Raw genomic sequence first — 56,031 nt, 5'->3', positions numbered from 1 at the left:
ATTTGAAACTCTTCATTGTCTTGAAACCAATTCTTTTTTAACTTTCATATATTAATTATACCACATTTAAGTATATAAGTATAAAAAATATATATTTTTATATTTTTATAAATAAAAATATAGAGCCACAGAGGGCTCTACTTTTATACTTAAAGTGGGAAACGCAGGTTAAACTCTTTTTGTTTAAATGCAATGAAGGAATTTGAATAGTTTTTTGACTTGCGAGATTGTATTTGAAAAAGTGTTCAAGTGAAAATAACTTATTATTTTTTGACATATTATTATAAGTATACATTAATAGTGTAAATGTTATATTCATTTAGTTTTGAGTTAAAAAAAATGACCTATAAGGTCATTTTTGAGTATAGTAATTAAAGAATAAAGGAATTAAACTAGTTCAATAATAGCCATTTGTGCAGAGTCACCTTGACGAGCAACAAGTTTATAAATACGTGTGTATCCACCGTTTCTTGTAGCATATTTAGGCGCAATTGTGTCGAATAAGTATTTTAAAACGTTTTGTTCTTTATTAACAAGAGTTGGACGAAGAACAGCAGCAACTGCACGACGATTTGCAAGTGTTGGTTTTTTTGCTTTTGTTATTAATTTTTCAGCATGACGACGTAGTTCTTTAGCACGAGTTAAAGTTGTAGTGATACGACCATGTGCGAATAATTCGCTAACCAATGTACGCATCACACCTTTTCTTCATTTTGTATCACGACTGTAAATTTGTGTTGGATTTGCCATTTTATTCATCTCCTTTGCTTAATTCGTAATCATATTCTTTTAGTTTTGCGACAATTTCATCTAGAGATTTTTTACCTAAGTTTTTTGTATTTTCAAGTTGTTCATATGTCATTTCAGCAACTTGAGATAAAGTTACTTTTCCAATTCTTCTTAGAGCGTTCAATGAACGAACTGATAAGTTTAGTTGGTTGATATCTAAATCGTTTTCTTCTTTTTCAATTTCTTTTTCTTTTACATCGTTTTTGAAAACATTTTCAAGTGCCATTTCATCAACATTTCCAATAACTTTAAAGTGAGCTACTAGGATTTCACATGCTTGTTGAATAACTTGTTTTGCTCCTACAGTTCCATCTGTTGTTATGTTGAATTCTAATTTTTCTTCAATGTCGTGTGATGCAGAGTTTAGTTCTGAAACACTATAACTTACATTTTCAATTGGACTAAAATTTGAATCTGTAGCTATAATTGCACCTTTTTTGATGCTTGATTGAATACGACTTAAAAAGTTTGTAGAACTTACAAATTTTTTGTTTTTGTCACTTGAAACATATCCTCTACCAGCTTTTAGGAACATTTCTAAATGTAATGAACCTTTTGCACTTATAGTAGCGATATGAACTGATTTAGATGTAATTTCAATGTTTGAGTTAACGATTTCTAAGTTTCTTGAAGTCACGCTTCCAGGTTGATCAGCTTTCAAGACAACTTTAATTATTTCATCATCACCAACTAATTCAGGTTTGTATTGGAATCTAACTTTACGTAAATTCATAATTAATGATGTAACATCTTCAACTACACCATTAATGTTTTCAAATTCATGTTCTACACCCTCAACTTTTATAGCAAACATCGCTAATGATGTGATATTTGATAATAAAACTCTTCTTAGAGGTACTGCAATTGTTTGACCAAAACCTCTTTCAAGAGGTTTAATTGCAAAAGTTGTTGTATTAATATCTTTAGCACTTGAATTAATAGTTTCAACTTGTGTGTAGCTTAATTTGGCCATTTTTTCCATATTAATTTATCTCCTTAGGTTTAACTATCTCATTTTTTCGCGTTTAAGAACACGTTTTGGAGGTCTTGTACCGTTATGTGGTACAGGTGTAACATCCTTAATTTCAGTAACTGTGATACCTGAAACTTCAATTTGTTTACGTGCAGCATCTTTACCAGCACCTAAACCTTTAAGTTCAACTCTAACTGATTTCATTCCACGTTCTTTAGCTGATTCGGTAGCAGCTTGAGCGGCTAAACCTGCAGCATAAGGTGTTTTTTTCTTAGAACCTTTATAACCAATAGCCCCTGATGAAGATCATGCAACTACGTTTCCTTGTTCGTCAGTGAAGGTAACAATTGTGTTTTGGTTAGTTGAGTGAATGTGTGCGATACCATTAACTACTAATCTTTTTTTAGTTTTTTTAACTTTTGTATTTGTAGCCATTATTTACTCCTTCTAATTATTTTTTCTTACCTGCGACTGTTTTTCTAGGACCTTTACGTGTACGAGCATTTGATTTTGTTGATTGACCTCTTACAGGTAGACCTTTACGGTGTCTCATACCACGGTAGCATTTGATTTCCATTAAACGTTTAATGTTTAATGATACTTCACGGTGTAAATCACCTTCAGTTTGATAGTCTCTAGCAGCTTCACGGATAGCTGATAATTGTTCTTCAGTTAAGTCTTTTACTCTAATGTTTTCGTCGATTTTTGCTTTTGCAAGTATTTCTTTTGCAATGCTTGGACCAATTCCGTAAATGTAGGTTAATGAAACAACTACACGTTTATTGTTTGGTATTTCAATGTTTAAAATTCTAGCCATTTATATTCCTATCCTTGTCTTTGTTTGTGTTTTGGTTGGACACAGATGATTCTGATAATTCCTCTACGTTTGATAACACGACAATCTTTGCACATTCTTTTTACACTAGCTCTTACTTTCATGTTTTCTCCTTACTTGTGTCTGTAAATAATTCTTCCTAGTTGTAAGTTATATGGACTAATTTCTACATCCACTGAATCACCAGGCAATATTCTTATGTGATTAACACGCATTTTGCCTGAAATATGAGCTTTAATTACTACACCATTTTCTAGTTCGACTTCATACTCGTCGGTTGAAAAGGCTTGTTTAACTATTGCTTTAAATTTAATAGCATCTTTTGCCATTTAAATTCCTTTCGTCAATATAACACCCTTGCCATTACGAATCAAAACTGTGTGCTCATAATGTGAATTGTTCAAACCGCTAGCGCTAACAACAGTTCAACCATCACTAAGCACTTTGATTCGAGCGTTTTTTTGCATAACCATTGGTTCAATGCATAAAACCATACCGTCTTTTAATAAAGGTCCTTTTCCAGGAACTCCATCATTAAAAACATTTGGATCTTCATGCAGATTATAACCAATACCATGTCCGCAATATTCCGACGGGGTATAAAGTTTATTTTTTTTAATTACTTGACCAACTGCATATGAAATGTCGCTAACTCTCGCACCTGGTTTAATTGCTTTTACACCAGCTTCAAAAGCTTCTTTAGCAACATCAATTAATTTTTGGTCACTGTGCGATATTTTTCCTACGCCTTTAGTGAAAGCGCTATCGCTATTCATTCCTTTGTAAATACAACCTAAATCACAAGAGACAATATCGCCTTCTTTTAATTTGTACTCACTTGGAATACCATGGATCAATTCTTCATTCACAGAGATGCACATTGTGGCCGGAAAGCCATATAAACCTAAAAATGCGGGTTTAGCACCTCTTTTTTTTATTTCATTAAAAGCTATTGAATCCAGTTCTTTTAATGAAACACCTGGTCTTATAGAGTCATAAATTACTTGTTTAACTTCTGCCAGGATTTGGCAAGATTTTGTGATATTAGTAATCTCTAATTCATTTTTAATGTGAATCATCTTGCCTTCCTTAATATGTTATAAAAATAACATTTAAATTTTAACATAAAAAATTATTTTGTAATGTGTTTTTTTCATTTTTAATATGTTCATTCTTGGGAAAAATCAAAATTTGTATTTTTTTATTGTTATAAAAGTCTTAAAGTACTCAAAAATGTGTATATTGGTAAAATTCTGCACATAAAACATTTTTTAGAAGCCAACAAAAAAAAGTATAATTTTGTATTATTTTAAATAATAATATTTTGTCTTTATTAATAATTCATAAACAAATAAAAACAAAATAATTACAATTTTGTGATTGATTTTTGATATTAAAATTGCTGATAAAGCTTCAGAATTAAATATTCATGAAGAAGCATATTATGAATTAATTTATCAAGTTAAAAAAAGCAAAAAGTGATTTTTTCCACATTTTTTATCAATAAAAACTAATTTTTTGCAAATTTCTAAGTAAATTTTTATGTTGCAATCATAAGTTTTGAAATTTTAATGTATATTTAGTTAAAGATTTATTGAGGTGAATGTAGTGAACAAAAAATGTAAATTAATATTAAATATAGCAGTTCCAATCATTTCGTTGTCAACGACATCGACTGCTGTGTCTTGTGTTGATAAAGAAACTAATTCAAATCAAAAAGATATTATTGATGCATTAAAACTAACTCCGGGTATAAAACAAGGTAATAGTGAGCAACAAAAAGAGATTATCGATGCATTGAAACTAACTCCAGGTATAAAACAAGGTAATAGTGAGCAACAAAAAGAGATTATTGATGCATTAAAACTGACTCCAGGTATAAAAAATAACAATAAAGACAATACAAAACCGCCTTTAACTGAAGACAGAAAATTAGAACCACAGAATGATCGTTTAAATAATAGAACTAAGGAAATAAAAAATACAAATTTAGGTAAATTTCTTGAAAAAGAAGGTGTAGTTAAGACATTATTTTTAAAAGATGTAAAGCCAAATTTCAGTGAATTTACACACTTTATTGATGAAAATGACGAAATTGATACATGAGTATATGGACACAACAATCGTGATGAAGGCTGATTTGATATAAATAAAGAATTTGGACGTGGAGATAATTTTCTTTGTGGTGCTATTGTTGTTGTAAATGCTTTGCATTATTGAAGTATTCAAAATAAAGAATATTTAGATAAGTATTTAAGCATAGATGACAAAAAAGGTGTAATTTCATTTAAAAATTCAACTAGTGATATAACAATTGATTTTAGAAACTTAAATATATTTATAGAGCGTCAAGGCGGCGATGGCATAAAAACATACAGAGATGATAGTAAATTATTCGAATGAATTAAAAGTGATTATGGTGGTGAAGCAGATAAAAGAACTGGAAAAGGTTTTGTTACTCCCTTTAAATTATTTGATGAATTAATTAATGGATATCGATATTTTCGTAAAGGTGGTAAGTCACAAATACAAAACAATCCAAGAGATTGAAGAGAAGATGCTAATTGAAAAGGCTTCTTTAAAGATGTTTTTGGAAGCAATATTCTTTCAAATAAATATTCTTTTAGAAACGGTTCAGATGCAAAATATTTGAGTGATAAACTAAAAAAAGAAATTTTATCTAACACACCGTTAGGAATTTCACATACTTATGGTTCAGTAGTTGTAAATCACATCATCAATATTTGAGGTGCTGATTTTGATAAAGATGGTATTTTGAAGGCTATCTATGTAACAGATTCTGATGACCCGTTTGCAAAATTTAAAGAAAATGGTATAGAGAAAAGACTTGCTATAAAACGTTATAAAGTAGACTTTAATGCAGCAAAAGATAAGATTTATATAGGTGCTAAAAAGAATAATGAGACTGAAGCGCTAGATATTTACACATTTGGTCTAGGTACTTCATTTTGACAGGATTATTTCAAAAAGATTGATAAAAAGCAATAAAAAAACAACTTATCTTATTTATAAGTTGTTTTTTTGTTCATTGCTTGAAGCAGAATTAAGTGGTAAATTGAACATTTTTGTGATTATTTCATCAGTATCTTGTGTTTCATATGCTTCAGCAAGATAAACGACATTATTTTCGTTAACCAACATATGATATTTCAATAAATTACTTATTTTCTTTGACTTTTTTTAATTTATTTTTTTGAGAAATATAAAGTCCAAAATCAATACGAGCAGTCAATAAATTCATTGAAATACTCATAATTACTGTGGTTGCAAAAGCAATTAAAAGCCTTCATGTTAAGTGTAAAGATGATAAGGAAGTGAGTATTATTATGTTAAAAAGTAGCGCGAAAGGAACAACAAAATTAATGCTTTTGAAAGGTAAAAGTTTTAATCAAATTAATAAAATACAGCACAAAATTGTTGCTAAACCAATACAAATTGGAACACTAATTATTATACTTACATTGGTAATGGTTTGATTTAAAAAGTCATTTGTTGAACGGCTTCAAAATAATACAAAAGGAAGAACTTGTGTTATTGAAATGTAAAAAACTGCTCATAAAGGTGAATATTTGCTAGTTTTATTCATATTTTTGACGTTTGGTTGTAATTAAGAGAATAAATTCAGATAAAGGAAGAGTTGAGGTTTTATCTTGTCCATATTCTCTAAATGAAATGGTTTTGTCATTTTGCTCATTATCACCTAAAATTAACTGAATTTTAGATTTTGAAGTTTGTGCATCACGAATTTTTTTGTTGAGTCTTTCATCACGATCATCGATTTTTACTCTGAAATTTAACTCGTGCAAAACATTTTTTATTTCTTGTGCATATTCAATATTTTTGTCTAAGTTGACTGGAATAATTGTAAGTTGTTTAGGTGCAATTCAGAAAGGAAGAACACCTTTTGATTGTTCAAGTAAAATTGCAACAAAACGTTCATAAGTACCAATCAATCCTCTGTGAATCATAACTGGACGAGCATCAGCACCGCTTGCATCAGTGTATGTTAGATTGAATTTTGAAGGTTGCAAGAAGTCGAGTTGAATTGTTGCTACTGTAATTTCATGACCTAAGGCAGTGTGTATTTGAATGTCAATTTTTGGACCATAGAATGCAGCTTCACCTTGCATAACTTTATACTCAACACCAAGTGAATCAAGAGCATCTTTAAGCATTTTTTCACTTTTATTTCACATTTGCTCATCGTCAAAATATTTTTCTTTGTCTTCTGGATCTCTTAATGAAAGGGAAATGTAGCTTATTTCTATTTTGAAGATATTGAGAGTTTCTTTAATTTGTTTGTACATATGTACAATTTCTTCGAAAATTTGATCTTCACGAACATACAAGTGTCCTTCGGTTAAAAGCATTCCACGTACACGTTCTAGACCAGTTAGTGCTCCAGATTTTTCATATCTATATAATTGCGACTGTTCTGAGTAACGAATTGGTAAGTCTCTATATGAACGTTTTTCAAGACCATAGCAAATATTGTGGTGAGGACAAGTCATTGGACGAGGTATTAAACGTTCTTTTTCAACAATTAAAGGTGCGAACATATCATCTTTATAGTGAGCTAGGTGACCTGAAATTCGATAAAGTTCTTCATTTCCAAAATGTGGAGTAAGGACTTCTGTAAAACCGTATTTACGGTCCATTTTGAGTACTAAATTTTTAATTTCATTATGGATATACATTCCATCTTCAAGTCAAATAGGAAAACCTTGACCAGTTAAAGGATGCATTGCAAAAATTTTGAGGTCTTTACCTATTTTACGATGATCTCTTTCTTTTCTATCTTTTAATATTGCTAAATAAGCTTCTAATTCACTTGCACTTTCTCATGCTGTTCCATAAATTCGAGTTAGTTGAATATTATCCGAATTACCTCTTCAATATGCACCGGCCAATGATAAAAGTTTGAAATGTTTTAGTTTCTTTGTATTTTCAATGTGTCCACCTGCACAAAGATCTTTAAAAACATATTCCTTGTTTAGAGGATCTTGCAATGCATAAAAAGTTATTTTTTCACCACGCGCTTTAAGTTCATCATAAAGTTCTTTTTTGTATGGTTTATTGCTAAAATCGTATTCACTTTCATCAATTTGAACAGTAACTAAATTACGTGAAGCTAGCTTTTTCATCAATCGTTCAATTTTGTTTAACTCTTGGTCGCTTAAAGGTTGCTCAAATTCAAAATCATAATAAAAACCTTCATCAGTAGCGGGTCCAAAACCTAATTTCACGTTTTTATATAATTGTTCTACTGCTGCTCCTAAAAGATGTGAGCATGTATGATTTAATAATTTGTCTGCGTTAATTTTCATTTTTAACTCCTAAAAACCCATTTTTTTAGCTAAATCCGCAACTATTGGACCACAAATCATTTTTGCATTTTCTGCACCTTTTGCAGTGATTTGTTCAATATTTTGTTTAGCATTTTGATAGTTTGCTTGAATTTTTATCAACTCATCTTTGACTACTTGTGCAACTGCTGTTTTAAACTCAACATAGTTAGCTTCCTTGAATTTTTGTTCAGCTTGTTCAAGAGAAATGTCACACAAAGCTGCATAAATATTGAGTAAATTAACAACTCCTAATTTATGCTCTGCAATATAAACCTTATTCTCTGAATCGGTAACTGATTTCATTATTTTTTTGTATGCAACATCTGGATCATCGTGTAAGTAAATTGTTCCCTTTGAACTTTTGTCGCTTTTTGACATTTTTACGCTTGGATCACTCAATGATTTTACTCGAGCGCCTACTGGTGGAATTATGCCTTTAGGTAATTTGAAATTTGTTTTGTAATTTTTGTTGAGTCTTGATGCAATTGTACGTGTAAGTTCCATATGTTGACTTTGATCTTCTCCAATAGGTACAACATCCGCGTTATAAATCAAAATATCAGCAGCCATCAAGACAGGATACATCAATAAACCAACAGGGATTTTTTCAGTACCGTTGTCTTGACGCATCATTTTTATACTTTTGTCTTTAAATTGAGTCATTCTGTTTAACTCACCTAAAGAAACTTCGCTTGTCATCAGTCATTGTGCATAGGCGTGTTCAAAAATTTGTGATTGATAAAAAATGTTTGCTTTGTTTGGATCAAGTCCACATGCAATGTACATTGCAACTATTTCTTCACGTGCCTTCTTGTTTTCAATTGGATTTACGCTACCAGTAGTTAGTCCATGTAAGTCCGCAACAAAATAATATGCATCATAATCATCTTGCATTTTGACAAAATTTTTCAATGCTCCAATGTAATTTCCTAACGTTAAATCGCCAGTTGGTTTTATTCCGCTTATTAATCTTTGTTTCATATATTCCTCTAATCAAAAATTATTAAAATTATATATTAGTTATTTAAATGTATAATTATTTTATGACTACTAAAGACAAAATCAAAGTTTTTTTATTGACAATATTTACTCTAGGATTCTGTTGATTGCATTGATGAAGAGTGAATAAACATCAACAAGCATTGGTTCAGGGAACTAAATCAACAAGCGTTTCTGAAGGTAAATTTAATGAGTTGATTGAACTTTTAGGCGGTATTGAAAATGTTGTTTCAATGCAAGCTAGTGGTTCTAAATTAAATGTTAAAATCAATAATGCAAAATTAGTAAATCAACAAGCAATTCTAGATTCAAAAATAGCTTCTGGTGCATTAATTTCTAGTGAAAAAGTTAGTTTAATTTGTGGTGTATATTCACAAGCTTATGTTGATAAATTTAATAAGTAAAATTGACAAAAATTACAAAAATGAATAACAAAAATAAGCAAAATACTGATTTTTGCTTATTTTTGATTATTTATCTTGTATTGCATCGATTGCTGGAAGATGATGTTCAAGTAAGTATTCTTGACTAGCTCCTCCACCTGTAGAAACGTGATTAATTTTATCTTTAAAATTGAATTTTTCACTAGCTGAAATTGTGTCTCCGCCACCAATAATTGTGTATGCTTGAGAAGACGCTAATGCAAGACCTATTGCTTTAGTTCCTGCTTCACCAAATTCTTTTTCAAACACTCCTAAAGGACCATTTCAGTAAATTAATTTAGCATTTGCAATGTGTTTTTCATAAAGTTTAATAGTTTTAGGACCAACATCAATACCCATTTTATCTTTATCAATATCGAATGAATTTGAGTATGTTCAAGTTGTGTCTTCGAAGTTATTTACCATTGCGTGATCTTGTGGAATTATAAATTGAGCAGTAGATTTTTCCATTAATTCTTTAGCAAATTCAATGTACTCGTCTTCAACAAGTGATTTACCAATTTCAATTCCTTTAGCTTTCAAGAATGTATAAGCCATAGCACCACCGATAAGGATTTCATCGGCTTTTGTACTTAATTTTGTTAAATATGAGATTTTATCTTTAACTTTAGCACCACCAACGATTGCTAAAAATGGTTTTGTGTCTTTGCTAAATGCATCATCGAATGCTTTAAGTTCTTTTTCAACAAGAAAACCTACACCAGTTTCAGCAATTCTTGAACTGATACCAACATTTGATGCATGAGAACGGTGTGCTGTAGCAAATGCATCATTAATAAATACATCACCAAGAGCAGCTCATTGATCTGCTAATCATGAAGCATTTTTGCTTTCAGCTTTTTCGTTTAAGTCTTCAAAACGTGTATTTTCGACTAAAACTACATCTTTATTTTGCATTGCATCAACTGCTTTTTTTAGTCCTTCACCACTTGTAAAAGGAACAAAAATAACTTTATGATTCAATAGTTTTTCTAATTCTAATGCTACAGGTTTAAGTGATTTTGATGCCTTATCTTCTTCAGTTTTGATTCTGCTTAAGTGAGAAAGAAGTATAACTTTTGCGTTATTATCAATTGCATATTTAATTGTGTCTAATGCTGCAACAATTCGTTCATTTGATTGAATAATTCCGTTTTTGATTGGTACATTAAAGTCCACACGAATTATTACTTTTTTATTGTTTAGATCTATGTCTCTTATTGTTTTTTTCATAACATCTCCTTAGTGTCTTTATTATATAAAATTGGTAGAAGTTGTTATTGAGATATAAAAAAATATATGCAATTATTACCATAGAAAATTGCATATATTTTTTTCCTTATTTACACGTTTTTGAGTACTTTTAGGTAAAAACAAAATTATTCAACTGCTATAACATCCAAAAATGTTTCAAGCTCTAAAGTTGCCTTACCAATTAAAAAACCATCTATTTCTTTGATCTTTGCTAATTCTTTGATGTTGCTTGCATTTACTGAACCACCATAGATGATTCGAGTATCAGGAGAAGTAATTGAGCGAATGTAGTTGGCCATTTCATTTAAAAACTCACGAGATGCAGAATGACCTGTACCCATGGCTCAAATTGGTTCATATGAAATTACGACTTTACTTAAATCTAAGTCTTTTGAAGAGGCTAATATTTTATCTCGAACAACTTCTTTTGAGCGTCCTTGTTGATATTCTTCAAGAGTTTCGCCAAAACAAATTAAAGGAGTAATACCATATTCGAGTGCAGCTTTTGCTTTTTCGTTTACATCTTGTGATGTCTCATAATGATATTTTCTGCGTTCAGAGTGGCCGACAATTACATATTTAATATCAAATTCACTCAACATTTCAGCAGAAATATCGCCTGTATAGGCCCCTGCATGAAATTGTGAAACATCTTGTGCAACTAAAAGCAAATTGTCAATCTTATTAAATGCTACGTGAGCTGCTAAATTAATTGGTGGTAAAGCAATTCCTATTTCGTTTGCTTCGACTGCTTGACGATATAAAAGGCTTGATTTTATTCTTTTTTTGTATTCAACATTAAATTTTTCAAATCATTTTGCACTTTCACCAAATGTTTTATTCATTTTTCAGTTAGCAATAATAATTTTGTTCATTTTTACTCCTAGCTTAACAATTTTGTAAATTCTTCTTCATCAATAATTTTTATGTTTAATTCGCTTGCTTTTTGTTTCTTGCTTCCTGCATCTTCGCCGCATAATAAATATGAAGTTTTTGATGATACAGAACTAGAAACATTTCCACCATTTTGCTCAATTAATTTTACATAATAATCTCTGGAATTGTTCAATTTTCCGCTAATAACAAAAGTTAAGCCTTCTAATACATTACTTTTGTGCAAATTAACATTTTTGTATTTAAAAATTGCATCAAAATAAAGAATAAGTTCGCGATTTTTTGTTTCACTTAGTCAATTGTTCAATGAATCTAGTATTTTAGGACCTATATTATCAATATTTTGTAATTTAGATAAGTTGTTATCTGCAATCAAATCGGTAAAATTATTATAGTTTTTACTTATTAATTTAGATGCACGAGCACCAATATGTTTAATTCCTAGCGCAAATAAAACTTTAGATAGTTCACTATTGATTGAATTTTCAATATTTTTTAATAATTTCGTTGTTTTTGTTTCTCCATAACGACTGAGTTGCATAATCTTGTCTTTGTGTTGCTTAAGTGTAAAAATATCTTGAATATCACACAATAAACCTTCACGGAATAAGTCTTTAACAGTGCTTAAACCTAGTCCTACAATATTGAGTGATTTGCGTGAAGCAAAATGAAAAATTTTATTTATCTTCATTTCTGGACAATTTTCATTTATACATCATTGATCAATAAAGCCCTCTAATTCAACTAATTTACAATTGCAACTAGGACAATTTATAACTTTAGGAAACACAAATTCACTGTTTTTGAGTGCTAATTCAATAACTATTGGAATAATTTCACCAGCTTTTATCATTTTTACATCGTCACCAATATTAATTTTCATTTGCTCAATAAAATTGTAATTATGCAATGTTGCGAATTTTACAATTGTTTGGTTTAGTTCTACTGGTTCAACTTGAGCAACATAGGTAATTTTCCCTGTTCGACCTACTGTTGAAGTAATTTTAAGAATTTTTGATATTGCCGATTCTACATCGTATTTAAATGCAATTGAGTGTTTAGGAAATTTTGCAGTTTTACCTAATTTATCTCAGTATGATAAATTATTCAATTTTATGACTAGTCCATCTGCATCATAGTCTAAATTTTGTTTTATTTCAGCAAAGTTTTCGATTTCATCTTCGAGTTCTTCAACTTCTACAATTTTTCAATTAGGATTAGTTGGAATATTGAGCGAAGAGATGAATTGTAATGCTTGTTTTTGGCTCGTGATATTGTGTTTTTGTGGTTCTACTAATTCATAAAGATATGATTTTAAGCCTCTTTGTGCAACAATATTTGCATCTAATTGACGCAATGTTCCACTGGCTGCATTACGCGGATTTGAAAAAACTTTTTCGCCCAAAACACTCATTTTTCTATTTAATTCGTAAAAATTTGCCTTAGGCATAAACACTTCACCACGAACTTCAAGATCTGCTAAATAATCAATGATTTTTGGTATAGAAGATATCTGTAAAATATTCTCAGTAACATCCTCACCTTCAACTCCATCACCACGTGTCAAAGCTTGAATTAAATATCCGTTTTTATAATGCAAAGCAATACTTAAACCATCAATTTTAGGTTCCAAACAAAAATCAATTTGTTCAGCAGGCACAATTTTATTAATATTTTCTATAAATTTAGTTATCTCATCAAAATTGTAGGCTTTTGCAAGAGAAAGCATAGGTATTTTGTGTACAACTTTACTAAACTTACTGCTAAATATTGAACGACCAGCACCAACTTGATTTGTTGGCGAATTTGGATGTTTAAATTGTGGAAATTTAGCTTCAAGTTCTTCTAATTCTTTAAGTGCTTTGTCATACTCAAGGTCTGATACGCTTGGATTATTCTCAATAAAATACTCATAATTTCACTTGTTAATAAGTTCAGTAAGCTCATAAATTCTTTTTTTCATAACACCCCTTTTTTCAGTATTTCTGTGTAGTTTTATTGAAATAAAAAACAAACCTTAAAAATTTTTAAAGCTTGTTAGTTCAATCCAATTTGCTGAGTTTGCTATTTTAAATACGTCATATTTAAATAAATATGTAACAACAAGCAATCCGACTAAAACAATTGAAACAATTGCATCTCTTCAAGTTGGAACAAGTTTTCTATATCTTGTTCGTTTTGCATAAGGATCATAACCTCTGGTTTCCATTGCGTTTGAAAGATCTTCGGCTTTAGCAAATGACGTTGAAAAAAGTGGAATTATAAGCGTTGTGAATGCTTTTACTTTATCTTTTATACGTCCATTTTTGAAATCAACACCTCTAGAGGCTTGAGCTTTCATTATTCTTTTTGTTTCAATAAGCAATGTTGGAATAAAACGCAAAGCAACTGATATAACCATTGCAATAATGTGTGTTGGTATAAACAGTATTTTGAGTGGTAGCATTAAATCTTCTAATGCTTTTGTTAATAAAATTGGTTTAGTTGTGCTAACAAATAATGTGGTGGCCATTATCATAATATAAATACGTATAATGAGTGAAAGTGTTCGAGCAACAACACCTCAACTTAATGCATACGTTTGCGAACCAAATATGTATCATCAAACTCGGTAAATATCGCGAGTTTCATCAGTAATTTTCATTGTGTAAAGATTAATGAAAAATATTATGCAGCCAATAATTAAAGGCATTTTCAACAATTTAAAAACACCAACAACATTTTTTGTCCCAATGATATATAGAATAACCAATGGAACAAATAAATAAAATAGTGTTGTAAAGTGAATTGCAACAAATGTTGCAACAATATAACCAATGTTAGCAACTAATTTAATACGCGGATCAAGACGGTGAACGAATGTATCATCATTAATATAAGTACCAATAATTGAATTCATTACTCACCTCCTTGTTGATTAATTCTACTTGAAATATAATCTGCTAGTTCATCAATTGTTTGAACTTGTGGAACTTTTCAACCTTTTTGTTCAAGTTTAGCCACAAAATCCAATAATTTTGGTGCTTGAAGCTTATTGTCTTGTAAAAATTTTGCATCCTTTAAAGCTTTGTATGTGCTATCGTCTTTAACAATTTGACCAGCATTCATAACAATCACACGTTGAGCAATTTGCAAAACATTATCAAGATCATGAGTAACTATCACAACAGTTTTTCCTAATTCGTGAAGAGTTTTAAAAATAGATAAAATTTCTTGCACGCCAACAGGATCAAGGCCAGCTGTTGGTTCATCAGCAACAATAATGTCAGGTTCAATTGCTAGAATTCCTGCTAATGCTACACGACGTTTTTGACCACCTGAAAGACCGAAAGGAGATTTTTTCAAATACGAATCATCTAAACCACACAAATTTAAATATTTTTTGGCACGTAATTTTGCTTCTTCTTTATCAACACCAAAAGAAAGTGGACCAAACATAATGTCTTTTTCAATAGTTTCTTCAAAAAGTTGATATTCAGCAAATTGGAAGGCTATTGCTACGTGTTTTCTTAATTGTTTGGCTCTTTTAACTCTTCGCAGTTTTTTAATTTTTAAAACTTGTGTTGTTGAGCCATTTTTCAATCTTTTTTCAATAAATCAACTAGCTTTTAGTTCAAGATAGTCATCGTATGAAATATATTTTTTTGTTTTTTTATCATACTTTGAATTAATTCATTTTCACTCAATTGAACCTCTCGAAGGTAATAAAAGAGCATTTAAATGTTCAATTAATGTTGATTTTCCACAACCTGTTTGACCAATAACTGCAATAAATTCGCCTTCAGAAATCGTTAAATTTATGTCTTTAATTGCGGTGAACTCGGTTCGTGTTTTTGGTGCATATGTGTGAGTTAAATTATTAATTTTTATTTGCATATTTGCTCCATTAGTTCTTGCTCGCTATATGTAGGTTTGACACCTTTGATTTTTTGACTCAACTTGTATATAAATGGCGAATCGATTTTTGCAATATCAACAATTTCTTTGTTACTTAAAATTTCACTTGGTTCACCTTGAGCAATTATTTTACCTTGTGAAAAAACAATACAATAATCAGCTAATATGGCCTCATCCATATCGTGAGTTATTGAAATTAGAGTTTTTTCTTTTTTTGCTTGAATGTCTCTAATTAATTGCAAAACTTGTGATTTTCCTAAAGGATCAAGCATAGATGTAACTTCATCAAATATTATTACGTCTAAATCTAAGGCCAATACTGAAGCAATTGCAACTCGTTGTTTTTGACCTCCAGAAAGTAAATGAGGTTCTTTAGTTAGAAATTCTTCCATACCAACTTTTTTGGCCATATCTTCAATGATTGGTCGCATTTGAGGTTGTGGTACTTGTTTATTTTCAAGACCAAATGCAATATCATCTTCAACAGACGCACCAACAAATTGGTTGTCAGGATTTTGAAAAATAATTCCTATTTTTGAGCGAATTTGACGAATTGTTTTGGCAGAAATTTCTGTGCCATTTATCTCAATAGTTCCTGATAATGGTTTGTACAATGCAACAAGCAATTTAGATAATGTAGATTTACCAGAACCATTATGTCCTAAAATTGCTACATATTTTCCTGCAGGAATCTCGAAAGAAATTCCATCAATTGCATTCTTGTCAGCACCTGGATATTTGAAAACTAAGTCATTTACTTTTATCATAATGCTTTTTATTATATTATAATATTTGAATATTATAGATATACTTATATTTTTTTGAGTTTATTGAGTATATTTTTTTACGTAAAGTACTCAAAAATGTGTATAAAGGTAAAAAAAACCGTATAAAACTAATTCACATATAATCTGAAACACTGTTCAATCAATTTGAGTGCTTCTATTTTGCTGTATTTTTTACCAAAATACACGTTTTTGAGTATATTTTGACAAAATCAAAATTATTTATTTAAACAAATTATTTTACTGAATAATACATACTGTGAAATGAAGTGTATTTTTTTGTCTAATTTCTATTTAAATATAAATAAATAGTATAATAAAAATATTATTTTATGAAAGGAAACCATGAAGCGATTTTTTAGCAATATTGGATATGGTATATCAAAGTTTTGGTATGCGTTGTCTCATCGGTGAAGAAGTTTTTGAGAAAACAAAAACATTACTAAAAAATTATTGTTTACACTAAGTTTTTTAGCAATCTATGTTGTGATGACTACAATTGGTGCACCATTTGTACAAATTAAGCAACAAGATTTAATACAACAAGACACATTTTTTAATACGCTCAATCTTTTAGGTGGAGGGGGTCTTAGAAACTTCTCGCTAGCCTCACTAGGAATTAGTCCTTTTATTAATGCTTCCTTGATTATGTCATTACTACAAACAAGACTTTTTCCAGCAATCCACAAACTAACACAATCAGGTCCGCAAGGAAGAAGAAAACTCAATGTAATGACAAGAATTTTAACCCTAATCATTGCATTTCCACAAGCAATACTGCTATCTCAATCATTAGGTTCAGGCGAAAATCCATTTATTGAAATTTTACCTGCATATGCAGGGCCTAAAGCTCTTGAAATAACAACATTTTTAATTGTCCCTATGATTTTAGTGGCTGGTTCATTATTCTCTTTATTTATAGCTGAACAAGTTACAGATAAAGGAATTGGTAATGGTACTTCATTAATTATCTTTATTGGTATGACTTTCTCATTACCAAACCAATTTAGACAAGCAATTACATTCTTTATTGGTTCAACAAATGCTACATTATTCATTGGAACGCTTAAATTTGTAGTTTATCTCTTTGTGTTTTGTTTAACATTGTTTGTTGTTGGCCTTGTTTATAATTCAGAAAGACATATACCAATACAACAAACTGGTGCAGGACGTTCAAGAAATGCTAAAGAAATGGGTAAATTACCAATTAAAGCAAATCCTGGTGGAATAATGCCTATCATTTTCTCAACAATGGTTATTTCATTCCCGATTATGATTGCTCGAATTTTGCCTTCTTCAAATACTGCAAAAGCATGAATTAATGAAAATTTACAATTCACATCGCCTCTTGGTCTTTCATTGCTAGTTGTAATCACATTCTTCTTTAGTTATTTAATGGGTATTCAACAATCAAAAATAGATAAAATTAGTGAAGATTTTGCTAAAAATTCAACATTTATCCCCGGAATTCGTCCAGGAGAACAAACAGAAGACTATTTATTCGCAACTGTTTTAAGACTTTCAACATTCAGTGCATTTTACTTAATTTTGCTCGCCTCATTCCAATATCTTCAAATTATTATATTGAGCTGACCGGCTGTAATTTCATTTGGTGGTACAAGTGTAATGATTTTGGTTTCAGTAGCGCTAGAAACTATTGATCAATTTAAAGCAAGACTAAAAACTACTCATTTTGCTAAACAAAAACAATTATCACGTCAGGTTAGTGACCAAATATCATTTGATAAAAACTACTCAGAACAAGGTCCTGAAAACAAAAAACAAAGAAAAAACACAAACATTGGAGATGGATTATTATGATAGATTTAAAAAATTCTAAATTAAACTTAGTTTTTATGGGTCCTCCAGGCGTAGGAAAAGGAACCGTTGCTTCAGTTATTGCTAAAAATAATGACTACATTCACCTTTCAACCGGTTCAATCTTTAGAGAAGAGATTGCAAAACAAAGTCCATTAGGTCTTAAAGTAAGTCAAATCGTTAAATCTGGTCAATATGTGCCTGATGAAATAACAAATGAAATAGTAAAAAACAAATTAATAGAATTAATGGCGCAAAATCAAAAAGTTATTCTTGATGGTTATCCTCGCACAATAAATCAAGCTCAATTCCTTGATTCAATTGAAGGTTTTAATTATGTTGTAGTTTCACTATATGCTGATGAAGGCTTAATTCTCAAACGTCTTTCAGGACGAAGATTTTGTCCTAAATGCAACACAGGTTACCACATTGAATATATGCCTTCAAAATTAGGTGACAAATGCGAAAAAGACGGAGCAACCTTATTTACACGTGTTGATGACTCTATTGAATCTATTAAAGTTCGTCAAGCAATTTATAATGAGTCTACTCAACCACTACTAGATTTCTACGAATCTAATGGAAGAATAATTCCTGTTGATGCGAATGGAAATGCAGATCAGATAGCTCAGGACTTATTATCAAAAATCAATTAAATGGCCTTCTAAAAGCCATTTTTTTTACTTTTTTTCAAAAAAAATAAAATAATACATATACAATATGCCTATGAAAAATATAAAGAAGATATTAACAGCACCATTGACAGGTTTGCTAATACCTTTTAGTGCAGTTTCATGCAACGTCCAAAAACAACCTAAGCAAGATTCCCAAACTTCTAAAGTAGATAAAAACCAAAATCAAAAAATCGAACACACCAATAAAGACAACCAAGAACATAAAGAAATAAAAAAATTTATTAGTATTTATCAAAACCTTTTTGCAAACAGCAAGAACATTAATACAGAATTTAAAAACTTAATTGAATCATATGAGCAAAAAATAAATGATTTAAAAGACAAATTAGACGCAAACAAGCCACTATCTGAATTAAATGCTACTAAAAACGACATAGTCAACGAAACTATTAAAATCAATTCTAAATTGCAAGAATACAATGACAAACAAAAAAACATTGAACAATTACACTATGTTTTCACTAATTTACAATTAGAACGTGCAAGAATCAATAATTACCACCAAGACTCAAATATCAGAACATTTGTTGATGAAGAAGTCTCAAAAATAAACAATGATGTCTCAACTATCTCACATTTATCACAAAAAAGCAAGATAAACACTCTTATAAGCAAAATTAACTTAAAAAAGCAAGAATTGACTCAAATATCAAACGAATATTTACAGCGTTGAAATCTTCTACACTCAATAGACAAAATTATTGAACAATATAATGCTAATGCTAAAAGCATAAGTAATTTAGATTTTTATCAAAGCACACAAGATAAAGAAACATTTCTCAATATAAATAAAATTATTAATGATGCAAGAAAACTACTTACATGAAAAAGTCCTACATTCGAACTTGATAATTTATTTGTATTCGCCTCAAAAAATTATGAAATTCAGATAAACAAACTAAAAAATACATTGAATAGTTTACTTGACAAATATGTCAAAAAATTAGGTTCTGATTATCAAAACATAAGAAGAAAACTCGATGAACGATTTTACAAACTTAGCAATGATCAAAACAACACATTCAAAAAATATTTAGAAGCACCATTAAAAATAAATAATGTATCAGATTTTAATTATTTAATTGATATATATAAACAAAAAGATAAATTGGTAAAATTTGCACTCAAACATATTTCGCTACTTAACAATTTTATGACTAAATTAGAAAAGATTAAGGAAGCAAAAGAACGTGTTGCAGAATTTAAACTTTATCACCCTAAAAAGTTCCTTGCTTCTGGAATTATTAAGGATGCTCATGAAGTTATTAATAATATAAACAAGGATCTCAATAATAATGATGATAGTCAACCTAAAGAAATCAATCTAAAATTAATGCAAGATAGCAGTCTATGAAAAAAAATAATTTTATTATCTCAAGAAATGGATGAATTCTTATTCGATTACGAAAATAATATATTTTATCCACCAATCAACTAAATAACATGTCAAACGAATTATTTCAATTTAATCAATCTTATTTTTTAATATTACTAATCACAATTTTAAGCATTGTGATTAGTAATATTTTGTACACTTATATACCTAAAATAACAACAATATGAGTTAAAAATACTCAAAATTCAGTACTTTTGAAACTAAGCAAACACAAAACACACTTAAAGTTTTTGCTTTGACAACTAAGTGGAATTTTCTTTTTTGTTTATTTAATTTATTTTCGTTTTTGAAATGATTGAAGAATATTTTTTGACTATATCAAGAATACCAATTTAACAAACAACATTAATGACCAATACGAGCATTCATTAAAAATATCAAGAGCATTATTACTTGATATGTGCCCCTTTATGTCGCTTTTATTATCATTGTTTTCAATATTTGATACTAAAGGAAAATTGAGTTCATACATTGCTCCTTTTTGTATATTTGGTGGTGCAATTAGTATTAATTTTATCCCTTTTAGCGAACCTGATCAGGTGATAAATGCTCACTACTTTTTTGTAGGTTCGCAACTAAATCCACTTTATTTCTTTATGCACTGATATTTAACTGTTTTTGGCATATTAGTGCTTCGTCGAAATAAAACTCCTCAGCTTAAGGAACTTATTTGACTGCATCTTGTAGCATTTTTATTCTACTCATATGTTAATTTAATGACTTATCAATTCAATGTAACCTATTTTATTAGCGGTGTAAGAGAATATGATTGAATTGGTATAGGCGAATATAGCGGGGTTAGTTCTCTAGTAAACAATAAAATTTCATTCCCTTGAATAATGATAATTAGCTTTAGTGTTGTCTATATTCTGATTGTATCGAGTTGAATATTGCGTGTATATCTATTACGATTTTTAAACAAAAAACACACAAAAATGAGTATTTAGTGTGTTTTTTTTGTATTGTTATTGTTGTAGTTGTTGTTTTAATTTAGCAATATCTTGTGTTAATTCTTCAATTGCTTGTTGAGATGCTTTGATGCTATCTAAAAGAGATTGTCAATCACGATCACTATCAGTTTCTAGTGAATTTTTATAATCTTTATAAACTTCAAGTGCAATAATAAATTCTTCTAAATTAGATTTTGCCTCTTGAATTGTTTTTAATTGTTCATTGTCTTCATCTGACTTATCGGTTTTTTGGTTTAATGCATCAATTTCATCTTGAAATGACTTAACTTCGTCATTTAATTGATGGAGAGCGTTAGGATTGTTTTCAAATTCTTTAAGTTCCTTGTCTCAATCTAATGCATCTTGAGTTTGTACTGGTTTAAATTCTGAATATATTTCTAAAATATTTAAATAGTCCTGCAAGTCTTCTTTAATTTTGATAATGTTTTCTAACTCTTGAACTTCATCTTCAGTTTTTTTATCTTTCATATTTAATACATTGATTTGATCTTGATACTCTTTCAACTCATTTCTCAATAACATATGTGAAGATAAATATTCATTATATTCTTTTTCGATATCAATACTATTTTATAAATCGTCAAGAAGTTCTTGTTTTTCGAACAATATTAAATATGCGTTATACACTAAATCGACTCAATTTTTAAGATCTTCGTGCTTATTAAAATCATCAATAACATCATATAATGATTCAATTTCGTTTTTTAGATCTTCAATAGATTCGCTTTCTTGTTCATCTGTTTTACTTTGTGAACTTAAAAATTTGTAATAAAATAAAGCTTTTTCTTTTGATAACTCTTCTTTAGCATAAACTAAATTTTTTTCTAGTTCACCTATTTTATTAAGTAGTTTTTGCTGTTCAGGAGATATTTTTGGTTTTTTGCTATCTTCATTTTTATCACCAGGCTTCATTGTATCTTCTTTTTTATCACCAGGTTTCATAGTATCTTCGGTTTTATCGCCTGGTTTTTTATTATTGTCGTTTGAGCATGATACTGCTACTGTAAGCGGAATTGAACTCAACAATGATGTTGAGATAAGTACTAATTTTTTCTTCATAAAATTAAGCCTCCTTTAAGTAAAAAGCGCGTTTTTATGTGCGTATTATATTGAAAAACGCGTTTTTTTTACAAAAAACTAAAAATATTTATAAAACTAATTTCTTTCATATTTGATACTTTATTCCTAGATATATCAAAGATTGCTTTATACAAGGAATTAATTTCAATATTTTTGCACAAAAATCACTTTATTTGCTATACTTACAAAAATTAGAAATTTTTGTTGTGTGATAAGGGGTTTTATGTTGAAAGTTATTGAACATCCGTTAATTTCGATTAAATTAACAAATATGCGAGATAGAAGAGCTGATCACTCAGTATTTCGTCAAAATTTAAGTGAAATTGCTTCACTGATGGTTTATGAAGTAATGAGAGATTATCAAACAAAACCAAAAACTGTTGTTACTCCACTTGGAGATGAACATTTTGGTGCTACATATGATAAAGAAATAGTTATTGTACCGATTTTACGTGCAGGACTTGGAATGACTGATGGTTTATTGCAATTAATGCCTAAAGCAAGAGTAGGTCATATTGGACTCTATCGTGATGAAATTACTCATGAACCAAAAACTTATTTTTATAAAATGCCTGACGTTCCAAAAGATAGCTACATATTAGTTGTTGATCCAATGTTAGCTTCTGGTGGTTCTGCTGTTGATGCAATTAAAAAACTAAGTGATGATGGTTTTAGCAATATTCAATTAATTTGTCTAGTTGGTGTTAAAGAAGGTGTTGAAAATGTTGTAAAACATTTTGGCAATGATTTTAAAATTTATTTAGCAGCCCTTGATCCAATTTTAAATAGTCACAAATACATAGTTCCTGGATTAGGTGATGCAGGTGATAGAATTTTTGGAACAAAATAATGCGATGAACAAATAATGTTGTTTATAAAATAGTTTTAACTAGCCTTTTTCTTGCGTTAGCTATTATTATTGATTTTACAGGCAAATTTATGCCTTTTAATTCATTTTTAAAATTTAATTTTTCCTTGATCTTTGTACTAGCAACATTCAGAATTGTCGGTAAACTTTGAGGCATTTTAGTACTTGTTTTAATTTTTGTTATTGGACCATCTTATTCTGAACTTGGTTATTCAGCAATAGGCGTACTTGGTCATGGTTTATTGGTTGTTGCACAAGCAACTTTTATTGCTTTCTATTTACTTTTTCATTGATGTTCATTGAACTTCATTATAAAGAAAAGTTATTCTCCTAAACTTAGGGAAAATTTAGCAAACATTACTGCATTTATATTTGCCTCAATTTGTGCAACATTAGTTATGGTTGCTGTTAATATTTTTATTTCAACACCACTTTATTTCTATCTATTTAAAGCAATAAGTAGTCCAAACTTTTTAGAATTATCAAGTCAATATAACGAAAAATTTAAAGCATTATTCTTTGGTATTCCAAATTACTATGTAGGCACATTTGTTGTTTTTGGTACATTTAATATAGCAAATTACACAATAAATTCAGTACTTTTATTCACAATATTAGGTTTTGCATTTGTTGGTGGTTTTTTACACAATAACCAAAAAAATATAAAATTACAAAGTGAGCAAAATATACAAAAATAAATTTTTATCAACAAAAAGCAAAATTAATCAAAATAATAAAACAAATAGTGGAGGTATTTAGATGTCTGAATTTAAATACAATCAAAATGATGTTGAATTAAAATGACAAAAATATTGAGATAACACTCAATATTCAACACCTTTAGAAAATTCATTAAAACCTAAAAAATACATTTTGAGTATGTTTCCGTATCCATCAGGCAATATTCATATGGGTCATGTGAGAAATTATTCAATAAGTGATGTCTTGGCTCGATTTTATCGACGCCAAGGTTTTAATGTCTTACACCCTTTTGGCTGAGATGCATTTGGTTTACCCGCTGAAAATGCTGCAATAAAGAATAATGTTCATCCGCGCGAATGAACATATCAAAACATTGAAAAAATGAACCCTCAACTCAAAAGACTAGGTATATCTTTTGCGTGAGGTGATTATGAAGTTATCACTTGCGATCCTGAATACACTAAATGAGAGCAATTATTATTCATAAAAATGTGACAAAAAGGACTTGTATATCGTAAAAAAAGTCCACTTAATTGATGCGAAAAAGACCAAACCGTTCTAGCAAACGAACAAGTTGTTAATGGATTATGTTGACGTTGCGATGAAGTTGTTGTTCAAAAAGAAATGGACCAATACTACCTTAAAATTAAAGACTATGCACAAGAACTTCAACAAGACCTCGAGACACTTAAAGGACATTGACCAGAAAAAGTTCTCAGTATGCAAAAACGTTGAATTGGATTTGAAAAAGGTTTCAAAGCAATATTTGATGTTAAAATTAACAATAAATTTATTGATCAACTTGAAGTTTTTATCACTAACCCTAACGATCTACAAACATTCAATTTTTTAGCAATCGGAGCAAATCATCAATTAGTCAAAAAACTCATTGCACTCAATATAATCACACAGCAAACTCAAACAAAATTGAATGAACTTTCTTCAAAAGCAGTCAACAAAGATTTTTCACAGCAGCTTTGTGTTGATATCAATCTAGAAGCTCATTCAACATTCAACGATCAAGTATTCAAGTTAATTTTTAGTGATTTTGCAACCATTGGCGAAAATAAAGTTGTTCTAGTTGATACCACAAAGTCAAAATCACACAAAGATTTTGCACTTAAAAACAACATAGAAAGCAACACAAATAATCAAGCAGTAGATCATAAAAAACTTATTGAGCAAACTCAAACAAATCTAAGAGACTGAGGTATTTCACGTCAAAGATATTGAGGTGCTCCTATTCCAATGATTCACTGTCAAGGATGTGGAATTGTTCCTGAAAATGAAAAAAATCTGCCTGTCAAATTGCCTGATAAAGTAGATTTTAGTGCTTCAGGAAACCCTTTAAAAACTAATGCAGAGTGATTAAGTACAACTTGTCCTCAATGCGGTCAAAAAGCAACACGTGAAACAGATACCTTCGACACCTTTTTTGAATCAAGTTGATATTTCTTACGCTACACTGTTCCGCCAAAATTGCGCACTTCATACGCAATTGAGCCAAATTCAGTGAAATACTGAAATAAAGTTGATGAATACATTGGTGGAGTTGAGCATGCAATCTTACACCTTTTGTATGCAAGATTTTTCACAAAAGTATTAGCTGACTTAGGTTATGTTGAATTTAGAGAGCCATTTAGCAATCTTTTAACACAAGGAATGGTGCTTAAAGATGGTGCAAAAATGTCTAAATCAAAAGGAAATACAGTCAGTCCAAACGATGCAGTTGTTCAGTACAACGCAGACACATTACGACTATTTATTCTCTTTGCAGCACCACCTGAAAAAGAACTTGAATGAAGCACTTCTGGTATTGAGGGTTCATTCAAATTTATTCAACGTTTATTAGACAAAGCATCTAAACTTAAAGTAGTAAACAACATTAAAAACCAAGACTTTAGCAATCTAACAAGCGAGCAAAAACAAGCACGTCGCAAACTTTATCAAGCACTTAAAAAACAAAATGATTTATTCGCAGACCGTCGTAATGAATACGCATTTAACACAATAATTGCATGATGCATGGAAACATTAAATGCTTATGAAAAAATTGATTCTCACCAATTGAACACTGAATTTTTCTATGTAATTTTAAATGTTTTAGAACCTTACATCCCTCACCTTGCTTGAGAACTTTCACAAAGATTTTTCAATCTTGAAAACCTTTATGATTTTAGTGTAGATCAAAGCGCTCTTGAACTTGATGAAATCACTTATGCAATCAGTGTGAATGGTAAATTAAGAGGACAAATTTTAGTTCCAGTTAGTGCAAATAACAAAGAAAATGTATTAAATCTTGCAAAAATTGAAGTCGCAAAATGAATTAATGATCATGAGATAGTTAAAGAAATTTTTGTGCCGAACAAAATAGTTAACATCGTAATTAAGGCTTAAAAAGCCTTTTTTCACTTTTTATAGTCAAAATGATAATTTTGTTTATTTTTAGCACTCAAAATGTTATTGTGCTAAAATATATTAGAATTAAGAAAGAGGTAACATGATAGAAAAATTATTGATAACACGAATCGGAGATCAAGATTTACTTTCAACTATAATTTATGGATTCGAGGAACGAGAAATCGAAATTAAGCCTTATGGTAAATTATGAACTAAAGAATATCTTGAAGAATTGTGTACAAAATATGAAAAAAATATGAGTGCAAAACCAAAAGATAAGGAAGATTCTGAACCTTTTGAAACTGAAAAATTAATGCTTGGCTACTATTTATTATCTGAAGAAGAAATTTTAAACGATGCAATAACTTCATTTGAGGATATAAAAGTATCTCAAATTTCGCCGGTTCTTACTTATGTTAGTGTGCAAGACATTAGACAGGTTAAAAGCAAAGGGACATACAGATTAAATCTTAAAGGTATTAGTCGACATAAATTAGTTGATGCTTATGATGACATTAATAATGTTGTTGATGATATTGCTTTAGCAACTCTTGTGAAAACTAATAAATTTGGCTACAAATTACCAACAGAAAATTATCCAGATGTGATGAATGGTATTGCGGTTATTGAAAACACAATCACAAATCTAACATCTTCACAAAACATATGAAGAAAAATCAAAGAACACGAAACAAAAAACAACCTATACTCATATCATGGACAAATTATTGTAGATCAAGACATAATGGAAACAAAAGACACTGAAATAGACACAATTAAGTTGATTTCAACCTTAATGGTATTTTCATTCGTCGATAATCGCATTAAATTAGAAGTTATTGAATCTGAAGATGTTTTAACACAAATTAATCTTGTTATTTGAAACCTTAAACATTTTGCAACATCAATTGAATGATCACCAGTTGAGCAAAAAGTGTTTAGCGAGCTAGAAATTTTTGCACAAGATGAAATTGAAGCACAACCTAAAAAACCTCGTTCACAACGCAGAAAATCTAATGAAAAAGATAGCAACGAACCAGTTTCTGAAGCATTAATTGAAAAAGAAATTAATAAACGTGTTAAAGATAACCTTGAAAAACAACAACGTGAATACCTTCTTAAAGAAAAACTAAAAGCAATCAAAGAAAGCTTACAAGATAATGATTCTGATGATAGTGAAGATGAATCTGAATACAGTAAAATCTTAAAAGATGAAACAAAATCTAAAATGTATCCTGATTCAGTAATTAAATTAATTAAAAGTGAATCTAATAAACTCAAATCTATGATGTCAGGTACTCCTGATGCAAATATCACAAACACATTTATCAGTACTCTAAAATCTCTTCCATGACGTAAAACTGAAATTGAATCACTTGATATCAATAAAGCGCGTGAAATTTTAGATAAAAATCACTATGGTTTAGGTGAAGTTAAAGAAAGAATTATTGAATATTTATCATTAATTATTAATCACAAAAATCAAGCACGCAAAAAAAATGCTGATGTTCTGCTTAAATTTGATGATAACCATGAGATAGATCTAGAATTATTTAAAGAAGAAAATAATAGTGCAAAAATTCAAAAAAACTTTAATAATGTGCCTATTCTAACTCTTGTAGGTCCTCCAGGAACTGGTAAAACATCACTTGCACGCGCAATTGCTGAAGCGCTCAACAAAAGTTATATAAAAATTTCACTTGGTGGTGTGCATGATGAAAGTGAAATTAGAGGACATAGACGTACTTATGTAGGTGCAATGCCTGGAAAAATTATTAAAGCAATACAAAAATCTGGAGTTTCTAACCCTTTAATTTTACTTGATGAAATTGACAAAATGTCAAAAGACTTTAAAGGTGATCCTTCATCAGCAATGTTAGAAGTTCTTGATCCAGAACAAAACACAAAATTCCAAGATAACTACATTGAACATGAATATGACCTTTCAAAAGTGTTGTTCATTGCAACTGCAAACTACTACGAAAACATTCCAGCACCACTACTTGATAGAGTTGAAATCATTGAATTAAGTTCATACACTACAAATGAAAAAGTAAAAATTGCGCGTGAACACTTAATTGATATCACAACTCGCCAATCGGGACTTGATAAAAAATTCTTTGATATTGATGATGATGTAATTGAGATGATAGTTAAAAATTACACTGCTGAAGCAGGTGTTCGTGGTCTTAAACGTCAATTTGATAAAATCGCACGTAAAATAGTTACTAAAATTGTAGCTGGTGAAAAAATTAAAAATGTTAAACTAGACAAAGAAACTGTTATCAAACTTCTAGGAACACCAAGATTTAGCGATGTTGATAAGGTTGCTGAACCTCAAATTGGTGTAATCAATGGACTTGCATATACATCAATTGGTGGTAGCACACTTCAAATTGAGGTAAGTCATTATCCTTCACAAAAAGGCGGATTTAAATTAACCGGTTCTCTTAAAGATGTAATGAAAGAATCGGCTTCTATTGCTTATTCATATGTGCGTTCAAATGCTAAAAAATTCAATATTGACTTTGACTTTGAAAACAACGAAGTACATATTCACGTTCCTGAAGGTGCAGTGCCTAAAGATGGCCCTAGCGCTGGAATTACATTTACAACAGCACTCATTTCAGCTCTTTCTTCACGTGCAATTCCTCAAGATGTTGCAATGACTGGTGAAATTACTTTACGTGGTCGTGTGTTAGAAATTGGTGGACTTAAAGAAAAATCTTTTGCTGCATTCAAAAAAGGTATCAAAACAGTATTCATACCAAAAAGCAATGAGAAAAACCTTAAAGATATTCCAAGCGAAGTTAAGGATGCTATTACATTTATTCCAGTGGATAAATATGAACAAGTTTATGAAAAATTATTCAAGTAATTTTGACTAAATATATTGAAAAATGTGTGAATTGGTAAAATCCACACATTTTCTAAAAGGAGAAGAAATGAATAAATACAAAATACAAGATAACTTATTTAGAGCAGTAAATGAACAATGACTTGAAGAAGCAAAAATTCCAGAAGATAAGAGTGCTACTGGTGAATTCGAAGAACTTTACCGTGCAAATGAAAAAACCTTATCATTATTAGCTCAAAATCTAGTCAAAAAATTACATGAAGATAAATTACAAGATAAATCATTAGTTAATTTTGCTAAATTCTACTCATTAATGAGTGATTTCGAAACAAGAAAAACTCAAAAAACTGCTCCATTAAAACCTTTTGTTCAAGAAATATTACAAACTAAAGATATTGAAGAACTAAAAAATAAATACCCTTCATATATCAAAAAACAATACCCTGTGCCTATTGATTTTGGTGTTTCTAATGATTTTCTTGATTCAACGATTATGACTCTATATGCAGATATAGCACCACACATATTACCAAATAAAGCACACTATGATAATGCTGAAATTAAGTCAAAATTTCTCAAAGTATATAAAGATATGGTTAAAAAACTACTTAAACCATACATCGATGATGCAAAAGAAATTAATAAATTAGTTAAATTAACATTGCAATTTGACGAAATCATTGCTAAATATTCTTTATCAAGTGAGCAAAAAGTTAGATACAACGAGTTGTATAAGCCACAAAAATTAGAAAAAATTGCAAAGAAAACTAAATATTTTGATTTCAATTATGTTGTGAATAAACTTATCACAAAACCAGTTGATCAGGTTGTTTTCTCAAATGAGGAATTTGCATTTAATATTGATAAAATCTTCAATCCTAAGCATTTTGATAAAATTATAGCCTGAATGAGTGTTAAATTCATTGTAAAATACTCACATTTACTTGATGAAAAAACTCGTAATTTGGCCGCTAAATACTCACTATTTATTTCAGGTCAGCAAAAAGTTGCTAACAAGAAAAAACATGCATTGCAAAGCTCTCTATCTTATTTTAAAATGCCAATTGGTCTATATTTTGGTAAAAAGTACTTCGGTGCAAGAGCCAAAAAAGATGTTGAAACAATGGTTCAACATATGATAGATATTTATAAAGAAAAATTAACTAATAATGATTGACTTTCAAAAGAAACAATTGAAAAAGCTATACTAAAACTCTCAACATTAGGCGTTCATATTGGTTATCCAAACGAACTAAAACCTTATTATGAGGATTTAAGCGTTGAAAGCACTTCGATTATTGGTACAGTTCTAAAATTCAACGATATTGTAAGCCAATATAATTTCAGTGAATACAAAGAACCAATCAACAAAAATTACTGAGGAATGGCTCCTTATGAAGTTAATGCATACTACCATCCAATGTATAATCACATAGTTTTTCCAGCTGGTATTCTTAATGGTGCATTTTATTCATTAAAACATACTACATCAGAAAATTATGGTGCAATTGGTGCAGTTATTGCTCATGAAATTTCTCACGCATTTGATAATAATGGTGCTAATTTTGATGAAAAAGGTAATTTAAAAATGTGATGAACTGCAGAAGACTTTGAGAAATTTGCTCAAAAAACCAAACAAATGATTGAATTATTCAATGGTGTTGAAACTGATTTTGGAAAATGCAACGGAACATTAACTGTAAGTGAAAATATTGCTGATGCAGGTGGTTTAAGTACTGCTTTAGCGGCTGCTAAATTAGAAAAAGATTTCGATGCAAAACAGTTTTATAGTAGTTGAGCACGTGCATGAAAAAGTAAATTCAGAGCTGAGTATGCAAAAAGACTACTCGAAAATGATCCTCATGCACCTACTGAATTGCGTGCAAACATTCAAGCAGCAAACCAAGAAGATTTCTATGAGGCATTTAATGTTCAGTCATCTGACAAGATGTTTATTGAGCCTTCTAAACGTGTTAAAATTTGATAATTAAAAGTCGCTTCTCAAGCGACTTTTTTTTACATATATACTCATTTATGAGTACTTTAGGGAAATTTTATTATGCAATTGCTTCAGTAAATACTGACATAAATTCATCAAAATTATCTACTCACATGCAGTGACCTGAATTCTTAATTACATAAGATTTAACATTGTTATTTAGGTTTTTGTAGTGTCGTTCACAGTTAGCAACATTTACAATTCCATCATGGTCTCCGTTAATTAGATAAATTGGTGATTTGCATTTTGCAATACCTTGATCAACAATTTCTTGATTTTTTTCTTGAGGCATTCTATAACCTCATTCATAAATAACATCAAGTCTTTTGTGAACTTCTTCATTAGAAAATTTTTCTTCAACACGTTGTATAACTTCATCATTTGCCAGCAACGCTTTGTGATTAAAATAAAGAATAGGTGCCAATTTAACATAATCTTCTCAATTACGAGGGAAAAATAATGGTCATAAATGATTGTACATCAACATTGTTCTATTCATAGGTCCTAACAAAATAACTTTGTCTACTAATTCACCTAATTTTCATGCAATAGACATTGCAACACCACCACCCATTGAGTGTCCTATTAATCTAATGTGATTGAGATTTTTTTCTTTTACAAACTTAATTACAATTTCGCCAAAATCTTCCATATTCATTAAATCTGGTCTGATATCACTTTGTCCATGAGTAGGCATATTAAGCGCATAAATGTTGTACATGCCTTCATAAGATTTGTAGATGTCCTCATAAAACATAAATTCACCACTAAAACCATGCAAAAATAATAAAGTTTTTTCGCAGTTATTGTCCATTGTTAAGTACTCTATTTTCGCATCTTTATACTCAAAAAAATCATTCATTTTAAACCTCTCCAAACTCAAATAATTCACTTTTTTGCTATCTTAAAATTTGCTTTCTATATTATAATATAAAAGAATTTTATTAATTCAAATTTGATATCAAATAAATACACTGTCATGAATTCGCTTGGGTGTGCCTTGAGAAAAGGTGCTAGGCGTTCGAAGTGATGGGAAGAACTAACAAACTAAAGGAAATACATTTAAAATGACAGATAAAATTGAAGTTTCAACTACTAAAGTTGAAGACACAACTACACAAGTTGCAAAAGACAAAGAAGTTAAAGCACCTATTATTTCTAAAGATAAACTTTTAGAAGCAGGTACTTACTTTGGTCACAAAAAAAACCTATGAAACCCTAAAATGAAAGACTACCTTTATCCACAATTGAAAAAAGGTATTCACATCATTAATACTCAATTTACAGTACAAAGACTTGAATTTGCATATAACTTAATCAACAAATTTGTTGCTAAAAATCCACGTGCTCAATTCATTTTTGTTGGTACAAAAAAACAAGCAAAAGACACAATCAAAGAAAATGCATTAAGAACAAATAGTTTCTATGTTACAGACCGTTGATTAGGTGGTACATTAACAAACTCATCAACAATTTTTAGTCGTGTAAAAACTATGGAAGACTTAGAAGCAAAAGCTGAAAATAACTTTGAAGGCTACACTAAAAAAGAAAAATTGAACTTCCAAAAACAATTGGATAAACTTCACAAAAACCTTGATGGTATTAGAAAAATGCGTGGTTTACCAACATTTATGATTGTAGCAGACCCTATCGAAGATGAAATTGCTGTTAAGGAAGCACGTAAAAAAGGAGTTAAAGTTATTGGTATTTTAGACTCTAACTCAAATCCTGATTCAGTTGACTTTGGTATTCCAGCAAATGATGATTCAGCAAAAAGCATTAACTTAATCATTACAATTTTGGCTGACGCAATAGCTACTGCTCGTGGTGGTAAAGCTAAATATGCATACAGACCAGATTCAGAAATCGAACTACCTAAATTTGAAACAGATAAACCAACTGTTGCAAGACAATTCGAACGTAGAACATTTGTAAAATCTGAAGAAAGCACAACTGCAGCACCAAAAGAAGTTAAAGGAGAATAATTATGGCAAATCAATTAGCTTTAATTAAAGAAGTTCGTGAACGTACCGGTGGCGGTATGATTGATGTTAAAAAAGCTCTTGAAGCATCTGATTGAGATGTTGAAAAAGCAATTGTATGACTAAAAAGTAATGGAAAAATCAAAGCTGCTAAAAAAGCTGGTCGTGTTTCAGCTGAAGGTCTTGTTGCTGTATCAAAAGAAGGCAATCAAGCAATAATGATTGAAGTAAACTCAGAAACAGATTTTGTTGCTAAAAATGATGATTTCAAAAAACTTGTTCAAAGATTTTGCTCAATTTTAATCAAGTCAAGCGCAAAAACAGTTGAAGAATTTATGCAAGTTAAAGATGGTTCAGAAACTGTTGAAAGCATTCTTGAAGACGCTACTGCAACAATCGGTGAAAAATTATCAATTCGTCGATTCACTAGATACGCTGCTCAACAAGGCGAAACAATTGGTGCATTTGCTCACGTAAATGGCCAAATTGCTGCTCTTGTAAAAATTAAAGGTACAAACGAAGAAGTTTCAAGAAATGTTGCAATGCACATGGCTGCAATGAAACCTGAGTATGTATTTGTTGAAGAAGTTCCAGCAGAAAAAATTGAAACATTTAAAGCTGAATTCTCTGAACCTGCTGGTTTTGATAAAAAACCAGAAAAAATCCAAAACATGATTCGTGAAGGTTCATTAAATAAAAAACTTGCCGAAATTGTTTTAGTTAAACAAGGTTTCATGATGGAAGAAAGCGTTTCAATTGAAAAATACCTAGCAAATCACAATCTTCAATTAATTGAAGCAGTTCGCTATGGTGTTGGTGAAGGTATTGAAAAACGTCAAGATGACTTTGCTGCTGAAGTAGCTGCACAAATCGAAAAAAATAAATAATAATTAAGTAAATCTCAGATGTTTATCTGAGATTTATTTATCCACATACATAAATTTACCCAAAGTACTCAAAAACGTGTATATAAGTTAATACACATCCATTTAATAAAGGAAAAAATTAGCGAAATAGGCAATAAAGAAAACATATCATTTAAGCATGGAAACAAATCAACAAACAAACCAAGCACTAACATTACCGGTGCTAAAACCTATTACTATTGAAAAGGAATTTTTAGACAAAATAAAAGGAGATAGTCTAAAATCTAACATTATTATGCTTATTGCTGAAGAAAGTGATTATGTGTTCTTCTTAGCTTGTTGTAATGAAAATGAAACAAGCAACATCGACCCAGAAGATATCATAAAACTCAATACACAAAAGGGTATTCTTGATAATGGTCAAGATGCTAAAATTACGCTAGCTGACTCAATAGATTTATCAACCATTTACAAAATCAACTACTTTGATTTACGCAAAAAGGTCTCGATATCTGAAAAGGAATTGCCTAACTACCCTTATTTAGGCATTGAGGACCAAATAAGTGTTGTTAATAAATTGAGTACAAAATTAAAATCGGCTACAAATATGCCTCGTCTAGTCTTGATAAAAAAGTCCTTAAATAATCAAGAAACAAAAGTGAATAGTTGCACAACATAGACAATGAAAAATGACACAAGAAATTGTGTCATTTTACTACTTATTCAGTTAAATTTCTTTAATATCCAAATTCGGGATTATGTAATATGCATGAGCTTCTGGACCAGTATGAATACCAATTACAGAAGAATTTAAGCGAGCATTAACAAATGTTATTCCTTGTTGTTTGAACGTTTCAATTGCTGTTTTGTTAAATTCATCATCTATTCCATAAATTGTAAAAATCTTGTACTTTTGTTGAAGTTCTTTTGTATCTTTTACTCCGGTAAAATGAATAAATTTAGAAATAACTTGCTTAGCAACACCTTTAGGTCCTCGTCCAAGTCCACCATTTGATGTACCATTCAAATCATACTTAATGTAAGGCATTAATTTTACTTTTGATAAAACTCCTAAAAGCAGTTTTTTAAGTGAACTTACTCGCCCGCCTTTAACCAAATATTTGATATTTTGTGGAAGAATAAATGTTAGACACTGCTTGTCGATTTGATGAATATCTTCAAGCAATCTATCAATGTTTTGATATTTTTCAAAGTGTTTTTTAGCGTATTTGGCTAATTCAATAATTTGGTCACCAACTAAACCATTATCATAAATATAAAGGTTTTTAAAATCATGAACAAAGTTGTTCGCTGCACTGAATGTTGAAGATAATTTTGAAGAAATAGGTATGTAGAGAACAAAATCATTTTCAGAACATGCTAATGAAAATACTTCCTCAAAAGAGGACATAAAAGGTAAAGATGTCTTAATATTTTCAGTTTTCGCCATCATATTCAAAACATCTTCTCTATTAATATCAAGACCATCTTGATATTCTTTTCCATCAATTTCAGTAACTAATGGAACATAATAAAAACCTTGTTCATTAGCTTCTTGTTTAGACATGCATGCAAATGAATCTACAATAATTCCTAATTTTTTCATAAATTATCTCGCTTTCTTAACTGATATATTTTATACTATGTTGAATTAAATATACTTATTTTTATATGAAAAATTAATATTAAGTGACTCGATAACATCACTATCAAGATTGTCGGGCAGATTTTCTCAAATTACAGTGCTTTTTGGAATTCTGTTGATGATATCAATAAGATTTACAAACTTAACATATTCTTGTGAATTGGTCGATAATTTTTCACTCAATTTTCCACTTATAATAAAAGTCTTGATCTGATTTGATTGAACAAATAATGTTAAGTCATCAGAAATTTTTTCAATATAGAGACCTAAATATGAGTTTTTAATTTGTTTAAAACGATCATCAATAAGTGATAATGAATTTAAATCAAATTCACTATTATTGGCATGAATAATATATGTAGTGTTAGGACGCAAAAACGTATCATAACTCTTAAGAAGTGCATTTTCTGTAGTGTGAATTAGATAATGATTTTTGTCCTGGATTGTATCTATTTCAAATTTATTTATTGCTTGTGTATAAATCAAATTGTAATTTTCAATCTTCTTGAATTGCTCAATATCACTGTTTGTAAAACCAAGTAATTTGCTCAAAAGTACTGAATTTTCAGTATTTTGGTCAATTTTAATATCTTTAATTGGTGCTGTTTCTTTTATAAAACTACTTGTTTGTATCTTGTTTTTAAAATCTATAAATTTAACCTTAAAGTTATCAAAATCGGCTTTATTTATTTGGTAATGTGATCTATAAAATAATGACTTAATTACAACATGTTTTGCTAAACCGCTCACTGAATAAACACACATATTTGTGTAGTTTTCTCATTCACTTGGACTGTTTAATGGTTGTGAAGAAATTAATGCAGCATCCTTAATTAAAGGGTTAAAGATGTAATTTTTTCTATTTCTTAAAATTCTACGAGCTAATTTGTTTTCTAACATTTTAAATTTGAAATTTGAAAGTTTTTTTGTGCAGAAAATATAAATTAGATCTTCATGAATGCTTATTGTTCAATTTTTCGGATTTAAACGCAGCAAATTCAATAAATAAGACAATTTTATATTGTCTAATCCTTGCTTAATGTAATTAAAATGAGGAGAAATTATTATCGATATAAATTTTTGGTCACTAAACTTTTTAACTATATCTTGAAATTTTAACTGTTGTAATTGTTTAATGTTTGTAAACTCACGACTGATTGGTAATCTTGAATAAATTTGTAGAATATGTGTGTCGTCTTTAAGTCTATTGCTAATACGAATTCTAAGTGGTACATTTTGATATTTAATTCCTGAATTTTTAAAAAAATGATTTCAAAATATCTTATTTGGAGTTGCAACATTTAGATGTGCAGTTAATTTGTACTTGCGTTTATGATCGCCGTTTTCCAAAATATCACTTATTTTTATTTTAGACTCGTTGCTAAAATAATCTAAAAATTTATCAATGCTATAGAACTTGTTTTTAGCCAGTGTTTTTGCACCTAAATCGAAAGATAAAATTGTGCTTAAATTTATATCAGTAAGCCGCATAACTCATTTTTTGTCTGGATGAATTCTAAAAATACAAAAACCCTCATAATTAATACGTTTAATTTTAATTAAAACAAGAGCAATAAAAACAAAGAAGAGTACTAACAAAATTATGATTGCTATCACCGAAGGCACAAAAACATAGGGATCATGAATTTTACTATTGAAATTACCAAAATAATCTGACTTTGAAATTCCTGAATCAAGAATTTTTGTAGTAGATAAAGAACTAAAATTATTCATTTTAACTGTTTCCTACATCAGTTTTCAATAGTCTTATTGATGGGTGATTTTTTGAAAGTGTTTTTTCACTTTGCGAACCTGCAAAACGAACAACAATAGTGTCACCACGAACTTCTAAAACAAGTCCTTCACCAAAATGAGTGTGAGAAATAATATCGCCTGCAATCATATTGCGGTTAATTTCTTTAATTTGTTTTTGATCAGTTAAATCATCAAAATTTGTTGAAATAACTTCTTTTTGCAAAATATATTTATTTGTATCAATTCCGATTTCTTTAATGAATCTAGAAGGTTTTTTATCAATATTTGTACCTATAATTGAGCCTCGCGAATCCGAAATAAAAAGTCTTTGTTTTGCACGAGTGATACCTACATATGCAAGACGTCTTTCTTCTTCGAGTTGTTCAATATTATTGCTGTTTATTGCATGAAATGTAGGAAATATTTGTTCAGACATACCGACTAAAAATATATTTTCAAATTCCAAACCTTTTGCTGAGTGAACCGTCATTAAAGTAACATAATTTGTTGAATTGTCATATTCATCGCCAGCAGAAGCTAAAGAAACAAATTCCAAATAGTCCTTAACCGATTTATCTTTGTTGTTTTCTTCTCAAACTTTTATTGATCTGATCAATTCATTAACGTTGTCTTTGCCGGTTCCTTTCAAAGCAACATCATTTGCAAGATAGTCATAATAGCCAATTTTAGTTAAAAATTTCTCTAAAACTACGTATATTTTGTTGTTTTGTAGAGCTTTTCGAAAGTAATTAACATTGTTGATTAAGTCAACAATGTTTTTTTTGACTTCACGTGCGACAGGTAAGTCTTGAAGATGAACTCTCAGTGTTTTTCAAAGAGTCATCTGTTTGGACTCAGCAAATTTTTGTAAGTTTGCTAAGGTTTGTTTACCTATTTTACGCGCAGGTGTATTAATTACTCTTAAAAGCGGTAAATCAAGACCATCATAGATAAGTCTTAAGTAAGATAAAACATCTTTTATTTCTTTACGGTGGTAGAATTTTTGACCATTAAAAATTTTGTGATTAATGTTTTCTTTAATTAATTCTTCTTCAAAAGGGCGTGAATAGTAGTTTGAACGGTAGAAAATCGCAATGTTTTTAAGTTGAATTTTTTGTTTTTTTAGTTTATTAATTGTTTGTACAACTCAACGTGCTTCAGCTTCATTACTGAAAGCATGGTTGTAGTGAATGTCTTCGCCTATTTCATTGTTGGTAATTAAGTCTTTGTGGAAACGTTTTTTATTGTAGTTTATTAGATTGTTGGCTGCATCAAGAATTTTTTGTGTTGAACGATAATTTTCACTCAAAATTATCGTTTTAGTGTTTGGAAAGTCTTTGTCAAAATCTAAAATTAAGTTTACATCAGCGCCTCTTCATGAATAAATTGTTTGATCAGGGTCGCCAACTATTGAAATCTGTGTGTTTTTGCCAACTAATTGTTTAACAATTTCATATTGAATTCTTGATGTATCTTGAAATTCATCAACCATAATAAATGAATACATATTGGATCATAAACTAGCAATTTGAGGAACATTTTTAAACAATTCATAGACTTTAATGATTAAATCATCAAAGTCTAAGCTTTTTTGTTCTTTTAGGTATTCATTATATCGTTTGAAAATTAGACCTATTTTTTTATTGTAATCTACGTCATTTGGTGAGTCAAAATTTAAGGCATTAACTAGTTCATCAGGAGTGTAATTTTTATTTTTGGCCAAAGAGATCATTTTTAAAATTTCATTGGTGCTGAGTTGAGTTTCTTCTTCATCGTCAATTTCGAACTCAGGAAATATTCTTTTGACTATCGTCTTTTGATCTAGTGAATCAATGATTTGAAAATTGCTGTCTAAATTAAGGTGTATTGCTTCTTTACGTAAAATTTTTGCACAAAGAGAGTGAAAAGTGGAAACGTGAACTTCAACTCCATTTGGTGTGTATTGTTTGATACGTTGTGTCATTTCATTGGCTGCTTTATTAGTAAAAGTCAGTGCCAAGATTTTGCTTGGAGCTATACCAAACTCATTGATTAAGTATGCAATTTTACGTGTTAAAACACGTGTTTTTCCCGAACCAGCACCAGCAATTATACGAAGAGGACTATCAAAATATAGCAATGCTTCACGTTGCTCTTGGTTTAATTCGGAAAGTATTAAATTAGTTCGATTTGACATTGTTCTCCTAAATAAAAATTACTTCGATTTTTTCTGTGCGGTAAGGGAGTAATTTGACCTTTTTAAGTTGTTGAGATTTTGTGTAGTGCTTAATATAACAAATTCTAAAACTTCATGCTCGTTCATAAATTCCATAACGTTTTTTTGTTCCAATAATCAAGCCGTGGTTAAATAAATTTAATAAAGTTCAAATTGATACCAATGTTCCTATGATTCTTGCAACAATTTGCAAATTAAGTGGTAATTTTGATAGGTTTGCATTGATATTCACATCATTAAGTATGGCAATTTGATAAGGTCAAATTCCTGCTAAAAAAATAACACTAAGAATTGAATAAAAGCCAAACGACATTGAACTTAGACACAATGTGGCTAGTCATTGCGGTCTTTTTTGTTTCATATTTATGACTTGCAAACGTGTAATAATCAACCCGATCGTTCGATAATTATTGAAATAAGGAATAAGATAAAAGAGTATAAATGAACTAAATCAATTAAGTGATAAGAATGTATATCATTTTGTTTGATTGATTTGATTTGATTGAATGTTGAGCATCTTTCAAAACAGAATTATAATTGATGAAAACACACAAAAATCAATTAAATGCGTCAAAAATCTCAATCAAAAAGTAGCGTTTTTATGTAGTGATTTCATGCATTAAAGTTGTTTGTAAACTGCGTTTTTTTTGTCTAATAAACTCAAATCACGAAGATATTGAGCTTCATCTGTGTTTCTATTTATGTAAGGATTTGTCATAAAAATGTGTGTGTTGTTATTGTGATAATTGTGTATAAATGTGTATAGATCATCAAGATATTTCTTAGCTCTCTTCTCATTGAACTCAGAGCGAGCTTCAAAAATATAGTTAAGTACTCGAAATACACTAAATTCTCATGAGTTTAAAAAACCTGCTAGCACAATTTGTAAAAAATATAATTGCGCATATGAAAGTTCATGAAATAAATCAAGATTATTTATTTCAATGTAATTAAAAACAATTTTAAACTGCGTAATAAAGTTTGTTGGATTAAATCAAGTTGCTGATGATATATTTTCTTTAACTAATGAGCTGTCTCAGTAGCAATATGAGTTAGCGCTGACTAATAACATATACAACAATTCTGTTGCAAATTTTGTGTCGTTAAGCTCTTTAACTCTGTATTTTTCAAATTGCTCCATAAATGATTTTTTGAACACTTTATTAAATAAAAAAGGGAATGAATAAGCAATAAATTCTTTTTCTTTTGGACTTGAGAATATTTTATCTGCTTGAATTCTTGCATAAGGTTCTCATTTTATTGAACCAGTTAGTCTTGGCTTAAATTCAAGGATGTCAACTTGTGTTTCTTCAAGTTTGTTTGTGATGTTTCGCACAAAAGATTTTTTTATTTCTGCATCAGCGTTCAACACGTAAATGTATTGGTTTTTAACTAAATGTAATGCAGCAATAATATCACTTTGAATATTTTTTCGTTTTGTGTTAACAATAAATTTGAAACGAGAACCAAAAAAATCTAGAGCTTTTTGCAATGATGAATACATTTTTTCATTTGGTTTTGTAACTACTAAAATTAACTCAAAGTCCTGGTTATTCTGTTCTTTTAGAATGTCGCTTACGTAGTCAATTTCAGATTTTGAATACACATTAGGTACAATTATCGATAATTTCATACATTCTCCTTACATTTTGATATTTCCGCTAGTTCTTGGATATGGAATAACGTCTCTAATGTTGTCAACTCCAGTAACATACATTACCAAACGTTCAAAGCCAACACCAAAACCACTAGAACCACTATCTCCAAAACGTCTTAAATCCAAATATCATTGCAATTCTTCTTGACTAATACCAACTTCTTTAGCTCTATTAAGCAATTTATCAAAGATAACTTCACGTTGACTTCCGCCTATTAATTCTCCAATTCCAGGAACTAATAAGTCAAAAGCGGCCACTGTTCTGTTATCTTGGTTTTGGTGCATGTAGAACGCTTTAAATTCTTTAGGAAAGTTAATAACAGCAATAGGACCTTTTGCTACTTCAGCAGCCAGATATTTTTCATGTTCTGTACCAAAATCTAGACCAAAGTGAATATTTTGATCTTCAAATCTATCTTTAACTTTTTCAAGTTCCTTAAGTGCGTCAGCATAGTCAATAATTGTCAATTTTGTGTTAATAAAATGATTTAGGTTATTGAGTAAATTTTGATCAACATTTTCAGTTAAAAATTTAAATTCAGCAGGATGTTTTTTTATTGTGTTGCGAATAATCGTTTTTAAAAAGTCATCAGCTAAATTGATAACATCTTTCAATTCGTAAAATGCAACCTCTGGTTCAATCATTCAAAATTCTGCAGCGTGTTTTTTTGTGTTTGAGTGTTCAGCTCTAAAAGTTGGTGCAAAAGTATAAACTTTTTTAAAGCCTACTGCATAACTTTCAGCGTGTAATTGACCAGTAACTCCTAATGTAACTTTTTTGTTTGGTCCAAAAAAAGGATTTTTTGAGTTTGAATCGCTGATTTCAAATGTTTCACCAGCACCTTCTCCATCATTTGAAGTGATAATTGGTGCGTTAAAATATAAAAATCCATTATCCGAAAAGTATTTATGAACTTCTAGAGCAAGAGTTGAACGAATGAGCATTACAGTTTTTATTAGACTTGTTCGGTGTCTTAAATGTGGTATTTCACGCAGTGTTTCAACATTTATTGCTTGTTTTTGAATTGGATAATCTAAATCGGTGTCTTGTAAGAGTTCAAATTCCTGAGCAATAAGTTCTAGAGGCTGTTTGGCTTGTGGAGTAAGTTTAATAATTCCTTGAACTTTAATTGCAGCACCTAGATGAATTTGATCAAGAATATCAAAGTCAAATTTTTCGCCTTTAAATGTTAATTGCAAATTTTCAACAGTTGAACCATCATTTATCTCAATAAAACGAATTTTTTTATTTCCTCTATTAGCAACCACTCATGCAGAAGTAGAGTAGAATGAATCCGAGTATTCTTGAGAGTTTTCTAAAAGTTTTTTGATAGATATATTATTCATAGTAAACCTCTAATCATTTAATCATAATATTATAATTATATCAAATATTGTATTATAAGTTATTTGAATATAATTTAGCGCTGTTTTGTGAGTTCAAAAATTTACCAAAAGTACTCAAAAATGTGTATATAAGTAAAATAAAACATTTTGTGCAAGCACAAAATGTAGTGATTATTTAAACAATTGTAGACACATGAATACAATTCCAAAAATTAACAGTGATGACATCAATTCCGCACAAGATTGTAGTAAAACAGATGAGAAGTTTGCTGGATCTTTTTTGTGTTTAGCATACAAAATTGGAATTAATGCTGATACAAATTTTATTAATGTTAATGAGAGAATTAAAGCAATTGATGAGCCAATAATTATTGATCATGATTGAGCAGCATACTGAATTAAGTCTCTTGTTGAACCTAAAAATATTGCAAGCCGTCCAACATTGATCAAGGCTAAACAAACACCAAGTGTAAAACCGACTAATGTTTCTTTCAAAAGAACTTTTCCATAGTCTTTGGAATCAATCAAATCTAACGTTAATACACGTTTTACAGTGGTATTTGACTGAATACCACCATTTTTAACGGCGGTATTTATTGTAGGAATAAATACAACAAAAGCAACAAAAAGTGAAATTATATTTAGATTTGGTTCTATTTTTTGAAATGAAGATTTAAATAAAAAGTATGAACAAACTTCGAGTATTGTTGAGAATAGAAGGATCATAATTCCTCATAAGATCCTTTGTCTCAAAAGTGAATATCAAGGAGTTTTTAAGTAGTCTTCAGCATCAGCAATTTTGGTATTAATACCTGCCATTTTATAAATGTCTTCGGTCGCTTCATCATGAATAACATCAATCACATCATCACTAGTAATCATTCCTATAAGACGATTGTCTTGATTGGTAACAGGAAGAACAGACATATCGTGCTCTGAAAAAATTTTGGCAGCGTTTTCACTTTTTTCATTTGCTTTTATTGAAGTAACTGGTGAATAAATGTCTTCTATTTTTTTGTTTGCATCAGCAAACACAATTTCTTCAAGTGTTAAAGCTCCTAAAAGTTTTTGTGTAGGACTAACAACATAGTAGTAGTGCACAAGTTCAGCATTCTTTTTATTGTAATCACGTTTAATCTTTGCAAGTGCTTGTTCACAGGTGTATGTGCTTTGAATTGAAGAAATATCAACACTCATAATGCTGCCGACTTCATCTTCTGCATATGAAAGAATTTTATTGATCTCATTTCTTTTTTCTTGAGGAGTATAAGCAATAATTTTACTTGTTACATTTGCTGGTAATTCCTCTAAAACGTCGGCCAATTCATCACTTTGAAGTTCTTGAAGAAGTTTCATGCCTCATTCTTCAGTAAAACTTAAAGCTAAATTTGTTTGCATTTCTGTTTCCAAATATGAAAACACTTCTGCTGCATCAGGTGTTTTTAACATTCTTAAAAATTTAAGTTGATCATCTTTAGTAAGTTCGCCTAGTGCAGAAGCAATATCTGCATTAGGAATTTCATCAACTAGCTCTCTTGCTGCTCGAAAGTTTTTTTCAAGAGCAATCATTTTTATTCATTCTTGCAATAAAATATCAGTAATTTCGCTATCTAAATATGAAAAAACATCAACAATATCAGAGGTTTTTAACAATGTAAGGAAATCAAGTTGCACATCTTTTTCAAGTTCTTTTAGTGCAACTATAACATCTGTTTTTTGACTTTGATTAATTAATTCTCTTGCTTGATCAGCATCTTTTTCAAGAGCAATATTTTTAATTTTTTCCAGTAGCGGGTTTTGTGGAATTTCACTCATTTTAGTCCTTTAAGTATTTGATTAGTTGTTCTTGGAATTGTTCAACTCTAATTTTGAAAAATGTACCATTTTTCACAAATTTCAATTCACCTGTTTCTTCAGAAACGATAATAGTTAATGCATCACAAACTTCACTAATCCCCATTGCGGCTCGATGTCTTGCCCCATAGTGATTATCAATAGATTTTTTGCTAATTTTGTAGAAAGTTGCAGCATAATAAATTTTATTATCTCGAATAATTACAGCACCATCATGTAAAGGCGATTCTTTATTGAAAATTGAAATCAAAAGCGATGAACTTATGTCTGCATTCAATATAATACCATCAGTTCGCAAGCCGTCTAATTTATCACTATTTTCAATAGTAATCAGGGCACCAATTTTATTGTGTGAAAAATATTCAACAGCTTCACGAAGTTGATTTATCAATCGAATTTGAGTACTGCTTCCAAGTTTGTCAAATCGTTTTTTAACAAGTTTTGCTTTAATATAACGAGTCAATGATGGAACAATCAAAATCAATAAAATTGCAACCAAAAGCAAAAGAATTGAAAGCAATAATCAATCTTCGGCCTTTACTTGAGCCAAAGATGTAGGTAAAATATTTTCTTTATGCACTGCATTATTTGAAAATTGATATGATGCTGCTTTGTGTAAAACTAAATTATGTTGCATTCTATTTTCCTAAAGAACCAATCATTAGAGCCATTAAGGTGAAAATAACAATCAATAATACTGAAGCTATAACCGATAATAAACTTATTTTTTTGCTTAATCTATATTGTCTATCATCAATAAGAGATTTACTTAACAAACAATCAGCATATTGGCACTCTTTTTCGCTCATTGTATCTTCTTTAACAAGTGTAGGGTTTGCTAATTCTTGTTTATTTTCTTCATAAAGTTCAATTAAAAGTTCTCTTCTTTTTTGGATTCTTTCTTGACACACTAGTGGATCTTTTTCAAATTTAGCCATATTTCTCCTTAATAAATAATAATTTTTATTATATCTTAAATCATATATTTTATAGACTGCGTTTTGATTTTATTTTTTTGACCAAAACTACTCATTTTTGAGTATTTAGAGAAATTTAACACTAAAATTACAGAGTATTAAAAGTGTTATAATTTTATTTATGAAAAAAGATTCATTATATTGAGATGGTTATTTTATGGCATTGTCCAAAGTTTCAGCATTAAGATCTAAAGATCCTAGCACACAAGTTGGAGCATGTATAGTAGATAAAGATAAAAAAGTTGTTGGTTTAGGTTACAACGGGATGCCTAAAGGCATTGATGATGACACATTTCCTTGAGACCGTGAAGCATCAAAACCTAAAGACACAAAATACCCTTATGTTATTCATGCTGAAGTTAACGCAATCATCAATGCATTTGGCAAAACAAAAGGAGCAACACTCTATACATCACTTTATCCTTGTTCAAATTGTGCAAAAACAATTGTGCAAGCAGGTATAGACACAGTAATCTATGAGTCTGATAAATATCATGATACTGAAGATGGTGAAATAGCTCGTAAAATTTTGCAAAGTTGCAATATTAATTGTGTTCAACTAGAAATTGACACAAATGTTAATGTGCAAGTTGGTGAAAAAATGTTCAAGGCCTAAAAAAAATCAAAAATTCAATAAAAAAACTTATTTTTGAATAAAAAAAGAGAAAATATCGAGCACAAAATGCTCGATATTTATTTATGTTTTAAGTGTGTAAAACTGCAAAATTTTAAAATTTTTAACTATGAAAATCACTTAAAAATAATTAACTTTTTTAAATTAAAGTTCTATAATAAGTTAGCACCATTATCAATAAAAATATTGGTAATAGTACAAAATTAAAACTAGAATTATTTGTTTTTTATATTCATTTTTTTCATCCGACAAGTCATAATTAAGATTATGACAAATTAATATTTTAGTTTTAAATTAATGATAATGCAGAGTTATGACTCTGCTTTTTTTATTTTGTAACTTAATTTATATGTATAATACTTCAAACTTTTACTTATTCTTATATTAATATCTAATATATAATAAGGGCAACGGAGAACTAATGAGAAAAAATCGTGTAAAAAATGTGCTTATTTCTTTAGCTGCTTTAGGTCTTAGTGTAACGCTTGCAACTACACTAAGTTTAATACCTACTCAAGAGAAAAAACTAAAAGAATCGAGTCAAGTTGTTCAAAACAATAACGATGATCAATCATCGTCAATTCCTGAACTACCAAAAAAGGATCAAGATGAATCAAAATCAATAAATAATGAACAAAATCAAGGATCTTTTTTAACACTTTCACCACGTTTGCAATCACCAAATTTAATTGCGCAAGATAAAAAAATTAATTATTTGGCATTTGGTGACTCAATAACGGCTGGTTTTGTTGCAAAGTTAGACAATGATTACCCCGGCTCATTTGATAACGGAAAAGTAAGTGGTCTTTCATATCCTGCATATTTAGCATATTTTTTCAATCAAATTGATCGTTTAGGTAGTTTTAAAAACCATGCTGTGTCTGGTTCAACATTTGTTGAATGAGACACGCTTTTGAAGTTTAAAAATCCTAAATTTACTCCTACCGTTGCTCAAGAAGCAATTTTAAAAGCACGTTTTGGCGAAAATTGAAAACAAAAAGCCGCTGATGTTATTGAAAAAACAAAAAGCGCGAACTTGCTCACAATTTCATTAGGAGCAAATGATTTTTTACACACATTAAGAAAAAATATAGCTAATTTTCCTTTTAGCCAAATTATTGAAATCATTAACAACAAAAGAGTTGATTATCCTACAGTAGTTAAACTTGTTAATGGTTTATTTAAAGAATTTTTTGACTCAATTGAAAAATCACAAAGCTCATTAATTCAACAAATACGTGAATTAAACAAAGATGTCAACATAAATTTCATCGGTTTTCCTACTCCAATGACAACTATTTTTGATATGGTTGATCGTTATATCAGCAAAGACCCTAAAAATTCAATTAGCATTAGTTCAATTTTAATTGACTTAATCAACAAAAAAATTAAATTTACAGCCAATAATCATGGTGTATATTACCTAAATCCATTTGATTATGAGTACTGAACAAAAAATAATTTAGTTTTAACTGACACACTTTTTGATATACACCCTGGAATAAGAGGTTATAAAAAAATTGCTCTTGACTTGTTTATTAAACTCACCACAACAAACAGAAATCAAGCAGAATTTAGAAAAAACAACATAAATTGATCAAAAAAATATTTGACTTCTGACCAAGATTCATTCCTTACTCAAATTTCCCTAAACAACTCAGAATTCAGTGTTTATGAAAAATTATTTAGCAAAGATTTAGATAATTTCATCCTACAAAACGATGAACTTAGAACCATAGCTCAATCAGACAATAAATTCAATGATGAAAATTATAAACATAGAGTTTTAGAATTAATTGACTTAGGTTCAATTCTTTTCGATCAAGTTCTACCAGGTTTTTTTGAATCAGATTTCTATAAAGAAATTGATGAGAAAGGTGTTTTTAAAAACTTTTTATTTAAAAACAATGCCAAAAATTACAACAGCTTACGAAACTGATTTAAAGAGAACAAAATTATTGCAGATTTACTTTTCAGTGTTGAAAAAACATTTAGAGAGAAAGACTGAGATAACGACGGTAAAAAAGGAGCAAAAGTTAATAAACTTGAATATCTTTTTGCTGCTCTAAAATCAGAGTTTGGAAATGAACAAAAAATAATCAAGTGAATTTTTTCACTTTCACAAACATCAGTATTTAAAGAAGACTTACAAGAATTCAAATCTGTAAGTAAAACCTTACTCACCAACTTAATTTCACACAAATGAACAAAATCGAAAATCACTTCCTTTGTTGGAGCTTTTTACAATGAAGAAATCGAAAAATATATATCAAAAAATGATATCAGTAGGTTAATTTCATTGGTTTTAGAATCTGACACATTTAAACAAAACATTGTGGATATCATTGGAAATATTATTGAAGATAGTCAAAAATATGGTCAAAGCAAAAGTTTTGAAGAACTATGATTCACATTTATTAACAACAAAAAAACTGAACAATCATTAAGAAATATCATTAAATTTGGTCTAAACGACTTAGTAAAAAATCCTGAATTTAAAGCAATTGCTTCAAGAGTCATAACCAATTTATTTAAATCATTCCCTGAAATTTTTGAAGGAATTAACACAAGTGAAATCAATGTAATTGCTCAAAAACTTATAAGTGGTTGAGACAAAATAAACACTGAATTTTCTATAACAAACATTCTCACAGACAAATTTCTTGAACAATTACGCAAACAAGTACCAACAAATTTCAACACTAAAGAATTTATAGGTAATTTGCTTGGCGCTTTTGACCTAAAATTCAATAAAGAAAACATAGATCAAACAATTCTCAAAATTATCAAAAACTTTAGCAACATTGATCTAAATAATCATTCAGAAACACTGCAAAAACTTGTTTCAAACACAATACGGTACTTCATTAAAAGACCAAAAAATATTGAAAATATCAGTAATTATTTGTATAAATTATTGCAAAACAAAATTGGTGCCTATGTTGATCAAAAAACATTCTACAATCTTGTATCTAACATTTTTACTGATGATAACTTTGAGCAAGTATTACAAGGTTTTGTAAGCGATTTAAATAACATTAAATACGAGGAAATTCAACAAGCAACATCGCTTAAGGATTTGATAAGAAAATTATTAAAAAATAGCAAAGATTCACACATTTTTGAACCACTTATCCAACTTGTTCGCAATGTTTTAGATTCAGATGAACTTGAAACATTGCTCAAAAATATTCAGTCAAAATTACCTCGTGAAAAACAAAAACTCAATTTAATTTTGCTTCGTGATTTAATTTCAGAAGCCTTAGAAACCGATGGTTTTAAAGAACTTCTTTTTGATTTTGTCTTCAATGGTATTTTTGGTGATGAGCAACATATTGCAGACATAAGTTTTGATGGAATTTTACATACTTGACTTTCAACCAACCTTAAGCGTGATCAAGCAAATCAAAAAATAAATACTTATTTGAGTAATCTCTTTGCAAATCAAGACTTTATTGATCACTTAGCAGAAGTCATATACCAAAACCTTTTAGCAAATACACCTATTGCTCAAAATATTGAAAAAGAAAAACTAATTAAATTACTTTCAGATGGTATATCGAGTCTAAGCTTTTTAACTCATAATTCTTCAATTATTCAAAACATTGTTAGTCAATTAACTTTTGAATTAAGTCAAAACGGTACTAAAGTAAATTGAGCATTATTTGCCCAAAAGATACAAAATTCAGTATTTAATGGAAAAAATATTGACAATAATTTTGTCAAAATTATTGAAGCATTAAACAAAAATGATGCAATAGGTTCAAACAAAGAAACTCTAGCAAAATTATTGATTAATTCAATAAAAGAACCTAAAAATCTAGAACAAATTTCTGCTTCAATATCTTCTGCATTAAAAACCTATACAAAAGATTTAATTACTCAACAAGAAATTACTGCACTGCTACAAAAACTACTAAATGAAAATGAAGCAATAGAATTACTAAATTCACTAATTGACTCATTGTCTTCACTAAAATTCAATAAAGATTCAAAGATTGCTTCACTTTTTGATCTCACAAAAGCAATATACAACAATACAAATAAAGAACTCTTAAGTGAAAAAATATTGCTTTTAGTTGGAAAACTTGTCAATTATGAAGAGTTAAATCCAGTTTTTGCTAAACTTTTTGATCTCATTCCTGGTGGTTTCAAAGGTCTTGATAAACAAAAAATCAAATTGTTTGTGGTTAGTCTTGTTAAGACAAAAGCTGCTCAAAAAATACTCACACAATTTTTAAGTAGTGCAATATTTGGTGAAAAAACAAATGAGCAAAACATAAAAGATTTCAATACTATATTGAAAAATGCACTTTCTGATGCAAAAGTAAGGGATGAACTTAAACAAAACATCGCTGAATTGATCTTAAGTGGAACAAATTCAGGTGAACTTTCTTCATTAACATCAGACATTATTTATGCAAAATTACAAAGCTTTAATATTGCAAATAAAATCAATAAAAATCAGTTAGACAGTCTCATAAGTGATTTATTTAAGAGTATTACTGAGATAAATTCACAAACACATTTAATTGATAATGTGTCTGCGGAATTGGTTGAGCAATTAGCAAAAAATGGTACAAATATTGATGTATCGAATTTTACTAAAACTATTGTAAATTCAGTGTTTAAGGGAAATAGTATTGACCAGTCAGTATTGCAAATAATTAAGATTTTAGCAAGTCAAAACATATTACAAAAACACAGTGAAATATTGCGTAATTTACTTGAAATATCTTTACCTTCATTGAAGCAAGCATTAATTCAAAACAACTATTTATTTGGTCTTCTTGGACTTCAAAATTCAGATGCTTTCACAGCTGAAAAATTTAATTCACTAGTTAACAAAATATTTGAACTAGATGAGTTTAAATCATCGTTTAACTCGATTACTAACTCGCTTCTCAATATTGATAACTCAACAATTCAAAATTCACATAGTGTTTTAGAACTATTGAAACACGTTTTAGTTAGCGACAAAAATACTGATATATTCAATAATTTCTTTGAATTATTATTGAAAATAGCAGATTTTGATGAGGTTAAGGAAGCATTAGATTTCGAGCATAAAAATTGAGCTAAAAACTTTAAAAATGTTAATAGAGAAAATGTTCTTAATTTTGCTAAACATCTTTTACAAAGTCAATCATTACGCTTTTTAGTCAAGGATTTTGTGCAAAATGCTTTATTAAATGAGCATAGTAAATTAGATAAAATAACAGATATAAACTTCTTATTTAAGCAATGATTTAGTGATGCTGAACACAATAAAGAAATTAGCCAAAAAACTATTGAATTACTCAAAGACCTTGTAAACAGTGATGATTTTGTTGAAATTATTACTGACTTAATTTGATCACAATTAAGCACAAGAACTCATCTTTCAGACAATATTACACGTGATAATATTAAATCTTTTGTTTCTGACATCTTTAATACAATTAAGACCAAAGACGATAAAGATCAACTATTTAACAACATTGTTGTTGTAATTCAAAATTACTTTAATCAAAACAATAGTTCATTCAGTCTCATTGATTTGACCAATTCCATTGGAAAATCAGTATTTAAGGCAAATTCTGTTGAAGAACTATTGAATAATATTCTTAAAGAATTAGTTGCTAACAAATTATTTAATAATCACAAAGACCTAATCAAAAATGTCTTCATAAACACTCTTAAATATTTACCTAATGATGATAAATTTGTTGAGTTTATTACTTTAAATCTTGGATTTAGTCTTGAAAATAAAGAGTCAATAAAAACTGTTTTAACACGTTTAGCAAATGAACCAGAATTCAATTCATTAATAGAAAAACTTATTCATGAACTAATAAACATTGATGAAGCAAAAATAAACAAATCTAAAGACATTGTTGACTTAATTAGAACTATTTATTCTGAATCAAAATCAGACACTCTATACAAATGTTTTGTAGCATTGGTAAATAAAGTTTTTGACTATGATGAACTCAAACCAATATTTACAAAATTAAACACAAAATTGTTAGGCAAAAATGATGAACAAATAACAAATGATCTCAAAGAAATTGTTAAATATATCGTTTCACACGACTCATCAAAATCACTTATTGATAGCTTCATAAAAGATGGTTTACTTGCACCAAACACCAAATTAAGTCAAATAATTAGTATTGATGTAATTCTTAAACATTGATTAAGCAATGGAAATAAAAAACGTGTTGAGCAAACTTTAACAACCTTAATCACTGATTTATTGAAGCAAGATAAGGTTCAAAATCTTTTGGTTCATCTATTAAATTCACAATTGAATGAACAAAATAATCAAGACACAACAAATAAAATAAAAGATTTAATAAAAGATATATTCACAAACATTGAGTCAATCAATAAAGATAGCAAAATAATTGACAAAATTGTTACTGAAATAATTGAACAAGTAGCACAAAAAGGTACTCAAATTGATGCAAAAAAACTCATAGAGTCAATTCTTAAAATTGTTTATGAAGGTGATAGTCTTGAAAAAAGTATCATAAATATTGTTAAATCACTCGCAAAACACAATTTAGTTCATAAACACAGTGAAATATTGAAGTTTTTAGTCAAAAAATTACTTGTTAAACTACCTAAAAATGAAGCATTTTTACTCAAAATTTATCAAAGTTTTGGTGCAAAAGCAAGTGAATTCATTTCACAAGCAGACTTTGTAAAACTTGTTCAAAAAGTCTTTTCAACTACTGAAGCTACTGATTTTGTAGATAGTTTTATTGATCATTTAGCCAAAATTGATTCTAGTGAAGTTGAAAAAGTTCAAAACTACTTTGACTTAATAAAACTAGGAATTAAGGGTTCAACTCAATCAGTACCACTTTCTAAATTCATAAAATTTATTAAAAAATCTTTAACCTTAGAAGAAGTAAAACCATTGTTTAACAATCTTGTTAGCAAAATAAAATATGGTGGTTCAATTCTTGAATTCGATAATGCAAAAGCATTAATTGAGTACTTTTTAGATCAAAACGAACTCGAAGTACTACTTGCAAATTTCATTGAAAAAGGAATTTTTGCTGATGAAGTAACTCAAGAAAAAATTGGTGATTTTGATTTCATAATAAAAAATTGATTAAAGAGCGAAGATCAGAAAAAACTAGTTAAAGATAACTTAAATAAATTCTTTGACAATGCAATCAAAAACAATGGATTTACTGAACCATTGACTAAAGTTATTGTCAAATTCTTAAAATCTGATGAACTTTTAGGTAAAGATATTACTGAAGAACAAATTAAAAAACTAGTTTCTGACATCCTTAATCAGTTTTCTCAATACAATCAATCTAGCAGTCTTACACACAATTTAGTTGAAAGTTTAGTTGATGAATTGAGCAAAAACGGAACTCATATTGATACAGCCGCTTTGACCAAAAATACTGTAAAATCAGTGTTTGACTTCGCTCAACCTGAAATTAGTTTGCTTAATTTACTCAAAAGATATGTGAATAGCGATATTATTAAAAACAACATCGAGGTATTAAAACAACTTGCATACAATATTGTTGCATTCTTACCAAACCAAAGGACATTATTTACACAAATTTATCAGCAACTAGATGAACCAACAGGTAAAAGAATTTCTAAACATCTTAGCGAAGAAGAATTTAAAACAATATTTAGAGATTCATTTGTTAGCTCGAAAGATGACGTTATCAAAATTTTTGAAATAGCTTTAAAAGGCTTAAGTGATACAAAAACTGCAAGTATCAATTCAATTAGTGAGCTTGTTAATATTGTTTTTGAAAACAAAGAAAACAGAGATCATGTTGCAAGTGCTTTAGAAAATATTGTCTCTAAAATATTTGGACACAAAAATCTTTATAATTTATTGCACAGTTTATGAAAAGAAAACATTGAACCTTATGGTGTAGATGTTAATGATCCAAAAAATGTTGAATTTAGCAAGAGTTTGTTTAACGAACTACCTGAATTAATTAAAAAACTCAAAATTGTACCTCATCTTGTTGAAGCATTGTTTAAAGCTTCGAGCGGAAAAGATAAACTTAGTGATTTTGGAAGTAAATTTGCTAAACAATTATTGACTGAACTTGATTTAGGAAACTATAATTTGGTAAAAACTCTTTTAGAATCAAAAACATTGAAAGATAATAAACAAATTTTGATTGATGATATATCAAAAGTTATCATGTCTATCACTTCAAATGACCAACAAATCAATAAATTTATAAACGATTTTGGATTAAGCGAAAATCTACAAAATTTCGGAATTAGTCAGCATGATGCAACTAAAACATTGCAAGACACATTCAAATCAAATGAATTGAAGCAAATTCTCAATACTTTTATCAATGAAATAATTAACAATTCTACTGAATATGCAGAATTAGATTCTTGACCTGTCGCATTGTCTAAATTCTTTAAATCAAACAATGCTCAAACAATTAAAGAACATCTAAAAACTTGAATAAAAAATACAATCACTAATAACGATTCAATTTCTGAAGCAGTTGGCAAAATTTTAGCCAAACTTATGCAAGATTCTGAAATTAAATTCCCTGAAGATAAAGTCAATGTTGTACAAAAATTTGTAAAATCACTACTTAAACAAGCAGTCAACACAAGAATTGTTAACGATGTTATTGATGAGATTTTCACAACATTGCAAAAACTAGAAAATCACAAAATTGAAGAATTACCAACACTGATGCAAAATGCATTAATTAAAGGTGCTACTAAATTTATCTCAAATGATAAAGGAGTTATATTATTAGGTAAAATATTCCAAAATTCTGATGTATTCAAACAGATTTTTGAAAAAATAGATGCTAAGGCATACTCAGATTTTATTAACCTAATTTTCCAATACTCGCCTCAATCTACTAATAAAGGAATTTATGCAACAATGTTTGGAGATAAAAGTTCTGTATCATTTGATGCATTTAGCGGAATTGGTGGCATTTTAAACGGTGATGGAACTGCGTTTGTTAGAATATTCGTATCACCTCTAGTTAAAGCATTTTTTGAAGAATTAAACACAAAAGATAAATATAAAGATATCAACGATCTCAAGAAAAATAGTGATGGCTATAAAGCCTTATGAAGATTTTATGCATTCTTTTCACAAATTATGTACAATAATGTGACACCAAAAATTGTATTTTGAAACAGAACTGCTATATCTGCTGAAAAAGTAGTGGCCAATGCATATAAAAATGCATTTGAAGACAATATAAAAAATTATTCAGGAGTTTTAAATAAATATTCAGATAAAAAAGACATTATCGGATTTAATAAAAATAGTGAAGCGCTAGACGACTTCATAGCAGGTTATCAGGTACTCACTTACAGTGGTTTTTTTAGTACATCAACATACAGATCTCGTTCAAGTAGTTTAAGCGATAGCTTCTACGGTCGTGATCACACACTCGTTTACATTTATTATGGTGATACTAAAGACACGAAATATAATAAAACAAAAACAAAAAAACAAGTTCTACTAGAGGATATGATAAAAGGTTATCAACCTGTGGAAACTAAATAATTATGATAAAATTTAAAACTATTAGGAGATAAAATGGGAACAACTGGTTGAATAGTAACTCTTGTATTTGTATCAATTGCTATAGGATTTATTGGTGGTTTGATTGGTTTTTTTATCGCAAGATCAAAAATCCAAAAACAACTTAAAGAAAATCCTCCTATCAATGAAAAAATGATCAGAGCAATGTTTCTTCAAATGGGACGAAAGGCTTCTGAACAACAAATTAAAAACGTAATGCGTTCAATGCAAAATGCAGGTAAATAATTTAACGGCCTTGTGCCGTTTTTTTTATCCTAAAGACTAAAAAAAGTATTAAAATTTTATTGATTAACATATAACCATTCTTAATAATCAATGTAGAAATACAAAATTTAACAAATATTAATAATAATACCTGCGTTTCCCACTTTAAGTATAAAACTAGAGCCCTCTACGGCTCTATATTTTTATTTATAAAAATATAAAAATATATATTTTTTATACTTATATACTTAAATGTGGTATAATTAATATATGAAAGTTAAAAAAGAATTGGTTTCAAGACAATGAAGAGTTTCAAAT

The 56,031-nt window shown here is 29.2% G+C and carries 45 protein-coding genes and 1 pseudogene; 18 read left to right on the top strand and 28 right to left on the bottom strand.

Going from position 1 to position 56,031, the window contains the following annotated elements; all coding sequences use genetic code 4:
* Window positions 1–387 precede the first annotated feature (387 nt).
* The 7 genes from rplQ to map are packed head-to-tail and all read right to left on the bottom strand — an operon-like array spanning window position 388 to window position 3,676.
* Window positions 388–750: a 50S ribosomal protein L17 gene (gene rplQ / locus E1I18_RS02670; protein ID WP_141484056.1), complete on the bottom strand. Its 363-nt coding sequence runs from the start codon at window positions 748–750 to the stop codon at window positions 388–390.
* Window position 751: 1 nt separating this feature from the next.
* Window positions 752–1,771 (bottom strand): DNA-directed RNA polymerase subunit alpha, encoded by a 1,020-nt coding sequence (locus E1I18_RS02665; protein WP_141484055.1) that lies wholly within the window; start codon window positions 1,769–1,771, stop codon window positions 752–754.
* A gap of 24 nt (window positions 1,772–1,795) precedes the next feature.
* Window positions 1,796–2,197, bottom strand: a complete 402-nt coding sequence (gene rpsK, locus E1I18_RS02660) for a 30S ribosomal protein S11 (RefSeq protein WP_141484054.1) — start codon at window positions 2,195–2,197, stop codon at window positions 1,796–1,798.
* 16 nt (window positions 2,198–2,213) lie between these two features.
* Window positions 2,214–2,579, bottom strand: a complete 366-nt coding sequence (rpsM, locus tag E1I18_RS02655; RefSeq protein WP_141484053.1) for a 30S ribosomal protein S13 — start codon at window positions 2,577–2,579, stop codon at window positions 2,214–2,216.
* Between the two features lie 8 nt (window positions 2,580–2,587).
* Entirely contained in the window at window positions 2,588–2,701 is a 114-nt protein-coding gene (gene rpmJ / locus E1I18_RS02650) for a 50S ribosomal protein L36 (RefSeq protein WP_029608718.1), read from the bottom strand.
* A gap of 9 nt (window positions 2,702–2,710) precedes the next feature.
* Entirely contained in the window at window positions 2,711–2,926 is a 216-nt protein-coding gene (gene infA, locus E1I18_RS02645; protein ID WP_141484052.1) for a translation initiation factor IF-1, read from the bottom strand.
* Window positions 2,927–3,676 (bottom strand): type I methionyl aminopeptidase, encoded by a 750-nt coding sequence (gene map, locus E1I18_RS02640; RefSeq protein WP_141484051.1) that lies wholly within the window; start codon window positions 3,674–3,676, stop codon window positions 2,927–2,929.
* Window positions 3,677–4,205: 529 nt separating this feature from the next.
* Here map and E1I18_RS02635 point away from each other — a divergent pair.
* Entirely contained in the window at window positions 4,206–5,606 is a 1,401-nt protein-coding gene (locus E1I18_RS02635; RefSeq protein WP_235888480.1) for an IdeS/Mac family cysteine endopeptidase, read from the top strand.
* Between the two features lie 18 nt (window positions 5,607–5,624).
* On the opposite strand, the gene E1I18_RS03825 is transcribed toward E1I18_RS02635, so the two are convergent.
* Complete coding sequence (locus E1I18_RS03825) at window positions 5,625–5,759, bottom strand: hypothetical protein (RefSeq protein WP_268926451.1); 135 nt, start codon at window positions 5,757–5,759, stop codon at window positions 5,625–5,627.
* A gap of 185 nt (window positions 5,760–5,944) precedes the next feature.
* On the opposite strand from E1I18_RS03825, the gene E1I18_RS02630 reads away from it, so the two are divergent.
* Complete coding sequence (locus E1I18_RS02630) at window positions 5,945–6,163, top strand: hypothetical protein (protein WP_141484049.1); 219 nt, start codon at window positions 5,945–5,947, stop codon at window positions 6,161–6,163.
* 33 nt (window positions 6,164–6,196) lie between these two features.
* On the opposite strand, the gene thrS is transcribed toward E1I18_RS02630, so the two are convergent.
* Both thrS and trpS read right to left on the bottom strand, forming a co-directional pair.
* On the bottom strand, window positions 6,197–7,945 hold the full coding sequence (gene thrS, locus E1I18_RS02625) for a threonine--tRNA ligase (RefSeq protein WP_141484048.1): 1,749 nt from the start codon (window positions 7,943–7,945) through the stop codon (window positions 6,197–6,199).
* A 9-nt stretch (window positions 7,946–7,954) separates the two neighbouring features.
* A complete protein-coding gene (trpS, locus tag E1I18_RS02620; protein WP_141484047.1) occupies window positions 7,955–8,947 on the bottom strand; it encodes a tryptophan--tRNA ligase in 993 nt (330 codons plus the stop codon).
* Window positions 8,948–9,009: 62 nt separating this feature from the next.
* Here trpS and E1I18_RS02615 point away from each other — a divergent pair, with 62 nt between their 5' ends.
* Window positions 9,010–9,369, top strand: coding sequence for a PTS transporter subunit EIIB (locus E1I18_RS02615; protein WP_170218525.1), 360 nt, complete (start codon window positions 9,010–9,012; stop codon window positions 9,367–9,369).
* Between the two features lie 66 nt (window positions 9,370–9,435).
* Here E1I18_RS02615 and E1I18_RS02610 read toward each other — a convergent pair whose 3' ends face one another.
* From E1I18_RS02610 to E1I18_RS02585, 6 genes are all read right to left on the bottom strand, one after another.
* Window positions 9,436–10,620, bottom strand: coding sequence for a phosphoglycerate kinase (locus tag E1I18_RS02610; RefSeq protein ID WP_141484045.1), 1,185 nt, complete (start codon window positions 10,618–10,620; stop codon window positions 9,436–9,438).
* 146 nt (window positions 10,621–10,766) lie between these two features.
* Entirely contained in the window at window positions 10,767–11,516 is a 750-nt protein-coding gene (gene tpiA, locus E1I18_RS02605) for a triose-phosphate isomerase (protein WP_141484044.1), read from the bottom strand.
* A gap of 8 nt (window positions 11,517–11,524) precedes the next feature.
* Window positions 11,525–13,498, bottom strand: a complete 1,974-nt coding sequence (ligA, locus tag E1I18_RS02600) for an NAD-dependent DNA ligase LigA (RefSeq protein WP_141484043.1) — start codon at window positions 13,496–13,498, stop codon at window positions 11,525–11,527.
* A gap of 54 nt (window positions 13,499–13,552) precedes the next feature.
* Window positions 13,553–14,434 carry an energy-coupling factor transporter transmembrane component T family protein gene (locus E1I18_RS02595; protein WP_141484042.1) on the bottom strand — a complete coding sequence of 294 codons (882 nt, stop codon included), beginning with the start codon at window positions 14,432–14,434 and terminating at the stop codon, window positions 13,553–13,555.
* On the bottom strand, window positions 14,434–15,411 hold the full coding sequence (locus E1I18_RS02590) for an energy-coupling factor transporter ATPase (RefSeq protein ID WP_141484041.1): 978 nt from the start codon (window positions 15,409–15,411) through the stop codon (window positions 14,434–14,436). Before E1I18_RS02590 ends, E1I18_RS02595 begins: the two co-directional genes overlap by 1 nt.
* The gene (locus E1I18_RS02585) at window positions 15,402–16,199 is read right to left on the bottom strand and encodes an energy-coupling factor transporter ATPase (protein WP_141484040.1); all 798 of its coding nucleotides are present in this window, start codon (window positions 16,197–16,199) and stop codon (window positions 15,402–15,404) included. The genes E1I18_RS02590 and E1I18_RS02585 overlap by 10 nt, the downstream gene beginning before the upstream one ends.
* Before the next feature lie 363 nt (window positions 16,200–16,562).
* Between E1I18_RS02585 and secY the strand changes: the two genes are divergently transcribed.
* The 4 genes from secY to E1I18_RS02565 all read left to right on the top strand — a co-directional run bounded on the left by secY (window position 16,563) and on the right by E1I18_RS02565 (window position 21,073).
* Window positions 16,563–18,041 carry a preprotein translocase subunit SecY gene (secY, locus tag E1I18_RS02580; RefSeq protein ID WP_141484039.1) on the top strand — a complete coding sequence of 493 codons (1,479 nt, stop codon included), beginning with the start codon at window positions 16,563–16,565 and terminating at the stop codon, window positions 18,039–18,041.
* Window positions 18,035–18,691: an adenylate kinase family protein gene (locus tag E1I18_RS02575; protein WP_235888479.1), complete on the top strand. Its 657-nt coding sequence runs from the start codon at window positions 18,035–18,037 to the stop codon at window positions 18,689–18,691. Before secY ends, E1I18_RS02575 begins: the two co-directional genes overlap by 7 nt.
* A gap of 70 nt (window positions 18,692–18,761) precedes the next feature.
* Window positions 18,762–20,168 (top strand): hypothetical protein, encoded by a 1,407-nt coding sequence (locus E1I18_RS02570; protein ID WP_141484038.1) that lies wholly within the window; start codon window positions 18,762–18,764, stop codon window positions 20,166–20,168.
* Window positions 20,169–20,242: 74 nt separating this feature from the next.
* Complete coding sequence (locus E1I18_RS02565) at window positions 20,243–21,073, top strand: DUF5378 family protein (RefSeq protein WP_141484037.1); 831 nt, start codon at window positions 20,243–20,245, stop codon at window positions 21,071–21,073.
* Between the two features lie 18 nt (window positions 21,074–21,091).
* Here E1I18_RS02565 and E1I18_RS02560 read toward each other — a convergent pair whose 3' ends face one another.
* Together E1I18_RS02560 and E1I18_RS02555 are read right to left on the bottom strand one after the other, a co-directional pair.
* Window positions 21,092–21,619 (bottom strand): coiled-coil domain-containing protein, encoded by a 528-nt coding sequence (locus E1I18_RS02560; RefSeq protein ID WP_141484036.1) that lies wholly within the window; start codon window positions 21,617–21,619, stop codon window positions 21,092–21,094.
* A 48-nt stretch (window positions 21,620–21,667) separates the two neighbouring features.
* Window positions 21,668–22,156 (bottom strand): hypothetical protein, encoded by a 489-nt coding sequence (locus tag E1I18_RS02555; RefSeq protein ID WP_141484035.1) that lies wholly within the window; start codon window positions 22,154–22,156, stop codon window positions 21,668–21,670.
* Window positions 22,157–22,400: 244 nt separating this feature from the next.
* Between E1I18_RS02555 and upp the strand changes: the two genes are divergently transcribed.
* The 5 genes and pseudogenes from upp to E1I18_RS02530 all read left to right on the top strand — a co-directional run bounded on the left by upp (window position 22,401) and on the right by E1I18_RS02530 (window position 30,991).
* Entirely contained in the window at window positions 22,401–23,027 is a 627-nt protein-coding gene (gene upp, locus E1I18_RS02550; RefSeq protein WP_141484034.1) for a uracil phosphoribosyltransferase, read from the top strand.
* Window positions 23,027–23,743, top strand: coding sequence for an MPN527 family putative ECF transporter permease subunit (locus tag E1I18_RS02545; RefSeq protein ID WP_141484033.1), 717 nt, complete (start codon window positions 23,027–23,029; stop codon window positions 23,741–23,743). Before upp ends, E1I18_RS02545 begins: the two co-directional genes overlap by 1 nt.
* 61 nt (window positions 23,744–23,804) lie before the next feature.
* Complete coding sequence (locus E1I18_RS02540; RefSeq protein WP_141484032.1) at window positions 23,805–26,144, top strand: class I tRNA ligase family protein; 2,340 nt, start codon at window positions 23,805–23,807, stop codon at window positions 26,142–26,144.
* Between the two features lie 1,009 nt (window positions 26,145–27,153).
* Window positions 27,154–29,025 (top strand): annotated as a pseudogene (gene lon, locus E1I18_RS02535) (endopeptidase La); the annotation flags it as partial.
* 67 nt (window positions 29,026–29,092) lie between these two features.
* On the top strand, window positions 29,093–30,991 hold the full coding sequence (locus tag E1I18_RS02530; protein ID WP_141484030.1) for a M13-type metalloendopeptidase: 1,899 nt from the start codon (window positions 29,093–29,095) through the stop codon (window positions 30,989–30,991).
* A 70-nt stretch (window positions 30,992–31,061) separates the two neighbouring features.
* Here E1I18_RS02530 and E1I18_RS02525 read toward each other — a convergent pair whose 3' ends face one another.
* The gene (locus tag E1I18_RS02525; RefSeq protein ID WP_141484029.1) at window positions 31,062–31,865 is read right to left on the bottom strand and encodes an alpha/beta fold hydrolase; all 804 of its coding nucleotides are present in this window, start codon (window positions 31,863–31,865) and stop codon (window positions 31,062–31,064) included.
* Between the two features lie 205 nt (window positions 31,866–32,070).
* Between E1I18_RS02525 and rpsB the strand changes: the two genes are divergently transcribed.
* From rpsB to E1I18_RS02510, 3 genes are all read left to right on the top strand, one after another.
* A complete protein-coding gene (rpsB, locus tag E1I18_RS02520) occupies window positions 32,071–32,988 on the top strand; it encodes a 30S ribosomal protein S2 (RefSeq protein ID WP_141484028.1) in 918 nt (305 codons plus the stop codon).
* Between the two features lie 2 nt (window positions 32,989–32,990).
* On the top strand, window positions 32,991–33,872 hold the full coding sequence (gene tsf / locus E1I18_RS02515; RefSeq protein WP_141484027.1) for a translation elongation factor Ts: 882 nt from the start codon (window positions 32,991–32,993) through the stop codon (window positions 33,870–33,872).
* Between the two features lie 157 nt (window positions 33,873–34,029).
* Window positions 34,030–34,530 carry a hypothetical protein gene (locus E1I18_RS02510; RefSeq protein WP_141484026.1) on the top strand — a complete coding sequence of 167 codons (501 nt, stop codon included), beginning with the start codon at window positions 34,030–34,032 and terminating at the stop codon, window positions 34,528–34,530.
* A gap of 48 nt (window positions 34,531–34,578) precedes the next feature.
* Here E1I18_RS02510 and E1I18_RS02505 read toward each other — a convergent pair whose 3' ends face one another.
* From E1I18_RS02505 to E1I18_RS02465, 9 genes are all read right to left on the bottom strand, one after another.
* Window positions 34,579–35,457: a DegV family protein gene (locus E1I18_RS02505; protein WP_141484025.1), complete on the bottom strand. Its 879-nt coding sequence runs from the start codon at window positions 35,455–35,457 to the stop codon at window positions 34,579–34,581.
* A 45-nt stretch (window positions 35,458–35,502) separates the two neighbouring features.
* A complete protein-coding gene (locus E1I18_RS02500) occupies window positions 35,503–37,230 on the bottom strand; it encodes an MHO_4530 family protein (protein ID WP_141484024.1) in 1,728 nt (575 codons plus the stop codon).
* A 1-nt stretch (window position 37,231) separates the two neighbouring features.
* Complete coding sequence (locus E1I18_RS02495; RefSeq protein WP_141484023.1) at window positions 37,232–39,427, bottom strand: ATP-dependent helicase; 2,196 nt, start codon at window positions 39,425–39,427, stop codon at window positions 37,232–37,234.
* Window positions 39,428–39,434: 7 nt separating this feature from the next.
* A complete protein-coding gene (locus E1I18_RS02490; protein ID WP_141484022.1) occupies window positions 39,435–39,827 on the bottom strand; it encodes a hypothetical protein in 393 nt (130 codons plus the stop codon).
* 258 nt (window positions 39,828–40,085) lie between these two features.
* Window positions 40,086–41,099 carry a glycosyltransferase gene (locus E1I18_RS02485; RefSeq protein ID WP_141484021.1) on the bottom strand — a complete coding sequence of 338 codons (1,014 nt, stop codon included), beginning with the start codon at window positions 41,097–41,099 and terminating at the stop codon, window positions 40,086–40,088.
* 9 nt (window positions 41,100–41,108) lie between these two features.
* The gene (asnS, locus tag E1I18_RS02480; protein ID WP_141484020.1) at window positions 41,109–42,470 is read right to left on the bottom strand and encodes an asparagine--tRNA ligase; all 1,362 of its coding nucleotides are present in this window, start codon (window positions 42,468–42,470) and stop codon (window positions 41,109–41,111) included.
* A 171-nt stretch (window positions 42,471–42,641) separates the two neighbouring features.
* Entirely contained in the window at window positions 42,642–44,285 is a 1,644-nt protein-coding gene (mgtE, locus tag E1I18_RS02475) for a magnesium transporter (protein ID WP_235888478.1), read from the bottom strand.
* 1 nt (window position 44,286) lies between these two features.
* Window positions 44,287–44,961: a diadenylate cyclase gene (locus tag E1I18_RS02470; RefSeq protein WP_141484019.1), complete on the bottom strand. Its 675-nt coding sequence runs from the start codon at window positions 44,959–44,961 to the stop codon at window positions 44,287–44,289.
* Between the two features lies 1 nt (window position 44,962).
* The gene (locus E1I18_RS02465) at window positions 44,963–45,262 is read right to left on the bottom strand and encodes a hypothetical protein (RefSeq protein WP_141484018.1); all 300 of its coding nucleotides are present in this window, start codon (window positions 45,260–45,262) and stop codon (window positions 44,963–44,965) included.
* A gap of 160 nt (window positions 45,263–45,422) precedes the next feature.
* Here E1I18_RS02465 and E1I18_RS02460 point away from each other — a divergent pair, with 160 nt between their 5' ends.
* From E1I18_RS02460 to E1I18_RS02450, 3 genes are all read left to right on the top strand, one after another.
* Entirely contained in the window at window positions 45,423–45,917 is a 495-nt protein-coding gene (locus E1I18_RS02460; protein WP_141484017.1) for a deoxycytidylate deaminase, read from the top strand.
* Between the two features lie 439 nt (window positions 45,918–46,356).
* A complete protein-coding gene (locus E1I18_RS02455) occupies window positions 46,357–55,470 on the top strand; it encodes an SGNH/GDSL hydrolase family protein (RefSeq protein WP_141484016.1) in 9,114 nt (3,037 codons plus the stop codon).
* Window positions 55,471–55,503: 33 nt separating this feature from the next.
* Entirely contained in the window at window positions 55,504–55,734 is a 231-nt protein-coding gene (locus E1I18_RS02450) for a YneF family protein (RefSeq protein WP_141484015.1), read from the top strand.
* The last annotated feature ends 297 nt before the right edge of the window (window positions 55,735–56,031 follow it).

Origin of the sequence: Mycoplasmopsis mucosicanis (genome assembly GCF_006546935.1) — a bacterium.
GTDB classification, from domain to species: Bacteria; Bacillota_I; Bacilli_A; order Mycoplasmatales; family Metamycoplasmataceae; genus Mycoplasmopsis; species Mycoplasmopsis mucosicanis.
The sequence above is the reverse complement of the archived record's forward strand: the minus strand, read 5'-3'. Positions and strand labels throughout refer to the sequence as shown.